This window comes from Kitasatospora sp. NPDC057692, assembly GCF_042799475.1.
Lineage (GTDB): Bacteria > Actinomycetota > Actinomycetes > Streptomycetales > Streptomycetaceae > Kitasatospora.
The window spans coordinates 138742-196412 of sequence record NZ_JBHVIV010000003.1 but is presented as its reverse complement, the minus strand read 5'-3'; the positions used below and the strand labels follow the sequence as shown (position 1 = coordinate 196412).

The following is a 57671-nucleotide window of genomic DNA, read 5'->3' as shown; positions in this document are numbered from 1 at the left end:
GCGCGGCATCCCCCTCCTCTTCCTGCAGAACATCACCGGGTTCATGGTCGGCCGGCAGTACGAGGCGGGCGGCATCGCCAAGCACGGCGCCAAGATGGTCAACGCCGTCGCCTGCACCCGCGTCCCGAAGCTGACGGTGGTGATCGGCGGCTCGTACGGAGCCGGCAACTACTCGATGTGCGGCCGGGCCTACTCACCCCGCTTCCTGTGGATGTGGCCGAACGCCAAGATCTCCGTGATGGGCGGCGAGCAGGCCGCGTCGGTGCTGGCCACCGTCCGCCGCGACCAGCTGGAGGCGCACGGCGAGCAGTGGCCCGCCGAGGCGGAGGAGGAGTTCAAGCGCCCCGTGCGCGAGCAGTACGAGCGCCAGGGCAACGCCTACTACGCCACCGCCCGGCTCTGGGACGACGGGGTGATCGACCCGATGGACACCCGGACCGCGCTCGGTCTGGCGCTCACCGCCTGCGCCAACGCCCCGCTCCCGACACCCGGCCCGTTCGGCGTCTTCCGCATGTAGCGCTCCTCCCCGGGCGGCGGCCCACCCGCACCGCCGCCTCCCCGGTGCCCGGCGCCCACCCGGTGCCACCACCTCCTTCGTACGGCTCCCCTCGACCCGGAGGAACGCCTCCCATGTTCGACACAGTTCTGGTCGCCAACCGCGGCGAGATCGCCGTCCGGGTGATCCGCACCCTGCGGCGGCTCGGCGTGCGCTCGGTCGCCGTGTTCAGCGACGCCGACGCCGACGCCCCGCACGTCCGCGAGGCCGACGCCGCGGTCCGGCTCGGCCCGGCCGACCGCAGCGACAGCTCGGCCGCCGAGACCTACCTGCGGACCGACCAGATCCTCGCCGCCGCCCGCCGGACCGGCGCCCAGGCCGTCCACCCCGGCTACGGCTTCCTCGCCGAGAACGCCTCCTTCGCCCGCGCCTGCGCCGACGCCGGCCTCGTCTTCATCGGACCTCCTCCCGCCGCGGTCGAGCTGATGGGTGACAAGATCAACGCCAAGGAGGCCGTACGGGCCGCCGGCGTGCCGGTGGTTCCGGGCAGCCGGGCCACCGCGCCCAGCGACGAGGAACTCGTCACGGCCGCAGGGGAGATCGGCTACCCCGTGCTGCTCAAGCCGTCCGCCGGCGGCGGCGGAAAGGGCATGCGCCTGGTCCGCGACCCGGCCGACCTGCCGACCGAGATCGCCGCGGCCCGGCGCGTCGCCCGCACCGCCTTCGGCGACGACACCCTGCTGCTGGAGCGCTGGATCGACCGGCCGCGCCACATCGAGGTCCAGGTGCTGGCCGACGCCCACGGCACCACCGTCCACCTCGGCGAGCGCGAGTGCAGCCTGCAGCGCCGCCACCAGAAGCTGATCGAAGAGGCTCCCTCCGTTCTGCTCAACGCCGAGACCCGGGCGGCGATGGGCGCCGCGGCCGTCCGCGCCGCCGAGTCCTGCGGCTACACCGGCGCCGGCACCGTGGAGTTCATCGTCCCCGGCGTCGACCCGGACTCCCCCGCCGCCGACGAGGGCGTACGGGACTTCTTCTTCATGGAGATGAACACCCGTCTCCAGGTGGAACACCCCGTCACCGAGCTCGCCGTCGCCGTGACCGACACCACCGGCCCCGCCGCCGGCCGGCCCCGGCGGCTGGACCTGGTCGAGTGGCAGCTGCGGATCGCCGCCGACGAGCCCCTCTCCTTCACCCAGCCGGACATCTCCTTCCAGGGCCACGCCATCGAGGCCCGGATCTGCGCCGAGGACCCGGAACGGGACTTCCTGCCCACCGGCGGACGCATCCTGCTCCTCGACGAGCCCCGGGGCGAAGGCATCCGGGTGGACTCCGGGGTCACCCCCGGGACCGTGATCACCAGCTCCTACGACCCCATGCTCGCCAAGGTCATCGCCTACGGACCCGACCGTCCGACCGCGCTGCGGCGCCTGCGCGCCGCGCTGGCCGACACCCGCATCCTCGGCGTCACCACCAACACCGGCTTCCTGCGCCGGCTGCTCGCCCACCCGGAGGTCGCCGCCGGCCAGCTCGACACCGGCCTGGTCGAGCAGACGGCGCAGCAGCAGCCCGGGCTGCTCGCCTCGCCGTACTCCCCGGCCGCCGGCTCCACGCCGCCCGCCGAACCCTCCGACGCCCTGCCACCGGAGCCTCCGACGCCCGCCCACCTCCTCTACTACGCTGCCGCGCTGGCGCGGCACCTGGACCTCGCCCCGGCCGCCGACCCGGACGGCTGGACCGACCCGTTCTCCCTTCCCTCCGGCTGGCGCCTGGGCGGCGACCCCGCCTGGACCACCCACCGACTCCGTACCCCCGGCCAGGACCCGGTGGCGGTGCGCGTCCGATCGATCACTGCGGGCAACGTAACGGACGCCACTGACAATCCGGCCGAGCGCACCCTGGAGGCCGAGGTCCGGCTCGGCGCCGGACCGGTCCACCGGGCCCGGGCCGGCCGCACCGGGGACCGCCTCCACCTGACCGTCGACGGCCTGCGGACCGGCTTCGCCCTCGCCGCCGACGACCCCGCCGCACCCGCCGCCGGCCCGGTGACCTGGCTCGGGGTCGACGGCGACGCCTGGCCGGTGCACACCCACGACGCGGTCGGCGAGGGCGCCTCCGCCGGGGGCGCCCACCACGGCGGCCTGACCGCGCCGATGCCGGGCACCGTCACGGTCGTGAAGACCACGGCCGGCGAGGCGGTCCGGAAGGGCCAGCCGCTGCTCGTCCTGGAGGCCATGAAGATGGAACACGTCATCGCCGCCCCGCACGACGGCACGGTGAGCGAGCTGCGGGCCACCGCCGGCGCCACCGTGGCGATGGAGGAACTGCTGGTCGTGGTGACCCCCGCCGAGGCCGCCGCGGACGGCCCCGCCGAAACCACCGCGGCGGTGCGGTCGTGACCGCCCCCGCGCCGAGAGGCGCCGCCGCCCGCGAGCCGGACGCCCTCGACCTGGGCCTGCCGGACCCGGTCCGCGCCCCCGGCCTGCCCGAGGAGGTGCGGATCCACGAGGTCGGCCCGCGCGACGGACTGCAGAACGAGGGCACGCTCGTCCCCGTCGAGGTCAAGGCCGAGTTCATCGGCCGGCTCGCGGCCGCGGGCCTGCGCACCGTCGAGGCCACCAGCTTCGTTCACCCGAAATGGGTACCCCAGCTCGCCGACGCCGAGGACCTGATGCCCCGGCTCGCCGGCCTGCCGGACCGTCACCCGGGCCTGCGCCTGCCGGTGCTGGTGCCCAACGAACGCGGCCTGGACCGCGCGCTGGCCCACCACGCCACCGACGTCGCGGTGTTCGCCAGCGCCACCGAGACCTTCGCCCGCCGCAACCTCAACCGCTCGGCGGACGAGGCGATGGCGATGTTCCGCCCCGTGGTGGAGCGGGCCGCGGCGGCCGGGATCCCGGCCCGGGGCTACCTGTCGATGTGCTTCGGCGACCCCTGGGAGGGACCGGTCCCGGTCGCCCAGGTGGTCCGCTTCGGGGTGCGGCTGCTGGAGATGGGCTGCGCCGAGCTGAGCCTCGGCGACACCATCGGCGTGGCCACCCCCGGCCAGGTCACCGCCCTGCTCGACGGGTTCGCCGCGGCGGGGGTGCCGACCGGCCGGCTCGCCGTGCACTTCCACGACACCTACGGCCAGGCCCTCAGCAACACGCTGGCGGCGCTGCGCTCCGGGGTCGCCACGGTGGACGCCTCGGCCGGCGGGCTGGGCGGCTGCCCCTACGCCAAGAGCGCCACCGGCAACCTCGCCACCGAGGACCTGGTGTGGATGCTGCACGGACTCGGCGTCCGGACCGGCGTCGACCTGCGCGCCCTGGTCGCCACCAGCGGCTGGATGGCGCGCCGGCTCGGCCGCCCCAGCCCCTCCCGCACGGTCCAGGCCCTGCTCGGCAGCACCTCCGCCGGATCACCGGACTGACCCGCACCGACCGTCCCGCGTGACGGCCCGCACCGCGCGGCCGTCCGCCCACCACACCGCCCGCCCGTCACACCAGCACCGGCGGCGGTCGTCCCGACCACGCCCGCGCCCACCCGGCGGGGCCCCAGGAGGATCACCATGCTCGACCACCGGTTGAACACCGAGCACGAGGAACTGCGGCGCACCGTGGCCGAATTCGCCCAGGACGTGGTGGCGCCGAAGATCGGCGAGTACTACGAGCAGGGCGAGTTCCCCTACGAGATCGTGCAGGAGATGGGGCGGATGGGTCTGTTCGGCCTGCCGTTCCCGGAGGAGTACGGCGGCATGGGCGGCGACTACTTCGCGCTCTGCCTGGCGCTGGAGGAGCTCGCCCGGGTCGACTCCTCGGTCGCGATCACCCTGGAGGCGGCGGTCTCGCTCGGCGCGATGCCGATCTACCGCTTCGGCACGGAGGAGCAGAAGCGCGAGTGGCTGCCCCGGCTGACCTCGGGCGAGCTGCTCGGCGCGTTCGGCCTGACCGAGCCCGAGGGCGGCTCGGACGCCGGGGCGACCCGGACCACCGCGCGGTACGACGAGGCCACCGACGAGTGGGTGATCAACGGCACCAAGTGCTTCATCACCAACTCCGGCACCGACATCACCGGTCTGGTCACCGTCACCGCGCTCACCGAACCGATCGCTCGTTCGAGTGAAGAGGGCGAATTCTCCTCGCCACGGCGGGAAATCTCCTCCATCATCGTGCCCACCGGGACCCCCGGATTCCAGGTCTCGAAGAAGTACTCGAAGGTCGGGTGGAACGCATCCGACACCCGCGAACTGTCCTTCACCGACTGCCGTGTCCCCGCGGCCAACCTGCTGGGCGAGCGAGGCCGCGGCTACGCCCAGTTCCTGCGGATCCTCGACGAGGGCCGCATCGCGATCGCCGCCCTGGCCACCGGCCTGGCCCAGGGCTGCGTCGACCAGTCCGTCTCGTACGCCGGTACGCGCCGCGCCTTCGGCCGACCGATCGGCGCCAACCAGGCCATCCAGTTCAAGCTCGCCGACATGGAGATGCGCGCCCACACCTCCCGCCTCGCCTGGCGGGACGCCGCGTCCCGGCTGCTGCACTCGGAACCGTTCAAGAAGGAGGCAGCGATCGCCAAGCTGTACTCGTCGGAGGCCGCCGTCGACAACGCCCGCGAGGCGACCCAGATCCACGGCGGGTACGGCTTCATGAACGAATTCCCCGTCGCCCGCTTCTGGCGGGACTGCAAGATCCTGGAGATCGGCGAAGGCACCTCGGAGGTCCAGCGGATGCTCATCGCGCGAGAGCTCGGCGTTTCCTGAGGCGGCCTCAGCCCGCACCCGCTCCGGTCCGCCGACCCACCCACCCGGGTCGGCGGACCGGAGCGATCGCCCCGGAGCGATCGTCAGGGGATCACGATCACCGGGCGGTTGGCCCGGCGGGCGAGGCGGCCGGAGACGGAGCCGAAGATCTTGCCGAGCAGGCCGTGCGTCGTGCCGACCACGATCGCGTCGGCGGCGAACTCGCGGCCGACCTCCTCGATCTCGTGGCAGATGTCGCCGCCGCGCTCGACCAGGATCCAGGGCACCCCGGCGAGGAAGTCCGCGCAGGCGAGCTCCAGGCCGAGCACCTCCGTCCGGTGGTCGGGAAGGTCGACGAAGACCGGGGGTTCGCAACCTGCCCAGACGGTGGCGGGCAGGCGGTTGGCCACGTGCACGATCACCAGGCCGCACTGGGAGCGACGGGCCATGCCCACCGCGTAGGCGAGGGCGCGCTCGCTGGACAGCGAGCCGTCGAAGCCCACCACCACACCGTGCTGGAAGGCCGGGTCGCAGGCCTTGGCGGGCGCCTCCCGGAGGGCCGGTTCGCCGGCCGCCCCGCTCGCGCCGGGCAGGCCGGAGGCGCTCGGGCGCTCGGCGCCCGGTCCCGGCCGGCCTGTCACCGGGGGCTCCGGGGCGTCGGACCGCCGGTCGTCCCGCCGGTGGCGGGAGCCTGAGCCGGGGCGACCCCGGCGCGCAAGGTGGCGGAGAGGGCGGGTGAAGCCACCGCCCCGGGCGTCCTCGCCCGGTTCCACCGGTCGGGAGGGCTCAGAACCAGCCATGGCACAAGGCTCTTCGAGGGAGATGGGCCGACAGGAGAGGACAACGCTGCCCGGGCGGCAGGCCCGCCCACGGGAAGTCGTCGGGCTGCGCCGAACACCACCGTTTGTGACCTGTTCCTTTCAGAGTACGACGGGCCGGACACGCAGCCCAGCCGCGCGGCCTCGGGGCCGCGCTCTTCCCACGAACGAGGGATGCGCGCGCCGACGGCGGCGCGCCCCTCGACGGGTGCGAAGGCGCCCCTCCGCCGAAGGAGGTTCCCTGGAGCTTGACTGAGCGGACCGGGCGACGCAACAGGATCCCGGGACACCGTGACCGGACTGTCATGGATCGATGACGATCCGTTGCCGACCGTCACCGGGCAGTGAAGCGGCTGGTGGGGGCGGGCGAGGGGCGGACGGCCGGGCGGACGGCGAACGCGGGGGGCGCCGTCGCCGCGGCACCCGTTTCAGCCAAGGGGCGCGGGTTCGGGACGCCGTCTGGCATTTGCCAGGTGCATAGGCGTGGCCGCTGGCACCATGCTCGACATGCCCCTGCTCCTGCTCGACCTCGACAACACGCTGCTCCCCAGGGACGCCGCTTTCCGGGCCTGGGCTCACGATTTTCTGACCGAACGGGCGCTGCCGCCCGGAGACGTCGACTGGCTCGTCACCATCGACGGCGGCGGCTACGTACCGCGCAGCACCGTACTGTCCGCCGCCCGGCGCCGCTACGGCCTCGACGAGTCGCTCGACCGGCTGTTCGCCCACTACCGGCACGGCATCAACACCTACATCCACTGCCCGGCCCGCAACATCGACGCGCTGCGGGCGGCGCGCGCCGCCGGGTGGACGCTCGGCATCGTCAGCAACGGCAGCACCGGGCCCCAGCTCGAAAAGATCCGGCGGACCGGCCTCGGCCCGATGGTCGACGGCTGGGTGATCTCCGAGGAGGCCGACTGCCTCAAGCCGGACCCGCTGATCTTCGAGATCGCGGCGCAGCGGTGCGGCTTCGCGCCGACCGGGGACTGGGCCGCGCAGACCTGGATGATCGGCGACCACGCCCCCGCGGACATCGCCGGCGCCGCGCTGGCCGGTCTGCGGAGCGTCTGGCTGCACCACGGCCGCCCGTGGGCCGAGCCGGCCTACCGGCCGACGTTCAAGGCGGCCGGCCTGCCGGAGGCCGTCGGCCAGGTGCTGGCCGCCCGCGGCGTCCCGGTGGCCCGCCGGGAGGCCCTCTCGGGTGGCGCGGACGCCCCGCGCCGCGCCACCTGCGGCGGCGTCGCCGTTGCGCGCATGACGGGGACGGCGGGTGGGGCGGGTGTTCCGCGCCCCCGTGAGCGCGGGCTCGCCGCGGTGCGGACGGCGGCCGCCCCGGGGTGACCGGCGGGCCGGCCGCGAGCGGGGCGCGGGGCGGAACGGAGAGGAACGGCGCAGAGCGGCGCGCACGACGGCGCGCTGTTCCGAGCGTCCGCCCCTTCCGGTGGGAGCACGCCTTCAGCAGCGCACCCCACGGGCAGTGCTTCAGCCGCCTCCGGGGCCGGACCGGCTGTCCGAAACCGGTCCGGCGGGTTTGCCGCAGATGCCGCCGTCCGCACCGCCCCGGTGGCGCTCCCGGTGGCGTCCGCGATGGCGCTCCCGGCACGGCGGGCAGGCGCACCGCCCCCGCACCGCCCGCCCCGGCCGGACGGCGGCCACCGGGACCGGGGGGCGCCGAGGCCGCGCGGATCCGAGCCCGGCGCACGCGCCCCTCCCCTCGTTCGTCGAACACCCCGACAGCCCTGGCAGCCCCAGGCGCCCCACAGATCACAGCAGCAACAGAGTCACCCGCAGTCGCGGTGGTCCGGCCCCGCCCCGTGCGACTCACCTTCCGTCAGCGCGTCGACCAGGCAAGGACTGTCGGAGCGCGCCAGGGCCGGACGGCCAGGATCCGAACCGTTCGTCGTGCAACCCTTTCGCCGCGATCGGCGTCGTCAGTTCCGCCACTCCCGCGCCCAGTTCGCACACCGCGCGAGCACGGAGGCGTGGCACCCCGCCGCCCGGACCTGCGCGCCGGCCGCCCGCGGCGTCGGCCCCGGCCTCGACCGTGGCCTGTAAGAGCCGGCCGGGATCCACCCCGGGAAGCCGCGGCACCGGAGTTCCGGCCGCCGGTCCCCGGCTCCGGCGCTGGCCGGATGAAGCCTGGGAGGCGCACGCCGAGCGGCCGTGCGCCCTCCCGTGCACCGCCTATTTTCGGTCAATCTCGCGCGGCTCCCCCGACCTTGGGCAAATCCGCAGCCCAGGCGCACCGGCCGGGCGCCTCGGAGCCGGACGCCCCAGGACCCGTCCCGCGACAACCAGCCACCGTTGCACCGACCCTCTTCCCAGAAGGGTCGACGGGTGCCACGCTTCGTGATCGAATGCATCACGCCAAATTGCCATGTCGACATAGCGTCGGATGGTGAACTTGTCACAACGGCAACGGTCCACCCGATAGATTCGATCTTGGCCAGCAGTGCCGCACCACCACACCACACCACCGAGGGGGCTTGAGCGCCTTGAGCAGGGTGAGCAGGAGCGACGCGGGTCCTGACAGCGGCCAGGCCGTGGCCGGTATCGCGGGTCGTTCCGCGAGAAGCGCCGGCTCCCAGGCCTCCAGCGCCAACACCCGTCACTCCGGCACCGCCTCGTACCCCTCCTATTCCCCCGCGGCCCCGTCCGCCCCCGGCGCCCCTTCCGCATCGGGTGTCGCAGGCGTCCCGGGCACCCCGCAGAGCACGGGTTCCCCGTCCTTCCCGGCCGCCCCCGAGCACGGCGGACGCCACGTCAGCCGATCGTCCGTCAGCCACGGCGGCGGGTACGGAAACGGCTCGGACGGGCGGGTCGGGGCGTCGGTTACCGGCCATTCCGGCGGGCACCCCGGCGGCCATCCCGGCCCCGACAACGGCTACGCGGCCTTCGCCGCCGCCCCGGCCGGCGCCGCCTTCGCACCGGGGGCTCCCGGCACCGGCCTCGGACCGGCCGTCCCCGGCCTGCCGGGCCCCGCGGCCGCCGGCGGGCTCCCCGCCGGACCGCTCGGCCTCGGCACCGTCGGACACGGCATAGGCGGCCACGGAGCGGCCGGCCACGGACCCGGCGGCCACGGCGGCTCCGCCGGCCTCAACGGCACCTCGGCGCCCGTCCTGGCCGCCGCGCCGCGCAAGCTCTCCGGCCGCCGCCGCCGCGAGACCGTCGCCGTCCTGATCTTCGGCGGCGGACCGATCTTCGAGAGCTCGATCCCGCTCTCGGTCTTCGGCGTCGACCGCCAGGACGCCGGGGTGCCGCGCTACCGCCTGCTGGTCTGCGCCGGCGAGGAGGGCCCGCTCGCCACCACCGGCGGCCTCACCCTCTCCGCCCCGTACGGGCTGGAGGCGCTCGCCCGGGCCGGCACCATCGTCGTCCCGGCCTGGCGCTCGATCTCGCAGCCGCCGCCGGTCGAGGCGATCACCGCACTGCGCAAGGCGCACCACGAGGGCGCGCGGATCATCGGCCTGTGCACCGGCGCGTTCGTCCTCGCCGCCGCCGGCCTGCTGGACGGCCGCCCGGCGACCACGCACTGGATGTACGCGCCGACCCTGGCCAAGCGCTACCCGCGGGTGCACGTCGACCCGCGCGAGCTGTTCGTCGACGACGGCGACGTGCTCACCTCGGCCGGTACCGCCGCCGGCATCGACCTCTGCCTGCACGTGGTCCGCAGCGACCACGGCGCCGAGGCGGCCAACGCCCTCGCCCGCCGGCTGGTGGTGCCGAGCCGGCGCGGCGGCGGAGGACAGGCCCAGTACATCGATCAGTCTTTACCTGAAGAGATCGGCAACGACCCGCTCGCCGAGGTGGTCACCTGGGCGCTGGAGAACCTCAACCAGCAGTTCGACGTCGAGGTTCTGGCGGCCCGCGCCTACATGAGCCGGCGGACCTTCGACCGGCGGTTCCGCACGCTCACCGGCAGCGCGCCGCTGCAGTGGCTGATCACCCAGCGGGTGCTGCAGGCCCAGCGGCTGCTGGAGACCTCGGAGCTGTCGGTGGACGACGTCGCGCGCCGCTGCGGCTTCCGGTCGCCGGTGGCGCTGCGCGGGCACTTCCGGCGCCAGCTGGGGGTCTCGCCGGCCGCGTACCGGACGAGCTACCGGGCCCGGCGGCCCGGGTCGGCCGCTCCGGCGCAGGCCTCGCCGGCGGGCGGCGACCTGCGGACGGCCGGGGCGGTCGCGGCGTCGGCCGCGGCCGGCGCGCCGGGCGGGTCGCTCCCGGGCCAGCACGGCGGGCACGGCGTGCCGGTCGGGCACGGGTCGGCCGCCGCCGCGGGGTTCCCGGGCGGGCCGGGTGCCGCGCACCCGGGCCAGCACGGGCAGCCGTCCGGACCGGGCGTCCTCGCGCGCGCCGGGCAGCCGTACCCGCACCAGGCGGCCGGGCACCAGGCGCACCCCGGCCAGCCGGGCGCCGGCCGCGGTCCGGCGCGTCCGCCGATGGTCCCGGCGCAGGCCGGGCCGGGCGCGGGCCGTCCGCCCAGGACGGCGGAGCACGCGGCCGCCGAGGACGGGATCCCGCAGCCGGGGGCCCGCGGGCAGGGCCAGGGGCACCGGAGCGCGGCCGAGCGGCCGCAGGACGGGGCGTCGGAGGTCCGGGCCCGGCAGGCCCGGGCGGGCCAGCTCCGCCCGCAGGCCGGACGGGGCACCGCGGCGGAGGCCAGGGAGGCCCGTGAGGCGCGGTCCGGGCGGGACGTCCGCCCGGCGCACCCCGTCGGCCATCCCGGCCGGGAGGCCCGGGAGACGGACGGCCACGCCCAGGACGAGCACGGTTCCGAGGGCCGCACCCCGGCGCCGCGCTCGGCTCCATCGGTGCCCGCGGCGCGTGATCGCGCCGTAGGGTGAGTGGCGTGAATGACCGTTTGGTATGGATCGACTGTGAAATGACAGGCCTCGACCTCGACCGGGACGCCCTGGTCGAGGTCGCGGCGCTGGTGACGGACTCGGAGCTGAACATCCTCGGCGAGGGTGTGGACGTCATCATCCGCCCGCCGGCCGAGGCGCTGGCGAACATGCCCGAGGTGGTGCGGGCGATGCACACCTCCTCCGGGCTGCTGGAGGAGCTGGAGCACGGGGTCACGCTGGCCGAGGCGGAGGCGCTGGTCCTGGCGTACGTGCGCGAGCACGTGCCGGAGGCCGGGCGCACGCCGCTGTGCGGGAACTCGGTGGCCACCGACCGCGGGTTCCTGAGCCGGGACATGCCCGCGCTGGAGAGCCACCTGCACTACCGGATCGTGGACGTCTCCTCGATCAAGGAGCTGGCCCGGCGCTGGTACCCGAAGGCGTACTACAACAGCCCGCAGAAGGGCGGGAACCACCGGGCTCTCGCGGACATCCGCGAGAGCATCGACGAACTGCGCTACTACCGCGAGGCGGTGTTCGTCCCGCAGCCCGGCCCGGACACCGACACCGCGCGCGCGATCGCGGAGAAGTACCAGCCGCCGGCGGGCTGAGCCCGGGGCCCGGAGGTGCTCGCGCGCGGGGGACGGAAACCCTGGCGCGAGCACCCTTCCGGATCCTGTAGAGTTCTTCTTGTCGGAGCGGGAACGCCGAAGAGCGCGAACGGTCCGGACAGATGGTGGGTGTAGCTCAGTTGGTAGAGCACCTGGTTGTGGTCCAGGTGGCCGCGGGTTCGAGTCCCGTCACTCACCCCATCGCCCCGAGGGGCCGGTCTCGTCAAGAGACCGGCCCCTCGGGCTTTTTCGCGTTCCCTCAGATCGGCGGCGGCCGGGCGGCGGTGGTGTGGCGCGCGTCGCACTGTGGTCCGCGTCTCACCCCTTTTCCCCGGTCGCGACCCTGCCGCCGGAAGCTACTGGCTAGTAACGTTGCCGCCATGACCACTCCTTCGATCGGCCGGCTGCTCGACTCCACCGTCCCGATGGCCCGGACCCTCAAGCTCGAGTACCTGGAGACCACCCCGGAACGCGCCGTGCTGCGGCTGCCGGACCAGCCCGACTACCACAACCACGTGGGCGGCCCGCACGCCGGCGCGATGTTCACCCTCGCCGAGTCGGCCAGCGGCTGCATCGTGCTGGGCGCCTTCGGCGACCAGCTGTCGCGCGCGGTGCCGCTCGCGGTGAGCGCCGAGATCGCCTACAAGAAGCTCGCCATGGGCGCCGTCACGGCCACCGCCGTGCTCGGCCGGCCGGCCGCCGGCATCGTCGCCGAGCTCGACAAGGGCGAGCGGCCCGAGTTCCCGGTGACCGTCGAGATCACCCGCGCCGACGGCGCGGTGACCGGCGTCATGACGGTCGTCTGGACGCTGCGCCCCAACTCCTGACCTGGAGCCACCGCACCGGAGCACCCCGCCCGAGCGCCGCGCCGGAGCACCCCGCCCGAGCACCGCGCCCGCCCCGCGATGACTGTCCGTGACGGCGGCCGTGTCCTCCCGGTCCGCCCGCTCGTTCTCGATTCACGTGGGAGCCAAACACGCGACCAGGGGCCCGGAACCCGTCCGACGGACCGTCGGCGGCGGTCGGCGCGCGGCCCGGCGGTGGCCGTCCCTGCCGCGGGCCGTCGCGGCGGGCGGGGCACTCCTCGCGCAGCTCTGGGGCTTCGGCGCCCCCGTCGCCTGCGCGGCCGGTGCCGAACCCCTCCCGGAACCGGTCGGCCGGACCGTCGGCCGGGCCCTGACCGGCGCGGCGGCCTCCGGCGATCCGGCGGAGCGGACCGGACCGGCTCCCTCCGACGGGCTGCTCGACGGGCTCGCCGGTGCCGTGCCGGGGGTCGCGACAGGCGTCCTCGGACCGGAGCTGGACGCCGTCACCGGCTCGATCGGCCGGGCGCTCCAGGAGCGGATCAGGGCCGGCGGCCTCCCCCTGCCAGGACAGCGGGCCGCCGTGCCGGACGCGTTCGCGATCGCCTCCGGGCTGTTGGGCACCGTGCCCGCCCAGGTCCGCCCCGCCGAGGCGTCGGCGAGCCGCCGCGAGGTGTCCGACGGGCCGTCGGGCGCCGACGCCCGGACCGCCGGTGCCGCCCGGCCGCACCGACCGGGCGGCGCCCCGCACGGCCCGGCCGCCCCTCCCCCGGCCTCCGCCCCGCCGGACCGGCTCCCGCCTCCCGCGGCCGGGCGTCCGGCCCCGGCGGGCGGCGCGAGCGGGCGGACGGACGGACGGGACCTCGCGGCCGTCGCGGCCGGCGTCCCGGCGGCCGGCGCGTCGGCCCGGCTGCTCACCGGGACCGCGACCAGGACGGCCGCCGTCACCGTCGCCCACGACACCGCGGGCACCGCGACCGCCGTCCTCGCCCCCATCACGGCCGGGCTGCTGCTGACCGGCGCCGCGATGTACAAGCACCGGGGCCTGCCGAAGGGCCACTGAGCGGCCCCGGGCGGGCGGGCATCACACACCGGCGGTCACGCGCCGGCGATCACGCGCCGGACATCACACGTTGGGGATCACACGCCGGGGGTGGGCAAGTGCAGGGTGAGCAGCGGCAGTTCGCGCCCGGGGATGGATCCGGAGGGAACCGTGCCGGTGCGGACGGCGCCCATGGCCAGGTAGAAGGGCTCGGCGTTCGGGTCGGCCTCGACGGTGATCCGCTCGAAGCCGAGGGCCGCGGCCTCGGCGCGCAGGTGGTCCATCAGACGGCGGCCGACGCCGCGGCCGATCGCGGCCGGTTCGACGAAGATCATGCCCAGTTCGCCCTCCGGGGGCGCCCCGGTGAGGGTGACGAAGCCGAGCACCCGCCCGTCCTCCTCGGCCACGGCCGCCCGGTCGGGCCCGACCCGGTCCGGGGGCAGGGTGAGTTCGGCCCGACAGGCCTCGATGAACGCCGCGTCGTAGCCCCAGTGCGCCTTGGAGCGCAGGGCGAGGGCGCTGAGCGCCGCCGCCTCGCTCGGCCGGGCCGGCCGGATCCGCATGGCGGGTCCCCTTCCTGGTCGCCCCGTCCGGGGTCCGGACATGATGCACCGGGAACCGGTCTAGCGGAAGACCCCCGGCGGCGGGGCGGGGGACGGGGTGGCGGTGGCGTCGGTGGCCGGGGCCGCGCCGGCGGCGAAGTCGGCCAGGGCGCGGCCGTGCTCGACCCGGCCGTGGGCGGCGTCCGAGGCCACCCGGCGGGTCAGTTCGGCCAGCGGGAGCGGGGTGTGCGCGGCGGCCAGGACGAGGTTGCCGAAGCGCTTGCCGCGCAGCACCGCCGGGTCGGCGACCAGGCAGAGCTCGGGGAAGACCGCGCCGAGGGTGGCCACCTGGGAGCGGGCGAACGGCAGCGCGGAGCCGTCGGCGATGTTGACGGCGTACCGGCCGCCGGGGGCGAGGGCCCGGGCGGCCAGCGCGGTGAACTCGACGGTGGTGCAATGGGCGGGCACCCGGGCGCCGGAGAAGACGTCGGCGATCACCAGGTCGACGCTGCCCTCGGGGGTGCGCTCCAGCACGCCGCGGGCGTCCGCGCCGCGCACCTTGACCTGCCAGCCGCGGTCCAGCGGGAGTTCGGTGCGGACCAGTTCGGTGAGCGCGGTGTCGATCTCGGCGACCTGCTGGCGCGAGCGCGGGCGGGTGGCGGCGACGTAGCGGGCCAGGGTGAGGGCGCCGCCGCCGAGGTGCAGGACGGTGAGCGGGCGGCCGGGCGGGGCGGCGAGGTCGACGAGGTGGCCGAGCCGGCGCTGGTACTCGAAGCCCAGGTGGGTGGGGTCGGCGAGGTCGACCAGGGACTGGGGGGCGCCGTCGATCAGCAGCGACCAGGCGGCGGGGCGGTCGCGGTCGGGGCGGAGCTCGGCGAGGCCGGAGTCGACGGCGCGGGTGAGCGGGCCCTGCGCGTGGGTGCGGCCGCCGGGGCCGGTGGCGGCGGGCGGGCCGCTCTCCGCGGTGGCGCGGGCCCGGTCCGCGGTGCGGCCGGCTCGGTTGCTTCGTCCCATACCCGCCATTATCGCCGCCGCCCGGAGGCCCCCTCGGACGGTCCCCGCAGCTCAGCGGGCTCGAAGCGGGCACGGCACGGGCACGGGACGGGGCGGGGCACCCCGCGCGGCGGGCGCGGGCCGGGGTCAGGACGGACCGAGGCCGCCCGCGGTGAGGGTGCAGGCGGCCTCGCAGAGCGCGGAGCGGAGGACCCAGGGGTCGGTGGGGCGGGCGGCGCAGTCGGCTCCCGCCGGGGGCATCACCCAGCGCGGGTCGGTGGCGGGCAGCAGCTGCGCGCCGGCCGTACAGGAGCTGCCGGGCAGGTGCCAGGTCGCCGAGGTTCCGGGCGGGACGAGGAAGGACACCGTGGCGCCGTTGCGGCTCTGCAGCACCGCGCCGCAGGCCCGGCGCAGCCGCAGGATGTCGACCGCCTCCAGGCCGTGCCGCAGGGCGACCGTCACGGTGTCGAAGGCGGCGACCAGGACGGCGTCCGTGTCGGCGCGCGGCCGGCGGGCGGGGCCGCCGCCGGACGGGGACCGGCCGGGGCCGTGGTCGTCGGCCGACTCGGGCAGCAGGGCGGGGGCCGCTCCGTCGAGCACCCCGCCGACGGCCAGACGGCGGAACTGCGGTACTCCAGTGGCCGACATGGGCCCTCCTGTCACCTCGTCGGTACCGGAAGCCGGGCCGCCCCGGGTGGGGGTGCCGCCGGGGGGAGCGGCCGGGGACGGCGGCGGGGGCTTCCATGTACCAGGACAACGGCGGGCCCGCGCCGCAGGCCACGGGGCTTCTTACAGCAGGGCATGGCATTTCATGGCGGATCCCGGTAACCGTGCCCGTTTTGCCCGCAATTGGCAGTACATCGCCCGCCCACCCGCTGTATCCATCCGGTGACTCCCGGTACTGTCGTGGCGCTCGGCCGTCCGCCGGGCCCCACCGGACCCAGCCGCGGCCGGGCGCCCCGCCGCCCCACCGCCGCCCGACCCTCGCACCGCCACCCGTACCACCACGGAGCGCACCATGGCAGCCACCCCACCGGCCGAGCCGAACCGCCCGTCCCCCAACACCGCGATGCGCGCCCTGCGCGGCGACCGCTCGCCGGGCGAGTTCGCCGTGGCCGTGCGCCGGGCGGCCCGCGAGATCGGCGAGCACGTCTCCTGCGACGCCCGGTACGTCGGGCGGGTCGAGTCCGGTGAGATCCGCTGTCCCAACTACGCGTACGAGCGGGTGTTCCGGCACATGTGGCCGGACCGCTCGCTCGCCGACCTCGGCTTCGCCCCCCGCACCGCCGTGCGCCGCCGGCCGCCCGACGGCGGGGGCGGCTCCGACCGGGCCCCCGGGGCGCCACCGCCTCTCCACCCGTCGTTCCCGCCCCTGCCCGCCCCGCGCTCGCCGCTCTCCACCCAACTCCCGTACGCTGCCTCGCCGTACGCGGAACCACCCCCACCGGTCGGGGTCCCGGTGCCGAGGTTCGCGACGGCGCCCGGGGGGCCCGACGAACCGCACCCCTGCGACGAGGAGAACGACGACGTGCGTCGCCGTACGTTCCTGGCCGGCGGCTCTGCCGCGCTGGCCTCCGTGATCGGCGCGGACCTGCCCGGTCCGGCCGCCGCGGCCCCCGCCCCCCACGGCGCGGCCGCCCCCCGTCCGGCCCCGGCCAGTGCCGTCCTGCCCGGCCGCCCCGGCCCCGTCCCGCTGCCCCGCAAGGTCGGCGCGGCCGAGGTGCTCGGTGTCGAACAGGCCGTCCGGGACATCCGGCTGGCCGACGACGCGCACGGCGCCGACGCCCTGTTCGAGCAGGCCGGCCGCTCCCTGCGGGAGGCCTACCTCCTGCTCGACGCCTGCGAGTACTCCACCGAGACCGAGCGCAGGCTCCAGGCCGGGGCCGGCGAACTCGCCATCTCGGTGGGCTGGTTGGCCCATGACTCGAACCGGCTCGGGGACGCCCGCTCGTACTACGCGGAGGCGCTGGCCACCGCGCGGATGGCCGGCGACTCCGCGCTGGAGGCGCACGTCTTCTCCAACAGCGCCTTCCTCGCCAGGGACGCCGGGCGCCCCCGCGAGGCGCTGCGCGCCGCCCAGGCCGGGCAGTCCGCCGCCCGGCACCTCGACTCCCCCCGGCTGCTCGCCCTGCTCACGATGCGCGAGGCCGGCGGCTGGGCACTGCTGCAGGACCGCGGCGCCTGCGAGCGGGCGATCACCCGGGCCCGCCGGCTGTTCGAGCAGGGGCCCTGCCCGGCCGACCCGGAGTGGATGTCCTTCTTCGGCGAGGCCGAGCTCGCCGGGCTCCGGGCCCAGTGCTGGTCCGCGCTCGGGGACTGGGACCGGGCCAGCGAGCACGCCCGGCTGGCCATGGCGCTCCAGCAGCCGCACTTCGTCCGCAACCGGGTGCTCTACACCGCCGAGCTCGCCCACGACCGGCTCGGCCGGGGGGACCTGGCGGGCGCGGGCGAGCACGGGTCGGCCGCCGTCGCGCTGTTCGGCGACGTCCGCTCGGCGCGGATCCGCTCGATGCTCGCGGACACCGCCCAGCGGCTGCGCGAGCACCGGCGGGTGCCGGAGGTGGGGCGGTTCCTGGCGGAGTACGGCGCGGCGACGTCGGCCGCCTGAACGGGCGCCGGCGGCCGGCCGCCGCGCGGGTCAGCGGCGCAGGGTCTCCAGGTGGCCCTGGTCGTTCCACAGCTCGACGGCCGGCGCGCCGTACTCCCAGGACAGGACGCAGAGCGCGGCGGTGCCGAGCTTGAACCGCTGGGCGTACTCGGGCGGCAGGCCGAGCCAGCGGGCGGTCAGGATGCGCAGCAGGTGGCCGTGGGCGAAGAGCACCACGTCGCAGTCGGCGCAGTGCATCACCGTGGTGTCCGGGTCCGGCACGCCGTGCTCGGTGTTGAGGTCGGCGAGCAGGGCGTCGACCCGGGCGGCGACGTCGGAGAGCTTCTCGCCGCCGGGGACGCCGTCGCGCCAGATCAGCCAGCCGGGCCGGTCGGTGGCGCGGATGTCGGCGCCGGTGCGGCCCTCGTACTGTCCGTAGTCCCACTCCAGGAGTTCGGGGCGCTCCACGGCCCGGTCGCCGAGGCCGGCCAGCTCGCAGGTCTCCTTGGCGCGGCCGAGCGGGCTGGTGTAGACGAGGGCGTCCGGCAGGCCGTTCCAGGGGGCCGCGGCGAGCCGCTCGCCGAGCGCCAGGGCCATCGCCCGGCCGTCCTCGGTCAGCGGGATGTCGGTGCGGCCGGTGTGGCGGCCGGTGGCCGACCAGTCGGTCTCACCGTGGCGGACCAGCAGGATACGGGCGGGCATGGGCAGGCTCCTCGCGCTCGGGGCGGTGTCAACGGTCGGCCTCGCCAGCGAGCACCGGACTCCATGATCCCCCACCGCCGGACCGCCCACGAGCCAGGCCCTCCACCGCCCGGCGGCGGCCCTCCCCCGGCGGACGCCGCGGCTCCGGTGGCCCGGGTGCGCCGTCAACGGCCCTTTCGGGGCGGATTGTCGGAGCCGGATGCGACACTGGGCCGCACCATGAACGTCTCGACGAACGCCCCGCTCCGCGGGCCGGCGGAGCCGCTCGCCCAGCGGCTCGCCGAGCTGCGCGGACCGGCGCCGCAGCGCAGTCTGAACGCCCGTGCCCTCGCCGCCCTGGCCGCCAATCCGGGGTGCCACCGCCGCGCCGTGCTGGACGCCGCCGGGGTGGACAAGTCGGCGCTGGCCGCCCGGCTCGGCCGTCCCGCCCCCTTCGGCCGCTCGCCGTTCGCGCTGGCGCGCGGCGTCGTGTTCGAGGCCCGGCTGAAGGAGAACGCCTACGCGGCGCTGCTGGAACCGCTGCGCGCCCGGCTGGGCATGTCCGACGAGGGCGGTCCGCTGCTCGTACCGGACCTCCTCTGCTCCTCCGGTCCGGCGGTGCGGGCCGACCGGACGGCGGCCGCGCTCGCGGAGGCGGCGGCCGAGGAGCAGGCCTGGACGCTCCTCGACCACCCGATGCTGCGGCTGGACGTGGCGGGCTCCACCGCCTACCTGGAGCCGGACGCCGTCGTGGTGCACGGCGGCCGCTGCACCGTCGTGGAGATCAAGTCCTTCCCGGTACTGGACGGCAGCGCGGACCCGGGCAAGGTCGGCGCCGCCGCCCGGCAGGCCGCCGTCTACGTGCTGGCCCTCCAGGAGGCCGCCGCCGCGCTGGCCGGACGGCCGGTGGACCCGGACCCGTACACCGAGCAGCGGCTGCCGGGCAGCCCGTACACCAGCGTGCTGCTGGTCTGCCCCGAGGACTTCGGCAGCCGGCCGACCGCCGTGCCGGTGGACGTGCGCCGGGAGCTGGCCACCACCCGCCGCCAGCTCAGCCGGATGACCGGCATCGAGCGGCTGCTCGCGGTGCTGCCGCCGGGGGCGGACCTCGACCTCTCCCCCGCTCCGGACGGCGGGCCCGTCCGGTCCGCCGAGGAGTTGGAGAAGACGGTCGGGACGGTCCCCGCCGCGTACAGCCCGGACTGCCTGTCCACCTGTGAACTCGGTTTCCACTGCCGTGCCCAGGCGCGCTGCGGGGACCGGGTCGAGCAGCTCGGCCGGGGCGTGCGGGGCGAGCTGGGCAGCATCCGCACGGTGACCGAGGCGCTGACCGTCGCCCGCACCGGCCCGGTCGGGGCCGCGCCGGACGGCGAGGACGGGGACGGAGGCGGGGCGGGGGACGGCGAGGACCGCGAGGGCGACGGCGCCGACGAGGCCGCCGCCCGGCTGGCCTACGCCGCCGCGCTGCGCGCAGAGGCGCTCGGCCGGCCCGAGCCGACCGCCACGCCGACCGCCGCGGGGGCCGAGCGGTGAGCCTGCTGTCCACCCTGGCCCGGCTGGAGGCCGTGCGCAGCGGCCGGGCCGAGCCGCTGGCCACCGTCCGCCACCGGCACCTCTCCGAGCGCCCGATGGTGCTCGTCCCGCTGACCTCGGCCGGCGAGGACGGCGCGCCGCTGGCCGTGCTGCTGGGCACCGACCGGGACGCGCCGGCCCTGCACATCGTGCCGCAGCCGCTCAACCGCACCCTGCGCTCGGACTTCCTGGCCGACCTGGCCGCCGACCTGCTGCCGTACCTGGAGTCCTTCGGCGAGGAGGTCGAGCTGATCGAGGGCTCCGAGAAGGACCCGGAGAGCGGCGAGCGGACGCCGGTCGTCCGCGAGCTGTGCGCGGACGCGCCGCAGCTGATCGTGCCGAACAGCGGGGGCGTGCGGTACCTGGCGCTGCTCGGCCGCTCGACCCGGTTCCGCCGCACCGCCGAGGACGAGGACCCGGGTCCGTTCCCGGCCCCCGCCCGGGTGCCGCTGCTCGGCCGCTGGCTGACCCACCTCGCCGAGCGCGCCCTGGTGCCCGGTTCCAGCCTGCTGCTGCCGATGACCGGCCTGCTGTCCCGGCACTGGGCCACCGGCCAGAGCCACCTGGAGGACCAGCACCTGGCCGCCCGGCTGGCCTGGCACTCCCCGCCGGAGGGGCTGGGCGGCGCGGAGGCGGCCGAGCGGGCGGAGACCGGGCGCGGCGCCGACGGCCGGCTGATCCACCCTCCGGCCGGTCCGACCACCGACCCGGTGTTCGACACCAAGGTGCTGGCCCCCGAGATCGCCCGCTACGACGCGGCCGCGGCGGCCCTGCGCGAGGCCGACGGCCCGGGCGGTACGGGCGGCCCGGGCGGTACGGACGCCGAGGCGGCCCGGGAGGCCGTGCGGGTCGCGGTCGGCCGGCTGCGCGCCGCCCTGCACGAGGAGCTGCTGCCGACCTGGCACGACGTCTGGCACGGCCTGGACCTGCTGCGCGCCCTGCCCCCGGCCGGCCACCTGCCCGAGCGCTGGACGGGCGACCGCTGGTCGTACACCGGCCACCGGGACCGGCTGGCGGCCGGCGAGCCGCCGCAGCCCCGGCTCGACGACGCCGTGACGGCCGCCCGCAAGCTCGCCCAGCGCGAGCGCGAGCAGACCCGGCTGGACCTCCAGGAGGCGCTGGACGACCCGCTGGCGATGGCCGAGCACCGGCTCGCCGGGGAGGCGTTCAGCGGGGTGGTGACCGAGGTGGTGCCGGACTACGACACCACCGGCCGCTCCCCCAAGCCGCGTCCGCTGCTGACCGTCCGCACCGACGACCGCCCGCACGCCGACCTGGGCCGGGAGGTGCACCGGGTCCGCGAGCCGGCGGCGTCCGGGGACGGGGCCGGGGCCGGGGCCGGTCCGGCGCAGAAGGCCGTGATCGCGGCGGCCGACCCGGAGGCGGGCACCATCACCGTACGGGTGCTGTCCGGCATGGGGCGCAGGAAGGAGCCCGAGCCGGGGAGCCTGCCCGAGCCGGGCGAGCGGGTCACCTTCACGCTGTTCGAACTGACGGTCCGGCAGGCCGCGCCGCTGCCGGAGCCGGACGACACGCCGTGGACGCACGGCGGCCCGCCCGGTGCCGTCGTCACCGTGCTGCCGGTCGTGGCCGGCGCCGCCGAGGACTGGGAGTGATCCGCCCGATGAGCACCGAGCAGGCCGCCGGCCAGAGCCCCGGCGCGGCCGCCGACGCCGCGGTGGCGCGGATCCTGGAGGCGACCGTCCGGCCGGCCGCCGGCGCGCCGCGCGGCGTGGTGGTGGACTCGCCGCCCGGCGCCGGCAAGTCGACCCTGGTGGTGCGCGCCGCCCGGGAGCTGGTCGGGGCCGGTGAGCGGCTGATGATCGTCGCCCAGACCAACGGCCAGGTGGACGACCTGGTCGACCGACTCGCCGGCAAGGCTCCGGACCTGACGATCGGCCGGCTGCACGCGGCCGACGCCCGCCCGGGGCCGGAGGTGCTGCGGCACGCCAACGTCACGCCCTCGGACAAGGTCGCCGAGCTGGCCGAGCTGGACGTGGTGATCTCCACCTCGGCCAAGTGGCAGTGGGTGCGGGCCGAGCAGCCGTGGCGGCACGCGATCGTCGACGAGGCGTACCAGATGCGCTCGGACGCGCTGCTGGCGGTGGCCCGGCTGTTCGAGCGGGCCCTGTTCGTCGGCGACCCGGGCCAGCTGGACCCGTTCACCGTGGTCGGCACCGAGCAGTGGGCGGGCCTGTCGTACGACCCGTCGAGCAGCGCGGTGGTCACCCTGCTCGCGCACAACCCGCAGATCCAGCCGCACCGGCTGCCGGTGTCCTGGCGGCTGCCGGCCAGCGCGGCGCCGCTGATCTCGGGGGCGTTCTACCCGTTCACGCCGTTCCGCTCGGGCACCGGCCCCGAGGACCGCTCGCTGACCGCCTCGGTGCGGCCGGACGGCTCGGCGGTGGACGCCGCGATCGACCGGGCGGCCGGGCACGGCTGGGCGCTGCTGGAGCTGCCCGCCCGGCACACCGTGCGCACCGACCCGCAGGCGGTGGCGGCCGTCGCGGCCACCGTGCGCCGGCTGCTGGACCGCGGGCTGACGGCGCACTCCGAGCAGGGGTCGGCCCCGCTCACGGCCGACCGGGTGGCGGTCGGCACGGCGCACCGCGACCAGGCGGCGGCGGTGCGGGCCGCACTGGTCAAGGCGGGGGTGCCGGTGGACCCGACGGCCGGGCCCGCGGTGACGGTGGACACCGCGAACCGGCTGCAGGGGCGCGAGTACGACGTCACGGTGGTGCTGCACCCGCTGTCGGGGCGGCCGGACGCGACCGCGTTCCACCTGGAGACCGGGCGGCTCTGCGTGCTGGCCTCCCGGCACCGGCACGCCTGCATCGTGGTGGCCCGGGCCGGGATCGCGGAGCTGCTGGACGAGCATCCGGCCACCGAGCCGGTGCAGTTGAACGTTCCGGTCGCCTTCCCCGACGGCTGGGAGGCCAATCACCGGGTGCTGCACCACCTGTCCGAACACCGGGTGCGCCTGGGCCGGGCCTGACCGCGGCGGGCCGGCCCAGGCGCGGGGCGACGGGCGTGCGGCGGTCCTGACCGGCGCACGGCCGGCCGGCGGGGCCGATGCGCGCCCCCGGCGCGCCGGGCGGGAATAGCGCCCGGACGCGCACCGTTCCGTTACCGGCCGCCACCGCGAGACAATGGACGGCGGCCGCGACCGGGCGGCGCCCGACCCGAGCATCCGTCGCCCGACCCCATCGAGCACCCGGAGGTGTCCGTCCATGCCCGACTCCCATGCGCAGGCGTCCGACCAGAGCGGCCCCGCCGCGGCGGCCGGTCCCGGCGCGGGCGCCGGTGCGGCGCCCGGCCGGCGGCAGCGCCCGGTGCAGCTGCTGTTCGAACCGCAGGCCGCCGAACCGGAGCCGGAGCGATTCTTCGACCTGGAGTCGATCGACGACCCGGCCGAGCTGCTGCGCCGCTCCACCGAGCTGGCGCTGGCCTTCCGGGCGGCCGCCGAGCGGGCCACCGACTTCCAGGCGGTCGCGGCCGCCCAGCTGGCCGACCCGCGCCGGTTCGACGCGCTGTCCGAGGCCGAGATCGCCGGCCGGGCGGACTGGACGCCGGACTACGCGGCCAAGATGATCGAGTACGGCCGTACCCTGCTCCAGCCCCGGCGGCACGAGGACTGACCCGCCCCGCGGCGCCCGAGGTCCGGGCCCGTCGCCCCTGGCATATGCCGGAGGACGCGGAAGGGTACGCCCCCGCCCGCCCCGCTGTCCGGCGAACCACGCTTTCCCTCCCGGACATGCCCCGGACACCCCACCCTGCTGTCCGTGGACATCTGGACCTATCAGTCGGTGGAGCACGTGACCGTGGCCGGAGAGGCCTGGCTCGCCTCCGCCAGCGAGTACCCGCGCAGCATGCGCGCCCTCTGGGAGTCCCGCCCGTGGGCGCCCACGGTGCTGCCCTGCGGCCGGGCCTTCGACGTGATCAGCATGCCGGCGCTGTTCGGCCGCCGGGTGCTGGACGAGCTGTGGGCCTCCGGGCCCGGCTGCGGGCCGGTGGCGGCCGTCCGGGGGCGGACGCTGCTGTTCGTGCAGCCGGGGGCGGCGCCCCGGCTGCGCCGGCTGCTGGCCTGGGAGGAGTGGGCCCGGGACGTGCCGCCGCTGCTCTGCCACGGAAAGGGCGACACGGTGACGGTGCCGTCCCCGCAGCGGCCGACGGCCGGCCCGGACCTGCCCGGGCACGGCCCGGGGCGGTGGATCGTCGCCCCGGAGAGCCGGGAGCCGTGGCTGCCGGGGGCCTCCGTCGTCCTCTGGGCCTGCGTCCGGGCGGCCCGGGAGCCCGTCGACGCGCTCTGAGCCGCCCGGGCCGGCGGCGGGCCCGGGCGGGGGGCCTGGAGGTGCGGGTATTCGATTTTGGCCGGACCGCGCGCCGCTGCTAGAGTCTTCTCTGTCAGCAGGCGCCGCTAGCTCAGTTGGTTAGAGCAGCTGACTCTTAATCAGCGGGTCCGGGGTTCGAGTCCCTGGCGGCGCACAGACAGCCGGAAGGCCCCTCGTGAGAGCGAGGGGCCTTCCGGCGTTTCCGGGTTCGCGCGGGACGGGCGAGCCCACGACGGGCGGACCCAGGCCGGGCGGACCCAGGACGGGCGGACCCAGGACGGGCGGACCCGGACCGGCGCGGACCGGCCGCCGAGGCGGACGGCCCGCGCAACCGGCCCGGCCGGTCAGCGGCCCCGCAGCTCGCGGTAGCGGGCGACCAGCGCGGCGGTGGAGCTGTCCAGCGCCTCCGTGCCCTCGCCGGTCAGCAGCACCGGCTCGATCCGCTTGGCGAGCACCTTGCCCAGCTCGACGCCCCACTGGTCGAAGGAGTCGATGTTCCAGATCGCGCCCTGGACGAACACCTTGTGCTCGTAGAGGGCGACCAGCTGGCCGAGCACCGAGGGGGTCAGCCCGGCGGCCAGCACGGTGGTGGTCGGGTGGTTGCCCCGGAAGGTCTTGTGCGGGACGAGCTCGGCCGGCACGCCCTCGGCGGCGACCTCCTCCGGAGTCTTGCCGAAGGCCAGCGCCTGGGTCTGCGCGAAGAAGTTCGCGAGCAGCAGGTCGTGCTGGGCGACCAGGCCGGGCAGCAGGTCGGCGACCGGCTCCGCGAAGCCGATGAAGTCCGCCGGGATGACCTTGGTGCCCTGGTGCAGCAGCTGGTAGTAGGCGTGCTGGCCGTTGGTGCCGGGGGTGCCCCAGACCACCGGGCCGGTCTGCCAGCCCACCGGGCGGCCGTCGCGGTCCACCGACTTGCCGTTGGACTCCATGTCCAGCTGCTGGAGGTAGGCGGTGAACTTCGACAGGTAGTGCGAGTACGGCAGCACGGCGTGCGCCTGGGCGTCGAAGAAGGCGCCGTACCAGACCCCGAGCAGGCCGAGCAGCAGCGGGACGTTCTCCTCCGGCGGGGCGGTGCGGAAGTGCTCGTCGACCAGGTGGAAGCCGTCCAGCATCTCGCGGAAGGCGTCCGGGCCGATCGCGATCATCAGCGAGAGGCCGATCGCCGAGTCGTAGGAGTAGCGGCCGCCGACCCAGTCCCAGAACTCGAACATGTTGGCGGTGTCGATGCCGAAGTCGGCGACGCCCTCGGCGTTGGTGGAGAGCGCGACGAAGTGCTTGGCGACCGCGTCGGTCTCCGCCCGCAGCTCGGTGAGCAGCCAGTTCCGGGCCGAGACCGCGTTGGTGATGGTCTCGATGGTGGTGAAGGTCTTGGAGGCGACGATGAAGAGCGTCTCCGCGGCGTCCAGGTCGCGGACCGCCTCGTGCAGGTCGGCGCCGTCCACGTTGGAGACGAAGCGGACGTCGAGGTCGCGCAGGGTGAACGAGCGCAGCGCCTCGTAGGCCATCGCGGGGCCGAGGTCGGAGCCGCCGATGCCGATGTTGACGACGGTGCGGATCCGCTTGCCGGTGTGGCCGCGCCACTCGCCGCTGCGGACCTGCTCGGCGAAGGCGGCCATCTTGTCGAGCACGGCGTGCACGGCGGGGACGACGTTCTCGCCGTCGACCTCGACGACGGCGCCGCGCGGGGCCCGCAGCGCGGTGTGCAGGACGGCCCGGTGCTCGGTGGTGTTGATCTTCTCGCCGCGGAACATGGCGTCCCGCAGCTCGGCGACCCCGGTGGCGGCGGCCAGCTCGCGCAGCAGCGCCAGGGTCTCGTCGGTGACGAGCTGCTTGGCGTAGTCGACGTGCAGGTCGCCGACCCGGAGGGTGTAGCGGCGGCCGCGCTCCGGGTCGGCGGCGAACAGCTCGCGCAGGTGCGTGTCGCCGAACTCCTCCCGGTGCTTGGCGAGGGCGGCCCACTGCGGGGTGCGGTCCAGCGGGGTACGGGCGTCGGCGCGGGTCTCCGACATCGGTGGCTCCTCGTTTCGTCTGGGTGCAGATACCGGCAGGGCCAGGCGGGAGGGTTTCGCGAGGTCGTGCGGGTACTGGGGGTGCGCCGACTCCGTTGACGGCCTTGCCCGGGGCCACCCTATGCAACAGCGGGACCCCGGGCGCACATTCCGTTCGACGACGACCCGTCGGGATGCCCGCCGTTCGGACGCGCGTCGCGGGGTGTCCGTCCGGCCGTCACGGACCGTCCGCCCGACCCGCCGCGGGGTCGCCCGGACGGACGCCCCGTCACCGCCGTTCGGAGCGCAGGTCGAGCCCGCGCAGCACCTGGTCGACGAGTTCCGGGTCGGAGCCGGGTTCGGCGCGGGCGACCAGCATCTCGCGCCGGGAGGCGGCGATCATCTCCTGCTCGACGCTGTGCGCGGCACGCCACTGGGCGAGCCGCTGCTTGGCCTCGGCGGCCTCCTCCTCGGCGTAGTTCTCCGGGCAGAGCCGGGCCAGCCGGTCGTGCTGACGGTCCCGCAGGCGGTCGGCGACCTCGGCGGGCAGCCGGTCGGTCTCCTCCAGTTCGCCGAGCCGGCGCAGACCGGCCTTGGCGGCCCGCCACCAGAGCCGGCGGACCTGCTGCTCGTGCCGGTCGTGGCCGAGGTCGAGCTCGAACCGCTTGGCCAGCCAGGGCAGGGTGAGGCCCTGGACCAGCAGGGTGAAGAGCACCACGCTGAAGGCGATGAAGACCAGCCTGCCGCGCTCCGGGAAGGCCTCGCCGGAGTCGAGGGTGAGCGGGATGGCGAGGGCCAGGGCGACGGTGGCGACCCCGCGCATCCCGGACCACCAGAGCAGCACGCTCTCCTGCCAGCTGATCGGGGTGTCCTCCTCGGAGCCGGAGCGCAGCTTCTGGGAGAGCCAGCCGGCCGGGAGCAGCCAGAGCAGCCGGACCACCACGACCACGGCGATCACCACGGCGGCGTCGCCGAGCATGCCGGTCCAGCCGGAGCCGGCCTCCTTGAGGACGGTGGCCAGTTCGAGGCCGATGAGGCCGAAGGCGACGCCGGTGATCAGGATCTCGACGATCTCCCAGAAGGCGTTGCCGACCAGCCGGTAGGAGACGGCGTCCGCGTCGGCGGCCCGTTCGGCGAGGTAGAGCCCGCAGACGACGACGGCGAGCACGCCGGAGCCGTGGATCTCCTCGGCCAGGCTGTAGGCGGCGAAGGGCACCAGCAGGTTGAGCGCGACCTGCTGGGTGGGGTCCTCCAGGAGGGCGGCGAGCCTCGTGTTGGCCCAGCCGAGGGCGACGCCGATGACGACCGCGAGGACCGCCGAGAGGACGAAGCGCAGGACGGCGTGGCCGCCGGAGAAGTCGCCGCCGACCACCGCGTCGATGGCCAGCGAGTAGACGACGATCGCGGTGACGTCGTTGAACAGGCCCTCGCTCTCCAGGATGGCCACCAGCCGGCGGGGCAGGCCGACGCTGCCGGCCACGGCGACGGCGGCGACCGGGTCGGGCGGGGAGACCAGGGCGCCGAGCGCGATGGCGGCGGCGATCGGCAGTCCGGGCAGCAGCCAGTGCACGGTGCCGGCCACGGCGGCGGTGGTGACCACCACCAGGGCGACGGCGAGCAGCAGGATGGAGCGGATGTTGGCCTTGAAGTAGCGGACCGAGGAGCGCCGGGCGACGGCGAAGATCAGCGGCGGCAGGACCAGCGGCAGGATCAGCTCGGGTTCGATGGAGATGTCGGGGATCTGCGGGATCAGTGCCATGGCGATGCCCAGCAGGGTCATCAGCACCGGTTGGGGCACGCCGGTCCGGCGGGCCAGCGGCATGGTCACCACGGAGGCGAGCAGCACCAGGAAGAGCAGGGGCAGCTGGCCCACGGGGATGTCCTCTCGGTGGCGGGCGGGGGTACGGGGGTACGGGTCCGGACATGGCCCGGGCCGCCGTCGAGGATAAATCCGACAATGATCTCAACTGGGACGACACGCCGGGGAGGGGTTGACCTCAAGTGGGCTTCACCCCGCAGGATCGGGGGACCCGAGGCTCGACAGGACCCGACAGGAGTGCCCGCGATGAAGGCAGTGACCGTCCCCCGGTTCGGTGGCCCCGAGGTGCTGCGGGTGACCGCGGTGCCCGACCCCGACCCCGGCCCCGGCCAGGTGCGGGTCCGGGTCTACGCCGCCGGGGTGCAGCCGGTGGACCTCGCGATCCGGGAGGGCCTGGCCCCGGCCGGCATCGAGCTCACCCCCGGGCTGATCCCCGGCAACGAGTTCGCCGGGGTGGTCGACCGGCTCGGGGAGGGCGTGGACGACTGGGCGGTCGGGGACGAGGTGCTGGGCTTCCGGCTGCTGGGCTGCGCCGCCGAGCTGGTCGCGGCCGACGCCGCCCAGCTGGTGCGCAAGCCGGCCGGGATGCCCTGGGAGCACGCGGGCGCGCTGTCCGCCTCCGGGCAGACCGCGCACCTCGCGCTCACCGGGTTGAAGGTCGGCGCGGGCGACACCGTGCTCGTGCACGGCGCCGCCGGCGGGGTCGGCACGGTCGCCGTCCAGCTGGCCCGGGCCTGGGGCGCCACGGTGATCGGCACCGCGAGCGAGCGCAACCACGGCTACCTGCGGGAGCTGGGCGCGATCCCGGTCGCGTACGGCGAGGGCCTGGTCGAGCGGGTCCGGGCGGCGGCCCCGCAGGGCGTGGACGCGGCCTTCGACGCGGCCGGACGCGGTGCGCTGGAGGCCTCCGTCGAGCTGGTCGCCGACCGGACGCGGATCGGCACCGTGGTCGACTACCCGGCGGCCGGGCGCCTGGGCGTCCTGGGGATCCGGGGGCAGCGGACGGCGGCCCGGCTGGCCGAGCTGGTCGGCCTCTGGGAGGCGGGCGGGCTGCGGCTGGAGATCGCCGACACCTTCCCGCTGGGGCGGACGGCCGACGCCCACCGGCTGGTCGGCACCGGCCACGTCCGGGGGAAGGTCGTGCTCACCCCCTGACCGGCCGGGGGCGGGGCTTTGGGCCGATTGTGTGTTTCGGGCGCTGACCAGGTAATGTCTTCCTCGTCAGCAGGCGCCGCTAGCTCAGTTGGTTAGAGCAGCTGACTCTTAATCAGCGGGTCCGGGGTTCGAGTCCCTGGCGGCGCACAGACAGCCGGAAGGCCCCTCGTGAGAGCGAGGGGCCTTCCGGCGTTCGCGCCCCCGCCTCAGTGCGGGATCGCGGCGATCAGCTCGGAGGCGCCCTGCCGCTTGAGCGCGAGGGCGGTCGCGGTGCCGAGGTCCTCCGGGCTCAGCGAGCCGGCCCACTCGTGGGCGTCCAGGACCTGCTTGCCGTCCGGGGTGAAGACCCGGCCGCGCAGCGACAGGCGGCCGTCCGCCCCGGCCCGGGCGTAGCCGGCGATCGGCGAGTTGCAGTGGCCCTGGAGCACGTGCAGGAACATCCGCTCGGCGCTCGCCTCGCGCCAGGTCGGGTGGTCGCCGAGGCCGGCGACCGCGTCGATGGTGGCGGTGTCCTCGGTGCGGCACTGCAGGGCGAGGATCCCGGCGCCGATCGGCGGGCACATCGTGTCGAGCGGCAGCACCTCGCTGATCCGCGCCGCCTCGCCGATCCGTTCGAGACCGGACAGCGCGAGCAGCAGTGCGTCCGCCTCCCCCGCCGCGAGCTTGGCCAGCCGGCTGTTGGCGTTGCCGCGCATCGGCACGCACTCCAGGTGCGGGTGGGAGGCGGCGAGCTGGGCGCGGCGCCGCACCGAGGAGGTACCGATCCGGGTGCCGGGCGGCAGCTCGTCCAGGGTCAGGCCGCCGGGGTGGACCAGCGCGTCGCGGATGTCGTCACGGCGCAGGTAGGCGGCGAACACGGTGCCGGCCGGCAGCGGGCGGTCGGCCGGCACGTCCTTGAGGCAGTGGACGGCGAGGTCCGCCTCGCCGGCGAGCAGCGCGGCGTCCACCTCCTTGGTGAAGGCGCCCTTGCCGCCGAGCCGGGCGAGGTCGCCCATCCAGCGGTCGCCGGAGGTGGTCACCGGCACCACCTCGGTGCGCACCCCCGGGTGCAGGGCGGCGAGCTCGGCCCTGACCCGCTCGACCTGGGCGAGCGCCATCGGCGAGGAGCGGGAGACGATCCGGATCAACTCTGCGGTGGTCATTGCTGGATGATAGGTCGTCACGACACCGCGGCCGGTGCCGGGTCACCCGGGCGGCGGCGCGGCGCGGGCCCGGGGATCCGGGCGATGAGGTGCTCGGCCAGCACCAGGTTGATCAGCCAGCAGGTCCAGGCGGCGGTCGCGTAGGCCTGCTCGAACGGGACGCCCGCGAGGTCCATCACCGGCAGCCAGATCCGCAGCGTGGCGGCGGCCAGGATCAGGGCGAAGGAGCGGACGGCCCAGGCCCGGTGTCGGACGAGGTCGCGGCGCAGCGCGGCCCGCCAGGCCAGGGCCGAGGAGAGCAGCAGCAGGACGGCCAGCGCGGTGAAGCCGATCGGTGCGACGGGGCCGACGAGCCCGGACGGCGCAAGCAGCAGGCCGCCGGTGCCGGCGACCAGCACGGCGAGCAGGTAGAGCCGGCCGGTCAGCCGGTGCAGGCGCGGGCGGCGGGCGCGCAGCCGGGGCAGGAACTGCCAGGGGCCGAGCAGGACCGCCAGCACCCCGCCGCCGACGTGCAGGGTGAGCGGGAGGCGGTGGGCCACGTAGACGGCGCGCTGCTGGTCGAGGTAGGCCTCCGGGTCGAGGGTCAGGTAGCGGGCGGTGAGCAGCGCGGTGGCGAAGGCCAGCACGGTGACCGTCCACCAGCCCGCCCGGCCGGCCCGGCCGGAACGCGGCGCGGCACGGTCGGCGGACGCGGCGGCAGCGGCGGGCGGACCGGGAGGACCGGGCGGGGCGGGGGCGGCGGTCGGGGCGCGGGGGTCGGGAGCGTTCATGGTCCGGACGCTACGGACCGCGGCGGCCCGCCCGCGTCCGCCCGGCGGGGTCCCTCCGCCTGCCTCGAACGGGGGTCCGGAATACCCCACCAGGGCGATGCGCCGTCCGGACGGCCGCCGCTACCGTACGGCCCGAGCGCCCGCACCACCGCGCGGCGGCCATCTGCCCCGACACCGGAGCCGCCATGAGTTCCCCGCCGTACACCCGGGCGATCCCGGCGATCCCGGCGATCCCGGCGGCCCCGCCGTCCCGGCGGCCGGTCGCCGCGCTCCGGGCGGTGCCGGCCGAGCGCTGGGACGCGGCGCTGGCCGGGGCGTTCCTGCTGCTCATGGCCGTCGAACGGATCGGCGCGGCGGACCGGCTGCACGGCGGCCTGCCGCTCGCCCTCGCGCTGAGCGCGGCGGTGGCCGGCCCGCTGGCGGTGCGCCGCAGCAGGCCGCTGGCCGGGTACCTGGTCGGGGCGGCCGCGCTCTCGGCGGAGGCGCTGTTCGTGCTGCCGAGCCCGGTGTCGCCGTACGCCGACCTGATCGGCCTCTACTCGCTCGGCCTGTACGCGTCCCGGCGGCGCGCCTGGTTCGGCCCGTTCGCGGCGCTGCTCGGGATGGCCGCGTACTTCGCCGACCTCGGCCGGGCCTACCCGGTGATCCCGGCCGGGGTGCTGTTCCTCTGGCTGCTCGGCTGGGCGGTCGGCTACGGGGCGGCCCGGCGGGGCGAGCAGCGCGAGGCCGCCCGGCTGCTGCTGCGCCGGGAGGTGGTCGCCGAGGAGCGGGCCCGGCTGGCCCGGGAGCTGCACGACTCGGTGGGCCACACCCTGAACGTGGTGCTGGTCCAGGCCGGGGCCGCCCGCCGGCTGCTCGACCGGGAGCCGGAGCGGACCCGGGAGCTGCTCTCCGGGATGGAGCACACCGGTCGGGAGGCGCTCGACGACCTCGACCGGGTGCTCGGCCTGCTGCGCCGCGGCGCGGGCGACGCGGACGAGGAGGAGGGCGCGGCGCCGCAGCCCGGGATCGCCGACCTGGAGCGGCTGGCCGAGCGGCTCGGCGGGGCCGGGCTGCGGGTGCGGGTGCGGATCGACCCGGCCGCCCGCCGGGTGCCGCGCAGCCTGGACGTGTCGGCGTTCCGGATCGTCCAGGAGGCGCTCACCAACACGGTCAAGCACGCGGACGCCGGGTCGGTCGGGGTCACCGTGCGGTGCGCCGCCGGCCGGCTCGCGGTCGAGGTGTGCGACGACGGGCGGGGCGTGCCCGCCGGGTACGTCCCGGGCCGCGGACTGCTGGGCGTGGCGGAGCGGGTCTCGGTCCTCGGCGGCCGGGTGGAGCACGGGCCGGGCGAGCCGGGCGGGTTCCGGCTGCGCGCCGAGCTGCCCGTCCCGTGACGGCCGCGCGGGGGCCGTCGGTCGGCCGGGTGCGGGTGGTGGTGGCCGACGACGACGCGCTGCTGCGGGCCGGGGTCTCCCTGGTGCTGGAGAGCGACGACCGGATCGAGGTGGTCGGCGAGGCGGCGGACGGGCTGGCGGCGGTCGCCCGGTGCCGGGAGCTGCTGCCGGACGTGGTGCTGATGGACGTCCGGATGCCGGGGGTCGACGGGGTGGAGGCGACCCGGCGGATCACCGCCGCCGGGCTGCCCACCCGGGTGCTGGTGCTGACCACCTTCCACCACGACGACTACGTGTGGGGGGCGCTGCGGGCCGGGGCGGCCGGGTTCCTGCTGAAGCGGGCCTCGGCCGAGCGGCTCCTCGACGCGGTGCACACCCTGGCCGCGGGCGAGTCCGTGCTGGACCCGGCGGTCACCCGGGACCTGGTCGCCCAGGTGGTCGGCCGGGGCGGCGTGCGGCCCCCGCCGCACCCGGAGGACACCCGGCTCGCCCAGCTGACGGCGCGCGAGCGGGAGGTGCTGCGGCTGGCGGCCGAGGGACGCTCCAACCAGGAGATCGCCGCGCTGCTGGTGCTCGCCGAGTCGACGGTGAAGACCCACATGAAGCGGATCCTGGCGAAGATCGACGCCCGCGACCGGGCGCAGGCGGTGGCCATCTCCTACCGCGCCGGGCTGATGCCGCCCCGGGACCCGCTCGGCGGGTACTGAGGACGTCGGGGGACGCCGGTCACCGGGCGCCGCCGGGGCGGCGGGCGGGGAAGCCGTGGGTGCGGGCGGCGAGGACGACGGCGAGGACGGGCAGCAGCAGGAGCAGCACGGCCCACGGGAAGGAGCCGGCGCCGAGCCGGTCGAGCAGCAGGCCGCCGGCCACGCCGCCGCCGGCCATCGCCGCGTTCCACAGGGTGACCAGCATCGCCTGCGCCGCGTCCGCCTGCTCGCCGCCCGCGTTCCCGGCGGCGGTCTGCAGCAGGGTCGGGACGCCGCCCCAGCCGAGCCCCCAGAGCACGGCGGCGGCGTACACGGCGGCGGTGCTGCCGGCCGCCAGGCCGAGCACGGCGGCCGCGGCGGCCACCAGCAGGGTCGAGGCGACGGTGAGCGCGCGCAGCCGGCGGTGGATCCGCGCGCCGGTGTACCAGATGCCCGCCAGCGAGGCCACGCCGAAGGCGAGCAGCACCGCGCCGGTGGCGCCGCCCAGGCCGCGCCGGTCGAGGAAGGGCGCGATGTAGGTGTAGAGGACGGTGTGGGCGAGGACGAAGACGAAGGTGACGGCGAGCACGGGGGTGACGCCGGGGACGGCGAGGGCGCGCAGCACCGGGGTCCGCTCGCTGCGGGCCCGGCCGGGCACCTCGGGGACGGACACGGCGATCCAGCCGGTCACGCCGAGGGCGATCGCGGTCATCAGCAGGAAGGCCACCCACCAGCCGAGCACCGTGCCGAGGAAGGTCCCGGCGGGCACGCCCAGCGACAGGGCGAGCGGCGCTCCGGTCATCGCGACGGCGATGGCCCGGCCCTGGAGCCCGGGCGGCGCGAGCCGGCGGGCGTACCCGGCGAGCAGGGCCCAGGCGAGGCCGGCGGCGACCCCGGCGACGAAGCGGGCGGCCATGGTGAGCGGGTAGTCGGTGGACAGCGCGGTGACGGTGTTGGCGGCGGCGAAGCCGAGCATCGCGGTGAGCAGCAGGCGCCGCCGGCCCCAGCCGGCGGTGGCCGCGGTGAGCGGGACGGCGGTGAGGGCGGTGCCGAGGGCGTAGACGGTGACGGACTGGCCCATGGCGGACTCGCCCACGCCGAGGTCGGCGCTCATGGCGGGCAGGACGCCGGCGGGCAGGGTCTCGGTGAGGGCGGTGACGAAGACGGCGGTGGCGAGGGCGAGGAGGGCGGGCAGAGGTAGGCCCGTCCGCCGGCCGGGTCCGGTGGGATCGGTGGGATCGGTGGGATCGGTGACGCCGGCGCTGGGCCGGTCGGTGGTCCGGGAAGTGGTCCGGGAAGTGGTCCGCATGGCGGTTATGCTCGAAGCCTCACATTGGTGTGAGGGTCAACGCGGCCGGCTGTGAGGTGGGGCACATGCGGATCGGTGAGCTGTCCGAGCGGACCGGGGCGTCCCGGCGGCTGCTGCGCTACTACGAGGAGCAGGGGCTGATCGTGGCCGGACGCTGTGCGAACGGCTACCGCGCGTACGACGGCACGACGGTGGACCGGGTGCTGCAGATCCGGGGGCTGCTCGACGCGGGGCTGCCGACCCGGATCATCAAACAGATCCTGCCCTGCCTCAGCAAGCCCCGGGCGATCCACTTCGAGGACGCCACCCCGGAGATGATCGCCACCCTGGAGCAGGAGTTGGCGGGGATGAGCACCCGAATCGCCTGCCTGACCCGCAACCGGGACGCGATCGCCGAGTACCTGGCGGCGGTCCGGGTGGACCGCTGAGCGACGGGTTCGGTTCCCGTCACTCAGCGGTCCGAGGATCCGTCAGCGGCGGAAGTAGGAGTCGAAGTTCTTCGAGAACTCCCGGCCGCCGAACTGGTCCCAGTTGATCGACCAGGTCATCAGGCCGCGCAGGCCGGGCTGGGCGCCCGCCTTCGGGACGTAGCCGCCGCAGTTGGCCAGCTTGGTGAGGCAGTCCAGGGCCTTGTTGACCTCGGCCGGGGCCACGTAGCCGTTGCCCGCGTTGGTGGTGGCCGGCATGCCGATGGCGACCTTGGAGGCGGGCAGCGCCGGGAAGACGTTGGCGGTGTTGCCCGCCACCGGGAAGCCCTTGAGCAGCAGGTCGGTCATCGCGACGTGGAAGTCGGCGCCGCCCATCGAGTGGTACTGGTTGTCCAGGCCCATGATGGAGCCGGAGTTGTAGTCCTGGACGTGCAGCAGGGTCAGGTCGTCGCGCAGGGCGTGGATGACCGGCAGGTAGGCGCCGGCGCGCGGGTCCTGGCCGCCCCAGGGGCCGGAACCGTAGTACTGGTAGCCGAGCTGGACGAAGAAGGTCTCCGGCGCCATGGTCAGCACGAAGTTCGGGCCGTACTTGGCCTTGAGCGTCCTGATCGCGGAGATCAGGTTGACGATGACCGGGCTGGTCGGGTTCTTGAAGTCGGTGTCGCCGGTCTGCAGCGACAGCGAGTGGCCCTCGAAGTCGATGTCCAGGCCGTCCAGGCCCCACTTGTCGATGATCGCCGAGACGGAGCTGACGAAGGCGTCCCGGGCGGCGGTGGTGGTGAGCTGGACCTGGCCGTTCTGGCCGCCGATCGAGATCAGCACCTTCTTGCCCTTGGCGCGCTTGGCGGCGATCGCGGCCTTGAAGTCGGCGTCGGACTCGACGGTCGGGCACTCGGTGGCCGGGCAGCGGTTGAACCGGATGTCGCCGGAGGTGACCGAGGTCGGCTCGCCGAAGGAGAGGTTGATGAAGTCCCAGGAGTCGGGGACGTCGGCCATCCGGGTGTAGCCGGCGCCGTTGGCGAAGCTGGCGTGCAGGTAGCCCACCAGGGTCTTGGAGCCGGGCGGCGGCGTGGTGGGCGTGCCGGTGGGCGTCACCGTCGGGGTCACGGTCGGGGTCACGGTGGGCGTCACGGTCGGGGTGACCGTGGGCGTCACGGTGGGGGTGGGCGTGGCGGTGGGGCTGGGCGCGCCGGGGCCGTCCAGCGAGACGTCGTCCGCGTAGTAGGTGCCCTGGCCGTACCAGCCGTGGGTGAAGACGGTGGCGCTGGTCTGGGTGGCGCCGGTGGTGAAGCTGACGCTCAGCTTCTGGTAGGCGCCGCCGGTGCCGGGCGTCCAGGTCGAGGTGCCGCCGTCCACGCCGAGGTAGACGTAGGAGCCCTTGAGGTGGGCGCTGAGCGTGTAGGTGGTGTTGGGCGCGACCGTGACGGTCTGCGCGCAGCGGGCGGTGTCGCCCGCCGAGGCGGCCGCGGCCAGGGCGTAGCTGCCGCCGTGGGCCTGGCCGGTGACGACGCTGCCGGTGCCGGCGGTGCAGCTCCACGGGCCGAGGGCGCCGCTCTCGAAGCCGCCGTTGACCAGGAACTCGCCGGCCGCGGCGCTGGGTGCGAGGCCCAGGGTGAGGCCGACCATGGTGGCCGCGGCGACGGCCGAGGCGGTGCCGGCGGCCAGCGCGGTGCGCGAGCGGCGGCGGGGGGCCGCGGGGGCCGGGGAGACAGGGGTTCTGCGCATGTGGGGGACTCCTTGCGGAGGGCGCGGTCGTGGGGGTGTCCGGGCATGCCTGGGGGCGCACCGGTGGTGGGGGAACGGCGCGGCCGGGCAGACGAGTTGGACTAGACCACTGAAGTGGATTCGGCCGTACGGTGTCAATGGTCCAGACCGGTTCCGGCTCCGGCGACGGCCGCCGGGAGGCCCTTCCGGTTGCCGCGCGTGACACCCCGTCGAAGCATGGAGGGGTGACGTCGCCCGGCTACCTCCGCTACCCCCACCTGCGCGGGGGCCTGGTCGCGTTCACCGCCGAGGACGATGTCTGGGTCGCCCCGCTGGAGACCGGAGCCGCCGCCGGCCGGGCCTGGCGGGTCAGCTGCGACCGCACCCGGGTCAGCCACCCCCGGCTGTCCCCCGACGGCCGCACCCTCGCCTGGACCGCCTGGCAGAGCCTCGCCCCCGAGGTCTGGACCGCCCCCGTCGACGGCGGCGAGGCCGTCCGGCTCAGCCACTGGGGCAGCCAGGACACCCGGCTGCGCGGCTGGCTGCCGGACGGCGAGCTGCTCGCCGTCACCTCGTACCACGAGCCCTTCGGCCACTACACCTGGGCGCACGCCCTGCCCCCCGACGGCCGCCCCGCCCGCCGGATGCCCTGGGGGCCGGTCGGCGACGCCCAGGTCGGCGCGGCCCACACCGTGCTGCTCACCGGCGCCGCCCCGCACGAGCCCGCCGCCTGGAAGCGCTACCGGGGCGGCGCCACCGGCCGGCTCTGGGTGGACGGCGAGCAGATCCTCGCCGGACTGCCGGGCCACCTCGCCTCGCCGATGCCGGTCACCGCCGCCGGGGGCGACCGGATCGCCTTCCTCTCCGACCACGAGGGCGTCGGCAACCTCTACTCCTGCCGCCCCGACGGCACCGACCTGCGCCGGCACACCGACCACGCCTCCTACTACGCCCGCGAGGCCGCCACCGACGGCGTCCGGATCGTCTACCAGCACGCCGGCGACCTCTGGCTGCTCGACGGGCTGGACGCGCCCGCCCCGCACCGGCTGCGCGTCCCGCTCGGCGGCGCCCGGGCCGGCCGGCGCCCCTACCAGGTGAGCGCCGCCTCGCACGTCAAGGACCTCGCCTGCGACGCCACCGGGCGGGCCGGGGTGATCACCGTGCGCGGCAGCCAGTACTGGCTCACCCACCGCGACGGCCCGGCCCGGGCGCTCGCCGACACCCCCGGCGTGCGCACCCGGCTGCCCGTCGTGCTCGGCCGCACCGGCGAGGCCGCCTGGATCACCGACGCCGAGGGCGAGGACGCGGTCGAGATCGTGCCGCTGCCCGGCCACGAGCACGCCCCCGGACAGCACGGCCGCCGGCTGCTGGCCGCCGGAGGGATCGGCCGCGTCCTGGAACTCACCGCCGCCCCCGACGGCGCCCGCCTCGCGGTCACCACCTCCGACGGCCGGCTGCTGCTGGTCACCGCCGCCGACGGCACCGTGCGCGAACTCGCCTCCTCCGGCCACGGACCGGTCACCAGCGCCCGCTTCTCCCCCGACGCGCACTGGATCGCCTGGTCCCAGCCGGCCGCCGGCCGCTCACTGCGGCGCATCCGGCTCACCCGCGCCGACGCCCCCGCGCCGGTCGTCGACGTCACCGACGGCCGCTTCGAGGACGAGCAGCCCGTCTTCACCCGGGACGGCCGCTACCTGGCCTTCCTCTCCTGGCGCGGCTTCGACCCCGTGCACGACGTGCACACCGGCGACCTCTCCTTCCCGCTCGGCTGCCGCCCCTACCTCGTCCCGCTCACCACCGGCACGCCCTCCCCGTTCGCGGCCCCCGACGAGGACGGCGCCCCGCACGGCGACGGCGGCGGCGACGGCACCGTCGAGGTGGACGCCGAGGGCATCGGGGAGCGGCTGATCCCGTTCCCGGTGCTCGCCGGCAAGTACTCGGCCACCGACTCCGTGCGCGGCGGACTGCTCTGGCTGCGCTGGCCGATCTCCGGCGTGCTCGGGCAGACCTTCACCAACCCCGACGACACCTCCGGCCGCCCCGCCCTGGAGTACTTCGACCTGGCCCGCGGCTCCCGCTCCACGCTCGCCGACCGCCTCGACGGCTACGCGGTCTCCGGCGACGGCGGCTCGGTGGCCGTCTACTCGGCCGGCACCCTGCGGATCGTCCCGGTCGGCGCGCCGTCCGCCGGCACCACCGTCGACCTGCGGCGGATCACCCACACCGTGCACCCGGCCGCCGAGTGGCGCCAGGCCTACGCGGAGGCCGCCCGGATCGTGCGCGACCAGTTCTGGGACGCGGACATGAGCGGGCTGGACTGGCCCGCCCTGGTCGCCCAGTACGAGCCCCTGCTGGAACGGATCGCCGGCCCCGACGACTTCGCCGACCTGCTGCGCGAACTGCTCGGCGAACTCGGCACCTCGCACGCCTACGTCACCCCCTCGCGGCGCGGCGAGGGGCCCTCCCTCGCCCAGCAGCCGCTCGGCCTGCTCGGCGCCAACGCCCACCGCTCCCCCGACGGGCGCTGGCTGTTCGACCGGGTGCTGCCCGGCGAGTCCTCCGACCCGCGGGCCCGCGCCCCGCTCGCCACCCACGGCGTGCGCGACGGCGACGAACTGCTCGCCGTCGCCGGGCGGCCCGTCGACCCGGTGCGCGGGCCGCTGCCGCTGCTGGCCGGCACCGGCGGGACGAGCGTCGAACTCACCCTCCGCCGGGGCGGCCCGGACGGCGCCGTCCGCCGGATCACGGTCGCCCCGCTCACCGACGAGCGGGCCATCCGCTACCAGGACTGGGTGGCCAAACGGCGCGCCCTGGTCAGGGAGTTCAGCGACAGCCGGTGCGGCTACCTGCACATCCCGGACCTCGGCGGCTCCGGCTGGGCGCAGTTCAACCGCGACGTGAGGCGCGAGCTGGACAAGCCCGCGCTGGTCCTGGACGTGCGCGGCAACGCCGGCGGCAACGTCTCCGAGCTGGTCCTGGAGAAGCTCACCCGCCGCGTCCTGGCCTGGGACTTCAGCCGCGGCCGGGAACCCGTGCGGTGGCCGCGCGACGCGCCGCGCGGGCCGGTGGTGGCGCTCGCCGACGAGGCCACCAGCTCGGACGGCGACGTCATCATCGCCGCCATCCGGCTGCTCGGGCTCGGCCCGGTGGTCGGCAACCGGACCTGGGGCGGGGTGGTCGGCATGACCGGACGCCACCAGCTCGGCGACGGGACGCAGATCTCGGTGCCGAAGAACGCCTCGTGGTTCACCGGAGGGCTCGGCTGGTCGGTGGAGAACCGGGGCGTCGAGCCGGACGTGCACGTCGTGCGCGCGCCCCGGGACTGGGCCGCGGGGCGGTATCCGGAGCTGGTCACGGCGGTGCGGCTGGCGCTGGAGCTGCTGGACGACGTGCCGGCCGCCGTCCCGCCGCCGCCGGACACGCCGCGCCCGGACCTGCGGCGGCCGCCGCTGCCGCCCCGGGAACGGTGAGCGCGGGGGGCGCCCGCGGTCGGCCCCGGCCCGCGGTCAGCCCCGGGGGTCGCCCTCGGGGTCAGCCCCAGGGGTCGCCCTCGGAGGTCATGTCCTGGCGGGCGCGCTCCTCGGCCTCCCGCTCGCTGACCGCGGAGGCCTCCTGCGCCTCGCGGGCCTTCTCGGTCTCGGCGCTGAAGGCGTCGGCGGCCTCGTCGTGGGCCAGGGCCGCACGCTGCGCGGCGTCGGTCATCGCGGTGGTGTCCCGCTCGGCGCCCGCGTCGAGCGAGGACCTGGTCCCCTCCGCGGTGTGCTGCGTCCTGTGGCGGAACCTGTCGAAGATGCCCATGACTCCTCCTCCGGGCGAATTCCGGACTGCCCCCACTCTCACACCGCCGTGCCCGGCCCGCACCCGCTGCCCCGGCCGGGGCGCCGGCACACCCGTTTGAGTCGTTGGTCCCTGGTCGCGGGCGCCGAAAGGCCGTAGCCGTCCCGGCGGGGCGGGAGGAGGGTGGAAGGCGTCAGCCGGTCCCGATCCCACCCCTGGAGCCCGCCGTGACCGTCGCCGCCCACCCCCGCGTCCCCCGTCCGAGTGAGGACCCGCACGACGGACCGCGCCGGCTGGTCGGGTCACTGGCCGCACTCGACGGACGGCTGCCCGGCGTCCACGACCTGTTGCTGATGCAGTGCCCCAGCTCGCTGCGCCCGCTCGGCGGCGGCGGGCTGCCGGACTGGGCGCGGCAAGTGCTGCGGGCGCACCCCTGGGTGACGGTCGGGCGGGCGCCCGCCGTGGCGGGCACGCCCGTGGACACCCCGCACCCGGTGCGCTGCACCCGGGACGTGTCGGCCGCGCCGGAGACCTGGGTGCCGGTGACGGTGCGCGGGCCGCAGCGCGGACAGCGGCTGGACGCGCTGGCGCCCCGCGCGGCGGTGGCCCGCACGCTGCGCCCCGAGCAGCTGCCGGGACGGCTCTCCCTGCTGTCGCCCGAGCGGGTGGCGGCGATCCCCGCGCTGACGGTGCTCCCGCTCGCCGGGCAGCTGATCGCCGACCACCGGCTGGCCTGGGGGCCGATCGGCGCGATCGGCTACGAGCTGGCCACCGGCGAACCGGTGGCCGGCCCGCTGAGCCCGCTGCGGCTGGTGCTGCGCGCGCCGCAGCCGGTGAGCCGGCGCGACGCGCTGCACCTGCGGCGGGCGCTCAGCCGGCTGCGGGTGCCGGTGCAGGCCGAGCTGGAGACCCGGCACGGCGCGGTGCTGCTGGCCGAGTACGCGGCGTCGCCGCTGACGCTGACCCTGCTCACGCCGTACGGGCCCCGGGAGGTCCACGACCCGTGGTTCCCCCGGGGCCGGTGAGCCCGTGGAGCCCGGGCCGGGGCTCAGCCGCTGACGCTGGCGGCGCCGGTCTCCAGGTGGCCGGTGAACCGCTGCGACCAGGTGCTGTCGGCGTCCACGGTGACGGTGAAGTCGTACCAGCCGTTGGTGTAGGCGACGGCGTTGAAGAAGTCGCTCACACTGCCGCCGGCCGGCACCTGGTAGGTCCAGGGGCCGTCGGTGCGGTAGTTGGTGGAGGTGACGGTGAAGGTCAGCGCGGTGCCGCCGGTGTTGGCGAGCCTGAACCAGACGGCCGGCCTGCCGGTGCCCGGCTCCACGGCGTAGGAGCAGGTGACGGCCGCGTTCCGGCCGGCCTTGGTGGCGTCGCCCTTGAAGCGGCGCAGGAAGCGGTTGGGGCCGACCACGCTCAGGTCGTACTGGCCGCCGCCGTAGCCGGTGCCGCAGTTGAAGAAGTCGCTCTGGCTGCCGCCCGGGTCGACGGTGTACTGCCAGGGGCCGCCGCTGCGGTAGGCGTTGGCGTACGCGGCGAAGTGGGCGGACCTCGTCGCCGCCGCGCCCTGGTTGGCCATGGCCAGCCAGACCTTGATCGCGCCCGCGGAGCCGAACTCCAGGTGGTCCAGGTTGGCGTTCGGCTGGTACGGGACGGCGCGGGCCGGGCGGGTGCCGACCTCCTGGGCGGGCAGCTTGTTGTCCACCGGGGCCGGGTTGGGCAGCGGCCCGCAGGTGGACATGCCGACCACCGCGCCGGCCGTGGCGGGCAGCGCCGGCAGGCCGTAGACCGGGTTGGCGAAGTCGAACAGGCCGGTGAGGTCGCCGCAGACCCGGCGGCGCCAGTCGCTGATGTTGACGCAGGTGGCGGGCCTGCCGAGGGCGGCCGTCCACTTCTCCAGGAAGCGCAGCACCGAGGTGTGGTCGAAGACCTCGGAGGAGACCCAGCCACCGCGGGTCCACGGCGAGACCGCGATCAGCGGGACACGGAAGCCGAGGCCGATGTTGGTGCCGCTGTAGAACTCGCCCGGGGTGCCGGCCGGGGCGGCGGGCGGCGGGACGTGGTCGAAGAAGCCGTCGTTCTCGTCGTAGTTGAGGAACAGGACGGTGGAGTTGAAGACGTCCGGGTCGGCGTTGAGCGCGTCGATCACGTTGTGGACGAAGTGCGCGCCGTCGGCCGGGGTGGCGTACGGGTGCTCGGAGACCTCCTGGTTGGGGACGATCCAGGAGACCTGCGGAAGGGTGCCGGCCAGCACGTCGGCCTTGATCGCGGCGACGATGTCGTCCGGGGTCCTGCCGGTGGCCTTGGGGACGGAGCCCATCCCCTTGACCGCGAGCGGGCTGCCGGCGGGCGCGTTCGCGAACTGGGCGAAATAGCCGAGAGCGTTGTCGCCGTAGTTGTCGGCGGCGTTCTGGTAGACCTTCCAGCTGACGCCCGCGTTCTCCAGCGCCTCGGCGTAGGTCTGCCAGCGCAGGCCCTTCTCGTCGCCGCCGTCGTACGCGGGACCGCCGGCGGCGCCGGACGGGTCGATCTGGCCGGACCAGTGGTAGGTGCGGTTGGGGCCGGTGGCACTCAGCACCGAGCAGAAGTAGGCGTCGGCGATGGTCCAGTTCTCGGCGAGCGCGTAGTGGAACGGGATGTCCTGGCGGGTGAGGAAGCCCAGGGTGCGGACATTGCCCTTGGCCGCCACCCAGGAGTCCAGCTTGCCGCCGTTCCAGGCCCGGTGCTGATCCCCCCATCCGTGGCTGAGATCCCCGTTGCACTGGGCCAGGCGCTCCGGGTCGGCGCCGCCGGCCGGCTTGGTGAGGCTGAACTGCCACGGGTACTGGCGGGCCAGCAGGCCGTTGGGCTGGTTGAAGACGGAGTAGCCGCCGGCGATCTGGATCGCGGAGCGGTCGGCGAAGCCGCGCACCCCGCGCAGCATGCCGAAGTAGTGGTCGAAGCTGCGGTTCTCCTGCATGAGGATCACGATGTGCCGCGCGTCGGCGAGGGTGCCGGTCTGCGACAGCGCGGCCGACGGCGCGACGGTCGGTGCGCCCGCCGGCGTGGCGGCCGCCGCGTCGGCGGCGGGGGCCGCTCCGGCTCCGGTGGTGCCGGCGCCGGCCACGGCGAGACCCGCGGCGGCGGCGCCGGACAGGGTCACGAACTTCCTACGACTCAGCTCGGCCATCAGCCCAGCCCGTCCCTTCTGGCGATGTTGTGCACACAAGTCGGGGCCCACTCGATCGCGCAGCATCCTCCACCCGCGCCGAATCGTCCCACCAGGGGCGGGCGGCAGGGTTGGCGGACTGTTCTCCCGGCCGTCACCGAACGACCGGGAGCTGAACGCCGGTCGGTCCGCAGCCGCACCCGGGTCGCCGGCCCGGCCCCGGTCAGTCCTTCACCGTGATGCCCAGCGCCTGGGCGAACTGGGGCGCCAGTTCCATGAGTTGGAGGGAGCTGATCAGGGCGCCGCGCAGGCCCTGGTGGCCGTCGGGCAGGCCGAGGGCGACGGCGCCCCGCAGGTCGACCTTGCTCAGGGTGGCGCCGCGCAGCCGGATCTCCTCCAGGGTGGAACCGGGGAAGGCGACATCGGTGAGCTTCGCGTCGCCGAAGTCGACGTCGCGCAGCAGGCAGTCCTCGAAGACGACGTCGCGCAGCACGGCGGCGCGCAGGTTGACCGCCTCCAGCTTGCAGCCGCGGAACACCACCCGGCGCAGCGCCGAGCCGTGCGCGGCGATGCCGGCCAGGACGCCTCCGGTGACCGCGCTGTCCTGCCACTCGCTGTCCGCGAGGTCGCAGGCCACCCAGCGGCCGGCCTGCACCCAGACCTCGTTGAACCGGGCCTGGCGGAGCTTGACGCCGCTCAGGGCGACGCCGGTGAGGGCGGACTCCAGGAAGGCCGCGCCGGCCCCCGTCTGGTCGGTGTACTCGCCGCCGTCGAAGTGGACGGTGTCGTAGCGCCCGTCGCTGCGCAGCGGTCCGGTGTGCCGGGTCAGGTGGTCCGCGTAGGGCAGGTCTTCCAGGCGGTCGGGGACGTGCTGGGGCATGACGGGGGCACCTCGCGGTCGACGGCGGACGGGTCCTGGTCCGCATGCTCGCACGGGGCACCGACAACCGGGCCGGGCGGGCGCGGCGGTGGCACGGTGGGGCGCCCACCGCCGGCCCTGCTCGTGTGCGCCGCGAGGGGCGGGAACGCACGCGGGGCGGCCCGGTCGCCGGGGTTCCGGCGACCGGGCCGTCACTGCGGTGCGGGAGGATCAGCCGGCCAGGCCGTTCCGCCAGAGGGTGTTGACCCGGCTGCGCTCGGTGCTGTTCGGGTTCGGGTTGGTGCAGGAGGTGCCGGGGCCGCCGCCGGACATCAGCTCGCTGCACGGGCCCGAGTAGTGGTCCGGCAGGCCGAGCACGTGCCCGGTCTCGTGCGCGACGACCCGCAGCGAGCTGTACTGCCGGTTCTGCGCGTAGTCGAGGAAGACGTAGCCGCGGCCGTGGCCGTCGGTGCTGGCGTAGGAGCCGCGCGAGTCGTTGCCCTCGTAGTAGCGGAAGTCGGCGGCCGAGCCCGAGCGGAGCTGCACGTTGGTGACCGAGCTGTTCCAGATCTGCGCGCTCTGGGCTATCTGGTTGCGGAACGTGGGCGCGCTGCTGGCGTCGTAGGTCACCGTGACGGCCAGGAGGTACGGGTTGGCGGCCTGCTTGGCCCGCGCCGACGCCATGACCGCCTCGAAGAACGCCTTGTTGTTGGCGTCCTCGGTCGCCGAGCCCGCGTAGGCGGATCCGGACGCCGTGTAGCCCTGGGTCGGCGCGGCGGCGGCGGTGGTCGGAAGGGCGGCCAGGCCGGCGGCGAGGGCCAGACCGACGGCGGCGGAGAACATGCGTGAGACACGGTTCATGTGGGGGCTCCCGTTTCACGGAATGAGGGGTGGAGGCGGTGCGCTCGCGCGCACGGGGAACGACGGTGGTGCGGGTGGAACCGCGTCCGCCCGGTCGGAGGGGTCGCCCGGGCGGCGCGCGTCAGGGGCCGCCCGCCGGAGCGGCGGGCGGCGGGGTGCCGGGTCAGCCGGCCAGGCCGTACCGCCAGAGGGAGTTGACCCGGCTGCGCTCGGCGCTGTTCGGGTACGGATTGGTGCACGACGGGCCGGGGCCGCCGCCCGACATCAGCTCGCTGCACGGGCCCGAGTAGTGGTCGGGCAGGCCCAGCACGTGGCCCGTCTCGTGCGCGGTCACGCGCAGCGAGGAGTACTGCTGGTTCTGGGTGTAGTCGAGGAAGATGTAGCCGCTGCCGTGGCCGTCGGTGCTGGCGTAGGAGCCGTTGGACGGGTCGTCGCCCTCGTAGTAGGCGAAGTCGGCGTTGGAGCCCTGCTGGAGCCGGACGTTGCCGACCGAGCCGTTCCAGATCTGCGCGCTCTGGGCGATGACCGAGGCGAAGGACGGCGCGTTGCTCGCGTCGTAGGTCACGGTGACGGCCAGCAGGTACGGGTTGGCGGCCTGCTTGGCCCGCGCGGACTTCATGACGGCCTCGAAGAACGCCCGGTCGTCCGCCTTGCCCGCGCCCTTCACGGCGGTGCCCGGGGTGTAGTGCCCGACGGTGCCGGCGTCGGGGGCGCTCACCGGGGCGGCGGTGGCGGCGGCGGTCGGCAGGGCGGCCGTTCCCGCGGCCAGGACCAGTCCGAGCGCGACGGAGAGCGTGCGCGGGACACGGTTCATGTGGGGGCTCCGATTCGCGAGTGCCCCGCGGCCGGTGGGGGCCGGGCCGCGGGGTATCGGATGAATGCTTGCTGCCCCCAGAGCTTCGGCCAGGCCGGCGGCCCGGCGGATGATGTCAACCGGCGATAGCCCGGGCCAATCACCGCGCCCCGCGGGGCAGGTGGAGGGCGGGCCGCCCGGCGGTTGGTCCGGCCGTCCGTCCGGCCGTCCGTCCGGCCCTGGGGCCGGTCCTCGGGCCGGTCCTCGGGCCGGTGGATCCCGGCGGTGGGGCCGCCGTCGGCGCACCGGCCGACCCAACCGCCTGTCATGTCCCTGGCGTCAGCCCGTTTCGACCGTTACGCTCCCCGATGTGGAGCTCGACGTGAGACACCTGCGGGTGCTGTGCGCGATCGCCGACACCGGAAGCCTCCGCAAGGCAGCGCTGCGGCTCGGCATGACCCAGCCGTCGCTCACCACCCAGCTGCACCGCATCGAACGGGCCGTCGGCGGCACGCTGTTCACCCGGGAGCAGACCGGCAGCCGGCCCACCGCGCTCGGCCACTCCGTGCTGTCCCGGGCCAGACCGGTGATCGCCGAGATGGCGGCGCTGGTGGCCGCCGCCCGCCAGGAGGCGCGGGAGGCGGCCGGCGGCGAGCGGGCCCGGCGGCTGCGGATCGGCAGTGTCGGCAGCCGGGCGGTGGCCGCCTGGCTGCGCCGGCTGCACGACCGGCTGCCGGAGACCGACACCACCATCCAGATCGACATCTCGGCCAACGCCCTGCTCCGGATGATCGCCGCCGACCAGCTGGACGTCGCCTTCGTGCACGAGAGCGAGGGCTTCCCGCTGCGGCTGCCCCCGGACGCCGAGCACCGGGTGCTGCTCGCCCGCGAGCCGCAGTTCGTCGCGCTCGCGGCCGGCCACCCGGCGGCGGCCCGGCCGGTGGTCCGGCTGGCCGAGCTCGCCGAGGACACCTGGATGGTCGACCCCACCGCCGACCACGAGTACGCCGCGATGCGCCGGGTGTTCCGCGCCGCCGGGCTCAACCCCCGGGTGGTCCAGGTGCGGGACAACACCACCGCCGCCGAACTGGTCGCCTCCGGGGAGGCGGTCCGACCCTGCCAGCCGACCTCGCTGCCCGGACCGGGCAGCGTCGTGCGGCGGCTGCACGGCGACCCGCTGGCCGTGCGGCTGCTGCTGGTCTGGCGGCCGCGGGCGCTCGGCCCGCCGGGCCGCGAGGCGCTGTACGAGGAGCTGCAGGCGGCCTACCTGGACCTCGCCCAGGCCAGCCCGGTGTACCGGTCCTGGCTCACCGGGCACGACGAGGTGCTGCGGACCCTGCTGGGGCCGCCCCCGCTGGACCCGCTCCGCGCGAACGGACCGGTGTTCCACGGGTCGGCGCTCCGCGGTGCGGGGGCCGACCGCCCGGCGGCCAACGGCTCGGCGTCGGGCGGCTCGGCGGCCAACGGCTCGGCGTCGGGCGGCCCACCGCCGGGCGACCCGGCGCTCCTCGGTCCGCTCCGCACCGCGACGGGCGGGGCGAACGGGCCCGGCCCGCCGCACCGGACCGACGGCCGGGCCGAGGAGCACCCCCGCGACGGGCAGCCGCGGGAGGTCTCGGGGCAGCGCCGTCCGCCCGCCCCCGCTCAGCGCTCCCTGGCGTGCAGCGCCACCCCGACCGCCACCGCGGCCGCCGTCACCAGGCCCGCCGCGAGGACGCCGGAGCCGCCCGCCGCCGTGCAGGCGAGCACCACCACCGAGGCGACCGGCAGCACCGACAGCTGAGCCGCGCCCCTCTTGGAGTGCCGCGCGTGCAGCGCCCAGACGGTGAACAGGTAGAGCGCGGTGGGCACGGTCACCGTCGCGGTGGCGGCCGTCTCGGAGATGTGCGCCTTGTGCACGGCCGATTCGACCGCCACCTCCAGCCCCGAGCCGATCGCCGCCGCCGAGCCGAACACCAGGTAGTGGCCGTACCCCCAGAGGAAGGCCTGGCGGCTGGAGCGCAGGTGCTCGTGGACCGACCGGGCGAAGTAGATCCACCAGGCCGAGAAGCAGATCAGCAGACCGCCGGCCGCGACGGGCAGCAGCCGGCCCAGCCCCTCGTGCTCGTCCACCGCGGACTGCACCGCGACGGTCGCCGCGGCCACCGTCTCGCCGAGCACGATCAGCGTGAACAGGCCGTACCGCTCGGCGATGTGGTGCGGGTGCCAGGGGGTCTGCAGCCGCAGTTCGGCGATCGCCGGCACGGCCACCTCGGCCAGGATCCCGATCGGGATCATCACCGTGCGGACGTCGTGCGGCAGCAGCAGCACCACGCCCCAGCCGATCTGGCAGAGCGTGATCCCGACGGCGTAGCGCCGCGCCACCGTACGGGCGAGCCCCTCCTCGGCGGCCGCCGCGCGCAGCCACTGGGTGACCATGGCCAGCCGCATCACCACGTACCCGAGCACCACCAGCACGAGGTCCTGGTCGGCGAAGAGCCGCGGGATCCCGGCCGCGAGGACCAGCACGCCGGCGATCTGGACCAGGGTGGTGATCCGGTACGGGACGTCGTCGCAGTCGTAGGCGGAGGCGAACCAGGTGAAGTTCATCCAGGCCCACCAGATCGCGAAGAAGGCGAAGAGGTAGCCGCTCAGGCCGTCGCCCCAGTGCCCGCCCGCGAGGTCGTGGGCCAGCTCCCGGCCGGCCTGGCCGACGGCGACCACGAAGCAGAGGTCGAAGAAGAGCTCCAGCGGGGTGGCGACCCGGTGCGGCTCGTCCCGGCTGCGCGGGACCATCCGGCGCACCGTGCGCGGGCGGGCGTGGTGCGGGTGGGGGGATGCGGTGGAGTCGCTGCTCATGGACGGTCTCCGGGCTGCGGACGGGCGGGCTGTACCCGCCGCATCCTGGCAGCGCGCCGGGCACCGCGCACGCACCACAGCGCACCGGAATGCGTCCGAGAGCGCCCGATTGCGCCCCCGAGTGCGATAATTGACCTGTTGTGTCGCAATATGTCCTGACGTCAGCGAGAGTTGACGACCCGGTGCGCGAACCGGGTGACAGCACGGCGGGTTTCCGGGCGCGCCCGCGCCGTACGAGGCGACGACCCGGACCGCCCCGCTAGATTCGTCCCCGGTTCGAAGCGAACGGGGCCCGGGGACGAGCCCTGCGGCACGGGCGGCCTGCGGGCATCGCGGAAGGTCAAGACGGGTGGCAGGACAGCGGGGGCGGCGACGCCGGTCTTCCCCTGTCCGCACCACCCGCCTCGTGATCACCGCGCTGCTCGCCAGTGCCCGCCGTGCGCCCGCCCGGCCGCCGGGGACCGCCCCGCCGGACCCGCTCCCGTCCCCGGCCCCGGTTACTTCTCCCAGCCGACCTTGGTGTAGTCCGTGCTCGCCAGCCCGAACGCGCCGTAGTTGGCGAGCCCCTTGCGGGCCGCCACCACGGTCGGCCGCTGGTACAGCTCGTAGGTGTGGCCGAGCTCCCAGATCCGGGCGTCCGCCTGGTTGTAGAGCTTCGCGGCCTCCACCGGGTCGATCGTGCCGGCCGCCTTCTTGAGCAGCGCGTCGATCTCCTCGCTGCCCAGCTTGGAGTAGTTGCCGAAGACGTTGTCACCCTGCGGCAGGCGGAAGTTGGTCAGGCTGCTGGAGAGCGGGAACGAGTCGGTGTTGCGCCAGCTGGCGATGTCCCACTTGCCGGGGTTGACGTACTTGGTGAAGAAGTCGTTGGCCGCGACCTTGTCGATCTCCACCTTGACGCCGGCCGCCAGCCACATCGCCTGGGCCGCGGTGGCGAGGTCGACCTGGGCCTGCGGGGTGGACTCGTTGAGCACCCAGTGCAGGGTCAGCGCCTGGCCGTCCCTGGTGCGGGGCTGGCCGGCGCCGGCCTCCTTCCAGCCCGCCTCGTCCAGCAGCCCCTTCGCGGCGGCCAGGTCGAAGGTCGCCCACTCGCCGGCGTTGTCCCGGTAGCCGGTCTGGTTGGGCATGAAGATGTGGTTGCCGAGCGGTTTGAACTCCACCGGCACGCCGTTGTTGGCGATCTTGATGAGCGCGCCCCGGTCGAGCGCCCGGCCGAGCGCCCGGCGGACCCTCACGTCCGCCAGCGGACCGCCGCCGCCGAAGGAGATGTGCACCTCGTCCCACGGGCTGGCGGACCGGATCACCGCGTCCTTGGCGTCCTTGAGCTGCCCGTACGCGGTGGCGGTGCCGGCCGCGGCGAAGTCGATCTCGTTGTTGAGGAAGGCCTGGGTGGTCGCCGACTGCGCCATCACCCGGAAGGTGATCCGCTCGGCCTTCGGCTTGGCGCCCCACCAGTTCGGGTCGGGAACGAGCGTGAGGGTCTGCGCGGTCTTGTCGGCGGTGCCGATCTTCAGCGGGCCGGCGGTGATCGGGATCCGCTCCACCCAGCCCTTGTTGAAGTCGTCGGCGGTGGCGATCCCGGCCGCCGGGATCAGCGGGCGGAACAGGTTCTGCCAGTCGGCGTACGGCTCGGAGAAGGTCACCTTGACCTCGCTCGGGTCGGCGCCCTGCTCCACCGCGGAGATCAGCTCGTAGCCGGCCGAGTCGGCGATGTTGTAGCCGTCCTTCCTGCCGTTGGTGGCCTCCCAGTCGGCCTTGAAGTCGAGGTGGCTCAGCGGCTTGCCGTCCGACCACTTGGCCTTCGGGTTCAGCCGGTAGGTGACCACCTGCGGCGAGGCGGAGGTGACCTTGGCGTCCAGCAGGTAGTCCGCGACCGGTTTGAAGGTACCGGTCTCGTCGGTGCTGAACAGGCTCGGCTCCAGCGTGCGCATGATCTCGACCGCGTCGCCGTAGCGGCCGTCCACCTGGAACGGGTTCCACTGGGTGATCCACTGGTAGAGCGGGAAGCGGACCTCGCCGCCGTCGCGGACCTGGTCCAGCGGCTTGGCGTTGATGTCGATGGAGCCCTGCCCGGGCGCCTCGCTCCTCACCGCGGTGTCCGCCGAGCCCCCGCCCGAACTGCACGCGGTCGCCGCCAGGGCGACGGCGAGGGCGAGGGCGGCGGCGCGGCCGAGTCGGCGCGCGGGCGTGGCGGAAGCGTCCATGAGGGTCCCCCCGTGATGTCCGGCGAGTGGTGAGAGGTGAGCGTCGCAAGGTGTGGCGAGGCTTGATCGTGGGCAGCCAAGTCGGTGCCGGGGACCGAACGTAACAGCCGATCAGAACGAGTACCAGGGGGCAGAGTTGACACCTGATCCAAACGAAACGGGGTGCAACACGGCCGCAACACCGCGGCCGCGCACCGGTGCCACACTCTGACCTGCGTTTTCCTGACCACGGTCAAGAAGCACGGCCGACCACCCTCGCGCGGGGCTCCCGCTCCTCCGGCGAGGCCCCTCCGGCGAGCCGCTCCCGCACCCTCGCCGCCGACCCGAAGGCCACCCTCCGATGCCCACCAGACGCGTCGGCCCCACCCGCACCCCGGGCGGCCGTTGATGCTCCGCTACCTGGCCAAGCGGCTCGCCTACTACGCCGTCCTGCTGGTCGCCGCCGTCTTCCTGGCGTACGCGCTGGCCGGCGCCGCCCTGCAGCCGCGCGCCTACTTCGAGGCCAAGGTGCCGCGCCCGGCCGCCGCCTCGGTCGAGCGCCAGCTCACCGACCTCAACCTGAACGACCGCACCCCGGTCGTCGAGCGCTTCGGCCGCTGGGCCGGCGGCCTGCTGCTGCACGGCGACCTCGGCCGCACCATCCACGACACCCCCGTGCTGGACGACTTCCGCCGCCGGGTCTGGGTCTCGCTGCGGCTGCTGCTGGTCGGCAGCCTGCTCGGCATGGTGCTCGGCGTCGCCGCCGGGGCGTGGAGCGCGGTGCGCCAGTACCGGATCTCCGACCGGCTGCTGACCGTGCTGTCCTTCGTCCTGCTCTCCACCCCGGTCTTCCTGGTCGCGCTCTTCCTCAAGAACGGCGCCATCGCCGCCAAGGACGCCGTCGGCCACGAGGTCGTCCCCTTCACCGGGTACGAGACGCCCGGGCTCACCGGCGGCCTCGGCGCGCACCTCGCCGACTGGGCGCTGCACCTGCTGCTGCCCACCCTCTCGCTGGCGCTCGGCGGCCTCGCCACCTACAGCCGCTACCAGCGCGGCACCATGCTCGACGTGCTCGGCTCCGACTACCTGCGCACCGCCGAGGCCAAGGGCCTCACCCGCGGCCGGGCCCTGGTCAAGCACGGGCTGCGGACGGCGGTCATCCCGATGTCGACGATGTTCGCCTACAGCTTCCTCGGCATCTTCACCGGTGCCGCCTTCACCGAGACCATCTTCGGCTGGCACGGCATGGGCGAGTGGTTCATCCAGTCCGTCAACGAGCAGGACGTCAACGCGGTCGTCGCGGTCAACCTGTTCGCTGCGGTCGTGGTGCTCGCCTCCGGCTTCCTCGCCGACACCCTGCACGCCGCGCTCGATCCGCGCGTGCGGTCCTGACCCGAGGAGGAGACCCCGTGACCGCCGCGATCACCGGCCCCGCCGGCCCCGCCGAGCCCGTCGAACCACCCGGCCCCGCCTCTCCCGCCGGGTCCGGGTCCCCCGCCGGACCCGTGCCCGGGCCGGCCGGCCGGGGACGGATCGTCCTCGCCCGGCTGCTCGCCGCCCGCGGGGCGGTGGCCGGCGCCGTCGTCGTCCTGCTGCTGTTCCTGCTCGCCTTCGGCGGCCCGTACCTCACCCCCTGGGACTACGCCGCGCCCGACTACGGGGCGCTGCGCCAACCGCCCTCCGCCACGCACTGGTTCGGCACCAACGGGATCGGCCAGGACGTCTTCGCGCAGACCCTGCGCGGCTTGCAGAAGTCGCTGGTCATCGGCCTGCTGGTGGCACTCTTCTCGACCGTGCTGGCCTCCCTGGTGGGCGCCTGCGCCGGCTACTTCGGCGGCTGGACCGACCGGCTGCTGACCTTCCTGGTCGACCTGATGCTGGTCTTCCCCGCCTTCCTGATCATCACGATCGTCTCGCCCCGGCTGAAGGGCTCCGGCTGGCTCGCCTTCGTACTGCTGCTGGCCCTGTTCAACTGGATGATCACCGCCCGGGTGGTCCGCTCGATGACGATCTCGCTGCGCGAGCGGGAGTTCGTCCGGGCCGCGCAGTTCATGGGCGTCCACCCGCTGCGGATCATCACCCGGCACGTGCTGCCGAACGTCGCCTCCTTCCTCATCATCGACGCCACCATCGCGGTCGGCGGCGCCGTGATGAGCGAGACCGCGCTCTCCTACTTCGGCTTCGGGGTGAAGGCGCCGGACGTCTCGCTCGGCACCCTGCTCGCCGCCGGCACCAGCGAGGCGCCGGTCTTCCCCTGGCTGTTCTACTTCGCCGCCGGGCTGCTGGTGCTCTTCGTGCTGGCCGTCAACCTGATCGGCGACGGGCTGCGCGACGCCCTCGACCCCACCGCCGATGCCGCCCGGCGGCCACGCCGCGCCCGCGGCCGTGACCGCGCCCCGAGAAAGGGGACCCGCACGTGACCAGCACCGCCGGGACCACCACCGCGACCACCGCCGCCGGAACCCCGCTGCTGCGGGTGCGCGACCTGCGGGTCGACTTCACCGGCCCGCGCGGCACCGCCCCCGTCCCCGCCGTGCGCGGCGTCGACCTCGCCCTGCGCCGCGGCGAGACCCTCGGCATCGTCGGCGAGTCCGGCTCCGGCAAGTCCGTCACCGCGCTGGCCGTCCTCGGGCTGCTGCCCGGCACCGCCCGGGTCCGCGGCTCGGTCCGGCTGGACGGCCGGGAGCTGGTCGGCCTGCCCGGACGCGAGCTGGCCGCCGTCCGCGGCCGGCGGATCGCCATGGTCTTCCAGGACCCGCTCTCCGCCTTCACCCCCGTCTACCGGATCGGCGAGCAGCTCGTCGAGGCGCTGCGCGTCCACCGCACCGGCCTCGACCGGGCCGCCGCCCGCAGGCGGGCCGCCGAACTGCTCGACCTGGTCGGCATCCCGGCCCCCGGCCGCGCCCTGGACAGCTTCCCGCACGAGTTCTCCGGCGGCATGCGCCAGCGCGCCATGATCGCCATGGCCGTCGCCAACGACCCCGACGTGCTGCTCGCCGACGAACCCACCACCGCCCTGGACGTCACCATCCAGGCGCAGGTGCTCGACGTCCTGCGCACCGCCCGCCGGGAGACCGGCGCCGCGCTCGTCCTGGTCAGCCACGACCTCGGGGTGATCGCCGGGATGGCCGACCGGGTCGCCGTGATGTACGCGGGGCGGGTGGTCGAGACGGCCGGCGTCGACGAGCTGTTCGCCGCGCCGCGCCACCCGTACACGCTCGGCCTGATCGGCGCCGTCCCCCGGCCGGACGGACGGCGCGGACCGCTGGTCCCGATCCCCGGCACGCCCGCGCCGATGGCCGAACTGCCGGCCGGCTGCCCGTTCGCCGCCCGCTGTCCGCTCGCCGAGGACCGCTGCCGCACGGCGGAACCGCCGCTGGTCGGCGACGGCCACCTGGCCGCCTGCGTCCGGGCCGGCGAGCTGGCCGAACGGCGGCCCGCGCCCGGCGAGGTGTACCCCGTGCCGGAGCTCCCGGCGGCCGGCCCGCCGCTCCCCCGGGCGCAGCGTCCGTCGGTGCTGGAGGTCACCGGGCTCACCAAGACCTTCCCGCTGCTCAAGGGCACCGTCCTCAAGCGGCGGATCGGCTCGGTCCACGCGGTGGACGGCGTCGAGCTGTCGATCCGGGAGGGCGAGACGCTCGGCCTGGTCGGCGAGTCCGGCTCCGGCAAGTCGACCACCCTGTTCGAACTGCTGCGGCTGGCCGCCCCCGAGTCCGGCCGGATCGAGCTGCTCGGCCGGGACACCGCCGGGCTCTCCCGCGCCGAGGCCCACCGGATGCGGTCGCACCTGCAGATCGTCTTCCAGGACCCGATGGCGAGTCTCGACCCCCGGATGCCGGTCGGCGACATCGTCGCCGAGCCGCTGCGCGCCCAGCGGGCCGCGAAGGAGGAGATCGCCGGCCGGGTGCCCGAGCTGCTGCGCCAGGTGGGCCTGGACCCGGCGCACGCGGTCCGCTATCCGCACCAGTTCTCCGGCGGGCAGCGGCAGCGGATCTCGATCGCCCGCGCGCTGGCCGTCCGGCCCCGGCTGCTGGTGCTCGACGAGCCGGTCTCGGCGCTGGACGTGTCGATCCAGGCCGGGGTGCTCAACCTGCTCCAGTCGCTCAAGGCGGAGCTGGGCCTGTCCTACCTCTTCGTCTCGCACGACCTCTCGGTGATCCGGCACCTCGCCGACCGGGTCAGCGTGATGTACCTGGGGCGGACGGTCGAGCAGGGCGAGGTGTCCGCCGTCTTCGAGCGCCCCCGGCACCCCTACACCCGGGCGCTGCTCTCCGCCGTCCCGCTGCCGGACCCGGCCGCCGAACGTACCCGCACCCGCGTCCTGCTGGCCGGCGACCCGCCCTCCCCCACCGTCCGCCGCACCGGCTGCCCGTTCCGGGCCCGCTGCCCCGTCCACCCCCGGCTCGACGCGGCGGCGCGCGAGCGCTGCGCGACCGAGGCGCCGCCGCTCACGCCCGCCGCCGATCCGGTGGGCACCGATCCGGTGGGCGCCGATCCGGTGGGCGCCGACCACCAGGCCGCCTGCCACTTCCCGGAGGAGTGACCGAGCCCGCCCGCCGGTCACTCAGGGTCACCGGAGGGCGCCGATTCGGCGGATCGGCCGGACGGCGTGTAGTGTCTTCCAGGTCAGCAGGCGCCGCTAGCTCAGTTGGTTAGAGCAGCTGACTCTTAATCAGCGGGTCCGGGGTTCGAGTCCCTGGCGGCGCACCGACGGTCGGAGGTCCCCCTCGCAGCAGCGAGGGGGACCTTCGGCGTTTCCCGGGCCCACCGGCCGACCGGGTCACGGCGGCCCCGGCTCGGACCGGAGCGGGGTCCGCCGGGGACGGGGCGGAGCCCGACGCCGGCCGTCCGGTCAGCGCGCCGTGTCCAGCACCGCCGAGGCCACCGCGTCCGGGCGGTCGAACATCAGCAGGTGCCCGGCCGGGGCGGTGCTGCGGTACTCGGCTCCGAGCAGCGCGGCCAGTTCCCGCTGGGCGGCCAGCCACTCCTCGGTCCGCCGTCCGCGCAGGCCGTCGTCCGCGGCGAGCACGGTGACCGGCAGGCCCGCCGGCAGCGGTGCGGTGCCGCGCAGTCCGGCCAGCTCGGCGGCCATGTCCAGGTAGCGGGTGTTCTCCCGGAGCAGCGCCCGCAGCGAGCGCCCGGTGCGGTAGCAGCGCCGGACCAGCGGCGCCGGGGCGAGGTCCTCGCGCCGCACGGTGGTGGCCCGGGCCGCCAGCCGGCGCGCGGCGGGCCCGAGCAGGTACGGCACGGCGGCGGCGGTGGCCGCCCCGGCGGCGGCGCGCGCCGCGACGTCGCGCAGGCCGGGGGCCGGGAGCGGGCGCGGCTCGGGTTCCACGCTGCCGTCCAGCAGGACCAGCCCGGCCGTCCGCGCCGGGTGCAGCCGGGCGAAGGCCTCGACGTGGAACGCGGCGAGCGAGTGCCCGGCCACCGTGCACGGCCCGGGCAGGGCGAGCGCGTCCAGGACGGCCCGGATCCGGTGCGCCTCTCCGGCGGCGGTCGGCAGCGGCCGGCCGGCCGGCTCGGGCGCGCTCAGGCCGTAGCCGGGCCGGTCGAAGCGGACCACGGTGCGGTAGGGGGCGAGGAAGGGGACGACGAGGTCCCAGTCGAACCAGCTGCTGCCCAGTCCTCCGGTGAGCAGGCAGACCGGGCCCCGCCCTTCGACGCGCGCGTGCAGGGGGGTCCCGTCGATCCGCAGGAAGACCGGGTCGGCGGCGCGCCCGCGGCCCGGGTGCGCGCCGGTCACACCCTGTCCCTCCGGTCGGGCCGGGGGTCGCCGGCGGTGACCGGGAGGGCGGAGCGGCCCTCCCCCGGATCGGGGCCGGGGTGCGCGCCCGGGCGCAGCGCGGCCGCGAGCAGGGCCAGCCAGAGCGCGACGAGCAGCACCTGGAGCCGCTGGCCGGCGCCCAGCGCCCAGGTGCCGCGACCCGCCTCGAAGGCGGCGATCGCCCCGAGGCTCCACCCGGTGGCGAGCAGTTCGGCGCCCAGCAGCCACGGTCCGTACCGGTGCACCGACGGCCACCGGCCGTGGCGCCGGGCCGCGACGGTGAGCGCGGTCAGCCCGCCGAGGGCGCCGAGCATCGCGAGGCTGCTGGTCACGGCGTGGGCGGTGTGGGTGGCGGGGACGAGCCCGGCGGTCTCCCGGGCGGCGCACATCTCGTCGCTGGTGGGCGCGCAGCTCAGCGGCAGCCGGGAGTCGGCGGCGGTGGCCGCGCCGAACAGGGCGAGCGCGGCCCATCCGGTCACCGCCCAGGACCGGCGGCCCCCGGACCCGGCGCGCGCCCGGCCCGGACCGTGGAACGCGGCGAGGGCGAGGACGGCGGCCGCCAGCACCGCGAGTCCGGCGACCAGGTCGGTGGCCCGGAAGAGGCCGCCCAGCGGCTGGTCCTCGGCCGCCAGCTCGCTGAGGTACGCCTGGACCGGGTCGAGCCCGGTGCTGAGCACCACTTCCAGGACCCACGCGGTGTAGGCGACCGCGCTGAGCAGCAGCAGGGCGGCGACGGCACGGCTGACGCCGGGGGTTGGGGCGGAGGCGGAGGCAGGGGCGGGGATGAGCCGAGCGTTCCGCCGACCGGGGTGGGAGCTGGGCACGATTCCACCCTAACCGGCGGTAAACCCCACCCCAACCGGTCGGAAACGGACAGCCCGGCCCCGGTGACGCCACGGTGGTGCGAGGCACCCCTCGGAAGCGTGTATTGTTTTCCCCGTCAGCAGGCGCCGCTAGCTCAGTTGGTTAGAGCAGCTGACTCTTAATCAGCGGGTCCGGGGTTCGAGTCCCTGGCGGCGCACCGACACCGGGGAGCCTCTCGTTCACACGAG

General features: G+C 75.6%; 43 protein-coding genes, 5 tRNA genes and 2 pseudogenes (1 of these 50 running past the window's edge). 30 read left to right on the top strand and 20 right to left on the bottom strand.

Annotation, left to right across the window (positions count from 1 at the left end):
• The 4 genes from ACFVFS_RS03100 to ACFVFS_RS03085 all read left to right on the top strand — a co-directional run.
• Positions 1–517 carry the end of a carboxyl transferase domain-containing protein gene (locus ACFVFS_RS03100; protein ID WP_380619410.1) on the top strand. 1172 nt of this gene lie to the left of the window's left edge, so only the last 517 of its 1689 coding nucleotides appear in the window; its start codon lies off the left edge, out of view; it ends in the stop codon at positions 515–517.
• A 113-nt stretch (positions 518–630) separates the two neighbouring features.
• Entirely contained in the window at positions 631–2895 is a 2265-nt protein-coding gene (locus tag ACFVFS_RS03095) for a biotin carboxylase N-terminal domain-containing protein (protein WP_380619408.1), read from the top strand.
• Complete coding sequence (locus ACFVFS_RS03090) at positions 2892–3908, top strand: hydroxymethylglutaryl-CoA lyase (protein ID WP_380619406.1); 1017 nt, start codon at positions 2892–2894, stop codon at positions 3906–3908. The genes ACFVFS_RS03095 and ACFVFS_RS03090 overlap by 4 nt, the downstream gene beginning before the upstream one ends.
• 138 nt (positions 3909–4046) lie before the next feature.
• Positions 4047–5234: an acyl-CoA dehydrogenase family protein gene (locus ACFVFS_RS03085; protein ID WP_380619405.1), complete on the top strand. Its 1188-nt coding sequence runs from the start codon at positions 4047–4049 to the stop codon at positions 5232–5234.
• 83 nt (positions 5235–5317) lie between these two features.
• Here the strand turns inward: ACFVFS_RS03085 and ACFVFS_RS03080 are convergent, their stop codons facing one another.
• Positions 5318–5806, bottom strand: a complete 489-nt coding sequence (locus ACFVFS_RS03080; RefSeq protein WP_380619450.1) for a universal stress protein — start codon at positions 5804–5806, stop codon at positions 5318–5320.
• 708 nt (positions 5807–6514) lie between these two features.
• Between ACFVFS_RS03080 and ACFVFS_RS03075 the strand changes: the two genes are divergently transcribed.
• The 6 genes and pseudogenes from ACFVFS_RS03075 (at position 6515) to ACFVFS_RS03050 (ending at position 13346) form a co-directional block, all read left to right on the top strand.
• Positions 6515–7372, top strand: coding sequence for an HAD family hydrolase (locus tag ACFVFS_RS03075; RefSeq protein WP_380619403.1), 858 nt, complete (start codon positions 6515–6517; stop codon positions 7370–7372).
• Between the two features lie 1778 nt (positions 7373–9150).
• Positions 9151–10153, top strand: a pseudogene (locus ACFVFS_RS03070) (helix-turn-helix domain-containing protein); the annotation flags it as partial.
• 724 nt (positions 10154–10877) lie between these two features.
• The gene (gene orn, locus ACFVFS_RS03065; RefSeq protein WP_380619401.1) at positions 10878–11480 is read left to right on the top strand and encodes an oligoribonuclease; all 603 of its coding nucleotides are present in this window, start codon (positions 10878–10880) and stop codon (positions 11478–11480) included.
• A gap of 125 nt (positions 11481–11605) precedes the next feature.
• Positions 11606–11681: transfer RNA gene (locus ACFVFS_RS03060), tRNA-His, on the top strand.
• A 179-nt stretch (positions 11682–11860) separates the two neighbouring features.
• Positions 11861–12307 carry a DUF4442 domain-containing protein gene (locus tag ACFVFS_RS03055; RefSeq protein ID WP_380619399.1) on the top strand — a complete coding sequence of 149 codons (447 nt, stop codon included), beginning with the start codon at positions 11861–11863 and terminating at the stop codon, positions 12305–12307.
• A gap of 136 nt (positions 12308–12443) precedes the next feature.
• Positions 12444–13346 (top strand): hypothetical protein, encoded by a 903-nt coding sequence (locus ACFVFS_RS03050; RefSeq protein ID WP_380619397.1) that lies wholly within the window; start codon positions 12444–12446, stop codon positions 13344–13346.
• A 77-nt stretch (positions 13347–13423) separates the two neighbouring features.
• Here ACFVFS_RS03050 and ACFVFS_RS03045 read toward each other — a convergent pair whose 3' ends face one another.
• From ACFVFS_RS03045 to ACFVFS_RS03035, 3 genes are all read right to left on the bottom strand, one after another.
• Positions 13424–13888, bottom strand: a complete 465-nt coding sequence (locus ACFVFS_RS03045; RefSeq protein ID WP_380619395.1) for a GNAT family N-acetyltransferase — start codon at positions 13886–13888, stop codon at positions 13424–13426.
• 60 nt (positions 13889–13948) lie between these two features.
• Positions 13949–14881 carry a spermidine synthase gene (locus ACFVFS_RS03040; RefSeq protein WP_380619393.1) on the bottom strand — a complete coding sequence of 311 codons (933 nt, stop codon included), beginning with the start codon at positions 14879–14881 and terminating at the stop codon, positions 13949–13951.
• Positions 14882–15007: 126 nt separating this feature from the next.
• Entirely contained in the window at positions 15008–15508 is a 501-nt protein-coding gene (locus ACFVFS_RS03035) for a hypothetical protein (RefSeq protein ID WP_380619391.1), read from the bottom strand.
• Between the two features lie 370 nt (positions 15509–15878).
• Between ACFVFS_RS03035 and ACFVFS_RS03030 the strand changes: the two genes are divergently transcribed.
• Entirely contained in the window at positions 15879–17468 is a 1590-nt protein-coding gene (locus ACFVFS_RS03030; protein WP_380619389.1) for a tetratricopeptide repeat protein, read from the top strand.
• 30 nt (positions 17469–17498) lie between these two features.
• Here the strand turns inward: ACFVFS_RS03030 and ACFVFS_RS03025 are convergent, their stop codons facing one another.
• The gene (locus ACFVFS_RS03025) at positions 17499–18149 is read right to left on the bottom strand and encodes a histidine phosphatase family protein (protein WP_380619387.1); all 651 of its coding nucleotides are present in this window, start codon (positions 18147–18149) and stop codon (positions 17499–17501) included.
• A 219-nt stretch (positions 18150–18368) separates the two neighbouring features.
• Here ACFVFS_RS03025 and ACFVFS_RS03020 point away from each other — a divergent pair, with 219 nt between their 5' ends.
• From ACFVFS_RS03020 to ACFVFS_RS02995, 6 genes are all read left to right on the top strand, one after another.
• Complete coding sequence (locus ACFVFS_RS03020; RefSeq protein WP_380619385.1) at positions 18369–19661, top strand: hypothetical protein; 1293 nt, start codon at positions 18369–18371, stop codon at positions 19659–19661.
• The gene (locus tag ACFVFS_RS03015) at positions 19658–21316 is read left to right on the top strand and encodes a hypothetical protein (RefSeq protein WP_380619383.1); all 1659 of its coding nucleotides are present in this window, start codon (positions 19658–19660) and stop codon (positions 21314–21316) included. Before ACFVFS_RS03020 ends, ACFVFS_RS03015 begins: the two co-directional genes overlap by 4 nt.
• 8 nt (positions 21317–21324) lie before the next feature.
• Positions 21325–22695, top strand: coding sequence for an AAA family ATPase (locus ACFVFS_RS03010; RefSeq protein WP_380619381.1), 1371 nt, complete (start codon positions 21325–21327; stop codon positions 22693–22695).
• Between the two features lie 235 nt (positions 22696–22930).
• Positions 22931–23338 carry a hypothetical protein gene (locus ACFVFS_RS03005; protein WP_380619379.1) on the top strand — a complete coding sequence of 136 codons (408 nt, stop codon included), beginning with the start codon at positions 22931–22933 and terminating at the stop codon, positions 23336–23338.
• A gap of 144 nt (positions 23339–23482) precedes the next feature.
• Positions 23483–24010, top strand: coding sequence for a bifunctional DNA primase/polymerase (locus ACFVFS_RS03000; protein WP_380619377.1), 528 nt, complete (start codon positions 23483–23485; stop codon positions 24008–24010).
• A 101-nt stretch (positions 24011–24111) separates the two neighbouring features.
• Positions 24112–24185, top strand: a tRNA-Lys gene (locus tag ACFVFS_RS02995).
• A gap of 190 nt (positions 24186–24375) precedes the next feature.
• Here ACFVFS_RS02995 and pgi read toward each other — a convergent pair.
• Together pgi and ACFVFS_RS02985 are read right to left on the bottom strand one after the other, a co-directional pair.
• A complete protein-coding gene (gene pgi, locus ACFVFS_RS02990; RefSeq protein WP_380619376.1) occupies positions 24376–26037 on the bottom strand; it encodes a glucose-6-phosphate isomerase in 1662 nt (553 codons plus the stop codon).
• Between the two features lie 268 nt (positions 26038–26305).
• Entirely contained in the window at positions 26306–27889 is a 1584-nt protein-coding gene (locus ACFVFS_RS02985) for a Na+/H+ antiporter (protein WP_380619375.1), read from the bottom strand.
• A gap of 192 nt (positions 27890–28081) precedes the next feature.
• Between ACFVFS_RS02985 and ACFVFS_RS02980 the strand changes: the two genes are divergently transcribed.
• Together ACFVFS_RS02980 and ACFVFS_RS02975 are read left to right on the top strand one after the other, a co-directional pair.
• A complete protein-coding gene (locus ACFVFS_RS02980; RefSeq protein WP_380619374.1) occupies positions 28082–28990 on the top strand; it encodes an NADP-dependent oxidoreductase in 909 nt (302 codons plus the stop codon).
• A gap of 73 nt (positions 28991–29063) precedes the next feature.
• Positions 29064–29137 (top strand) — tRNA-Lys (locus tag ACFVFS_RS02975).
• Between the two features lie 59 nt (positions 29138–29196).
• Here the strand turns inward: ACFVFS_RS02975 and hemC are convergent.
• Positions 29197–30132 (bottom strand): hydroxymethylbilane synthase, encoded by a 936-nt coding sequence (gene hemC / locus ACFVFS_RS02970; protein WP_380619372.1) that lies wholly within the window; start codon positions 30130–30132, stop codon positions 29197–29199.
• Positions 30133–30149: 17 nt separating this feature from the next.
• Positions 30150–30902, bottom strand: a complete 753-nt coding sequence (locus tag ACFVFS_RS02965) for a DUF2306 domain-containing protein (RefSeq protein WP_380619371.1) — start codon at positions 30900–30902, stop codon at positions 30150–30152.
• Between the two features lie 185 nt (positions 30903–31087).
• Here ACFVFS_RS02965 and ACFVFS_RS02960 point away from each other — a divergent pair, with 185 nt between their 5' ends.
• Complete coding sequence (locus ACFVFS_RS02960; RefSeq protein ID WP_380619370.1) at positions 31088–32278, top strand: sensor histidine kinase; 1191 nt, start codon at positions 31088–31090, stop codon at positions 32276–32278.
• Positions 32275–32985, top strand: coding sequence for a response regulator (locus tag ACFVFS_RS02955; RefSeq protein ID WP_380619368.1), 711 nt, complete (start codon positions 32275–32277; stop codon positions 32983–32985). Before ACFVFS_RS02960 ends, ACFVFS_RS02955 begins: the two co-directional genes overlap by 4 nt.
• 19 nt (positions 32986–33004) lie before the next feature.
• Here the strand turns inward: ACFVFS_RS02955 and ACFVFS_RS02950 are convergent, their stop codons facing one another.
• Positions 33005–34273 carry an MFS transporter gene (locus ACFVFS_RS02950; RefSeq protein WP_380619366.1) on the bottom strand — a complete coding sequence of 423 codons (1269 nt, stop codon included), beginning with the start codon at positions 34271–34273 and terminating at the stop codon, positions 33005–33007.
• 65 nt (positions 34274–34338) lie between these two features.
• On the opposite strand from ACFVFS_RS02950, the gene ACFVFS_RS02945 reads away from it, so the two are divergent.
• A complete protein-coding gene (locus ACFVFS_RS02945; protein WP_376089121.1) occupies positions 34339–34701 on the top strand; it encodes a MerR family transcriptional regulator in 363 nt (120 codons plus the stop codon).
• 42 nt (positions 34702–34743) lie between these two features.
• On the opposite strand, the gene ACFVFS_RS02940 is transcribed toward ACFVFS_RS02945, so the two are convergent.
• Positions 34744–36426: a chitinase gene (locus tag ACFVFS_RS02940; RefSeq protein ID WP_380619364.1), complete on the bottom strand. Its 1683-nt coding sequence runs from the start codon at positions 36424–36426 to the stop codon at positions 34744–34746.
• 224 nt (positions 36427–36650) lie between these two features.
• On the opposite strand from ACFVFS_RS02940, the gene ACFVFS_RS02935 reads away from it, so the two are divergent.
• Entirely contained in the window at positions 36651–39875 is a 3225-nt protein-coding gene (locus ACFVFS_RS02935; protein ID WP_380619362.1) for a S41 family peptidase, read from the top strand.
• A 61-nt stretch (positions 39876–39936) separates the two neighbouring features.
• Here the strand turns inward: ACFVFS_RS02935 and ACFVFS_RS02930 are convergent, their stop codons facing one another.
• Positions 39937–40203 (bottom strand): hypothetical protein, encoded by a 267-nt coding sequence (locus ACFVFS_RS02930; RefSeq protein ID WP_380619360.1) that lies wholly within the window; start codon positions 40201–40203, stop codon positions 39937–39939.
• Between the two features lie 206 nt (positions 40204–40409).
• On the opposite strand from ACFVFS_RS02930, the gene ACFVFS_RS02925 reads away from it, so the two are divergent.
• Positions 40410–41207, top strand: a complete 798-nt coding sequence (locus tag ACFVFS_RS02925) for a phosphoribosyl-dephospho-CoA transferase MdcG domain-containing protein (RefSeq protein ID WP_380619358.1) — start codon at positions 40410–40412, stop codon at positions 41205–41207.
• Between the two features lie 23 nt (positions 41208–41230).
• On the opposite strand, the gene ACFVFS_RS02920 is transcribed toward ACFVFS_RS02925, so the two are convergent.
• The 4 genes from ACFVFS_RS02920 to snpA (ACFVFS_RS02905) all read right to left on the bottom strand — a co-directional run bounded on the left by ACFVFS_RS02920 (position 41231) and on the right by snpA (ACFVFS_RS02905) (position 45858).
• Positions 41231–43345 (bottom strand): phosphocholine-specific phospholipase C, encoded by a 2115-nt coding sequence (locus tag ACFVFS_RS02920; RefSeq protein WP_380619356.1) that lies wholly within the window; start codon positions 43343–43345, stop codon positions 41231–41233.
• A 202-nt stretch (positions 43346–43547) separates the two neighbouring features.
• A complete protein-coding gene (locus ACFVFS_RS02915) occupies positions 43548–44204 on the bottom strand; it encodes a pentapeptide repeat-containing protein (RefSeq protein ID WP_380619354.1) in 657 nt (218 codons plus the stop codon).
• 210 nt (positions 44205–44414) lie between these two features.
• Positions 44415–45044, bottom strand: coding sequence for a snapalysin (snpA, locus tag ACFVFS_RS02910; protein ID WP_380619352.1), 630 nt, complete (start codon positions 45042–45044; stop codon positions 44415–44417).
• 163 nt (positions 45045–45207) lie between these two features.
• Positions 45208–45858: a snapalysin gene (gene snpA / locus ACFVFS_RS02905; protein WP_380619350.1), complete on the bottom strand. Its 651-nt coding sequence runs from the start codon at positions 45856–45858 to the stop codon at positions 45208–45210.
• A 361-nt stretch (positions 45859–46219) separates the two neighbouring features.
• Between snpA (ACFVFS_RS02905) and ACFVFS_RS02900 the strand changes: the two are divergent.
• A pseudogene (locus tag ACFVFS_RS02900) lies at positions 46220–47185 on the top strand (LysR family transcriptional regulator); the annotation flags it as partial.
• 296 nt (positions 47186–47481) lie between these two features.
• Here the strand turns inward: ACFVFS_RS02900 and ACFVFS_RS02895 are convergent.
• Complete coding sequence (locus ACFVFS_RS02895) at positions 47482–48675, bottom strand: low temperature requirement protein A (RefSeq protein WP_380619348.1); 1194 nt, start codon at positions 48673–48675, stop codon at positions 47482–47484.
• A 497-nt stretch (positions 48676–49172) separates the two neighbouring features.
• Positions 49173–50876, bottom strand: a complete 1704-nt coding sequence (locus tag ACFVFS_RS02890) for an ABC transporter family substrate-binding protein (RefSeq protein ID WP_380619346.1) — start codon at positions 50874–50876, stop codon at positions 49173–49175.
• A 387-nt stretch (positions 50877–51263) separates the two neighbouring features.
• Between ACFVFS_RS02890 and ACFVFS_RS02885 the strand changes: the two genes are divergently transcribed.
• From ACFVFS_RS02885 to ACFVFS_RS02870, 4 genes are all read left to right on the top strand, one after another.
• Entirely contained in the window at positions 51264–52247 is a 984-nt protein-coding gene (locus tag ACFVFS_RS02885) for an ABC transporter permease (RefSeq protein WP_380619344.1), read from the top strand.
• 113 nt (positions 52248–52360) lie between these two features.
• Complete coding sequence (locus ACFVFS_RS02880) at positions 52361–53275, top strand: ABC transporter permease (RefSeq protein WP_380619448.1); 915 nt, start codon at positions 52361–52363, stop codon at positions 53273–53275.
• Positions 53272–55398 (top strand): dipeptide ABC transporter ATP-binding protein, encoded by a 2127-nt coding sequence (locus ACFVFS_RS02875; RefSeq protein WP_380619342.1) that lies wholly within the window; start codon positions 53272–53274, stop codon positions 55396–55398. Before ACFVFS_RS02880 ends, ACFVFS_RS02875 begins: the two co-directional genes overlap by 4 nt.
• 90 nt (positions 55399–55488) lie before the next feature.
• Positions 55489–55562 (top strand) — tRNA-Lys (locus ACFVFS_RS02870).
• A gap of 145 nt (positions 55563–55707) precedes the next feature.
• On the opposite strand, the gene ACFVFS_RS02865 is transcribed toward ACFVFS_RS02870, so the two are convergent.
• The gene (locus ACFVFS_RS02865; protein ID WP_380619340.1) at positions 55708–56598 is read right to left on the bottom strand and encodes an alpha/beta fold hydrolase; all 891 of its coding nucleotides are present in this window, start codon (positions 56596–56598) and stop codon (positions 55708–55710) included.
• Positions 56595–57344, bottom strand: a complete 750-nt coding sequence (locus ACFVFS_RS02860; protein WP_380619446.1) for a DUF998 domain-containing protein — start codon at positions 57342–57344, stop codon at positions 56595–56597. Before ACFVFS_RS02860 ends, ACFVFS_RS02865 begins: the two co-directional genes overlap by 4 nt.
• A gap of 222 nt (positions 57345–57566) precedes the next feature.
• Between ACFVFS_RS02860 and ACFVFS_RS02855 the strand changes: the two genes are divergently transcribed.
• Positions 57567–57640 (top strand) — tRNA-Lys (locus ACFVFS_RS02855).
• Positions 57641–57671 lie beyond the last annotated feature (31 nt).

Bases quoted from the DNA above. Each gene is read 5' to 3' on its own strand.
- ACFVFS_RS02890 (WP_380619346.1), bottom strand. From the start codon at position 50,876: ATGGACGCTTCCGCCACGCCCGCGCGCCGACTCGGCCGCGCCGCCGCC.
- ACFVFS_RS03020 (WP_380619385.1), top strand. From the start codon at position 18,369: ATGAACGTCTCGACGAACGCCCCGCTCCGCGGGCCGGCGGAGCCGCTC.
- ACFVFS_RS02965 (WP_380619371.1), bottom strand. From the start codon at position 30,902: ATGAACGCTCCCGACCCCCGCGCCCCGACCGCCGCCCCCGCCCCGCCC.
- snpA (WP_380619352.1), bottom strand. From the start codon at position 45,044: ATGAACCGTGTCTCACGCATGTTCTCCGCCGCCGTCGGTCTGGCCCTC.
- ACFVFS_RS03030 (WP_380619389.1), top strand. From the start codon at position 15,879: ATGGCAGCCACCCCACCGGCCGAGCCGAACCGCCCGTCCCCCAACACC.
- ACFVFS_RS02920 (WP_380619356.1), bottom strand. From the start codon at position 43,345: ATGGCCGAGCTGAGTCGTAGGAAGTTCGTGACCCTGTCCGGCGCCGCC.
- ACFVFS_RS02980 (WP_380619374.1), top strand. From the start codon at position 28,082: ATGAAGGCAGTGACCGTCCCCCGGTTCGGTGGCCCCGAGGTGCTGCGG.
- ACFVFS_RS02930 (WP_380619360.1), bottom strand. From the start codon at position 40,203: ATGGGCATCTTCGACAGGTTCCGCCACAGGACGCAGCACACCGCGGAG.
- ACFVFS_RS03055 (WP_380619399.1), top strand. From the start codon at position 11,861: ATGACCACTCCTTCGATCGGCCGGCTGCTCGACTCCACCGTCCCGATG.
- ACFVFS_RS03035 (WP_380619391.1), bottom strand. From the start codon at position 15,508: ATGTCGGCCACTGGAGTACCGCAGTTCCGCCGTCTGGCCGTCGGCGGG.
- ACFVFS_RS03040 (WP_380619393.1), bottom strand. From the start codon at position 14,881: ATGGGACGAAGCAACCGAGCCGGCCGCACCGCGGACCGGGCCCGCGCC.
- ACFVFS_RS03095 (WP_380619408.1), top strand. From the start codon at position 631: ATGTTCGACACAGTTCTGGTCGCCAACCGCGGCGAGATCGCCGTCCGG.
- ACFVFS_RS03045 (WP_380619395.1), bottom strand. From the start codon at position 13,888: ATGCGGATCCGGCCGGCCCGGCCGAGCGAGGCGGCGGCGCTCAGCGCC.
- ACFVFS_RS03085 (WP_380619405.1), top strand. From the start codon at position 4,047: ATGCTCGACCACCGGTTGAACACCGAGCACGAGGAACTGCGGCGCACC.
- ACFVFS_RS02940 (WP_380619364.1), bottom strand. From the start codon at position 36,426: ATGCGCAGAACCCCTGTCTCCCCGGCCCCCGCGGCCCCCCGCCGCCGC.
- ACFVFS_RS02950 (WP_380619366.1), bottom strand. From the start codon at position 34,273: ATGCGGACCACTTCCCGGACCACTTCCCGGACCACCGACCGGCCCAGC.
- pgi (WP_380619376.1), bottom strand. From the start codon at position 26,037: ATGTCGGAGACCCGCGCCGACGCCCGTACCCCGCTGGACCGCACCCCG.
- ACFVFS_RS02885 (WP_380619344.1), top strand. From the start codon at position 51,264: ATGCTCCGCTACCTGGCCAAGCGGCTCGCCTACTACGCCGTCCTGCTG.
- snpA (WP_380619350.1), bottom strand. From the start codon at position 45,858: ATGAACCGTGTCCCGCGCACGCTCTCCGTCGCGCTCGGACTGGTCCTG.
- ACFVFS_RS03005 (WP_380619379.1), top strand. From the start codon at position 22,931: ATGCCCGACTCCCATGCGCAGGCGTCCGACCAGAGCGGCCCCGCCGCG.
- hemC (WP_380619372.1), bottom strand. From the start codon at position 30,132: ATGACCACCGCAGAGTTGATCCGGATCGTCTCCCGCTCCTCGCCGATG.
- ACFVFS_RS03010 (WP_380619381.1), top strand. From the start codon at position 21,325: ATGAGCACCGAGCAGGCCGCCGGCCAGAGCCCCGGCGCGGCCGCCGAC.
- ACFVFS_RS02945 (WP_376089121.1), top strand. From the start codon at position 34,339: ATGCGGATCGGTGAGCTGTCCGAGCGGACCGGGGCGTCCCGGCGGCTG.
- ACFVFS_RS02895 (WP_380619348.1), bottom strand. From the start codon at position 48,675: ATGAGCAGCGACTCCACCGCATCCCCCCACCCGCACCACGCCCGCCCG.
- ACFVFS_RS02960 (WP_380619370.1), top strand. From the start codon at position 31,088: ATGAGTTCCCCGCCGTACACCCGGGCGATCCCGGCGATCCCGGCGATC.
- ACFVFS_RS02915 (WP_380619354.1), bottom strand. From the start codon at position 44,204: ATGCCCCAGCACGTCCCCGACCGCCTGGAAGACCTGCCCTACGCGGAC.
- ACFVFS_RS03025 (WP_380619387.1), bottom strand. From the start codon at position 18,149: ATGCCCGCCCGTATCCTGCTGGTCCGCCACGGTGAGACCGACTGGTCG.